This window comes from Rhodobacteraceae bacterium M382 (assembly GCA_025141015.1).
GTDB lineage: Bacteria > Pseudomonadota > Alphaproteobacteria > Rhodobacterales > Rhodobacteraceae > Aliisedimentitalea > Aliisedimentitalea scapharcae.
The window spans coordinates 1,326,210-1,383,139 of sequence record CP081098.1; the positions used below are offsets into that span (position 1 = coordinate 1,326,210).

The 56,930-nt window shown below is 57.9% G+C and carries 57 protein-coding genes (2 of these 57 cut by a window edge); 39 read left to right on the forward strand and 18 right to left on the reverse strand.

Annotated features, from left to right (window positions below; genetic code table 11):
* Positions 1–982: the 5' portion of a heparan-alpha-glucosaminide N-acetyltransferase domain-containing protein gene (locus tag K3727_06050; GenBank protein UWQ92358.1), read on the reverse strand. 20 nt of this gene lie to the left of the window's left edge; only the first 982 of its 1,002 coding nucleotides appear in the window; its start codon is at positions 980–982; the stop codon falls past the left edge of the window.
* A 388-nt stretch (positions 983–1,370) separates the two neighbouring features.
* On the opposite strand from K3727_06050, the gene K3727_06055 reads away from it, so the two are divergent.
* A complete protein-coding gene (locus tag K3727_06055; GenBank protein UWQ92359.1) occupies positions 1,371–2,048 on the forward strand; it encodes a hypothetical protein in 678 nt (225 codons plus the stop codon).
* 101 nt (positions 2,049–2,149) lie between these two features.
* On the opposite strand, the gene K3727_06060 is transcribed toward K3727_06055, so the two are convergent.
* A complete protein-coding gene (locus tag K3727_06060; protein UWQ93283.1) occupies positions 2,150–3,010 on the reverse strand; it encodes an S-methyl-5'-thioadenosine phosphorylase in 861 nt (286 codons plus the stop codon).
* Between the two features lie 219 nt (positions 3,011–3,229).
* Between K3727_06060 and K3727_06065 the strand changes: the two genes are divergently transcribed.
* Positions 3,230–4,840, forward strand: a complete 1,611-nt coding sequence (locus tag K3727_06065; protein ID UWQ92360.1) for a SulP family inorganic anion transporter — start codon at positions 3,230–3,232, stop codon at positions 4,838–4,840.
* Positions 4,841–4,971: 131 nt separating this feature from the next.
* On the opposite strand, the gene K3727_06070 is transcribed toward K3727_06065, so the two are convergent.
* Positions 4,972–5,613, reverse strand: coding sequence for a CatB-related O-acetyltransferase (locus K3727_06070; GenBank protein UWQ92361.1), 642 nt, complete (start codon positions 5,611–5,613; stop codon positions 4,972–4,974).
* A 1-nt stretch (position 5,614) separates the two neighbouring features.
* Entirely contained in the window at positions 5,615–6,220 is a 606-nt protein-coding gene (locus tag K3727_06075; protein ID UWQ92362.1) for a flavin reductase family protein, read from the reverse strand.
* 134 nt (positions 6,221–6,354) lie between these two features.
* Between K3727_06075 and K3727_06080 the strand changes: the two genes are divergently transcribed.
* From K3727_06080 to K3727_06100, 5 genes are all read left to right on the forward strand, one after another.
* Positions 6,355–6,855, forward strand: a complete 501-nt coding sequence (locus K3727_06080) for an N-acetyltransferase (protein UWQ92363.1) — start codon at positions 6,355–6,357, stop codon at positions 6,853–6,855.
* 58 nt (positions 6,856–6,913) lie between these two features.
* The gene (locus K3727_06085; GenBank protein ID UWQ92364.1) at positions 6,914–7,678 is read left to right on the forward strand and encodes an EcsC family protein; all 765 of its coding nucleotides are present in this window, start codon (positions 6,914–6,916) and stop codon (positions 7,676–7,678) included.
* Positions 7,679–7,758: 80 nt separating this feature from the next.
* Positions 7,759–8,208, forward strand: a complete 450-nt coding sequence (locus tag K3727_06090) for an NUDIX hydrolase (protein ID UWQ92365.1) — start codon at positions 7,759–7,761, stop codon at positions 8,206–8,208.
* 51 nt (positions 8,209–8,259) lie between these two features.
* Positions 8,260–8,754 (forward strand): DUF1178 family protein, encoded by a 495-nt coding sequence (locus tag K3727_06095; protein UWQ92366.1) that lies wholly within the window; start codon positions 8,260–8,262, stop codon positions 8,752–8,754.
* A 3-nt stretch (positions 8,755–8,757) separates the two neighbouring features.
* Positions 8,758–9,396: an SDR family NAD(P)-dependent oxidoreductase gene (locus tag K3727_06100; GenBank protein ID UWQ92367.1), complete on the forward strand. Its 639-nt coding sequence runs from the start codon at positions 8,758–8,760 to the stop codon at positions 9,394–9,396.
* Positions 9,397–9,402: 6 nt separating this feature from the next.
* Here K3727_06100 and K3727_06105 read toward each other — a convergent pair whose 3' ends face one another.
* On the reverse strand, positions 9,403–9,756 hold the full coding sequence (locus K3727_06105; GenBank protein ID UWQ92368.1) for a hypothetical protein: 354 nt from the start codon (positions 9,754–9,756) through the stop codon (positions 9,403–9,405).
* A 191-nt stretch (positions 9,757–9,947) separates the two neighbouring features.
* Between K3727_06105 and K3727_06110 the strand changes: the two genes are divergently transcribed.
* The 20 genes from K3727_06110 (at position 9,948) to K3727_06205 (ending at position 33,596) form a co-directional block, all read left to right on the forward strand.
* Positions 9,948–11,186: an aspartate kinase gene (locus K3727_06110; protein UWQ92369.1), complete on the forward strand. Its 1,239-nt coding sequence runs from the start codon at positions 9,948–9,950 to the stop codon at positions 11,184–11,186.
* Between the two features lie 44 nt (positions 11,187–11,230).
* On the forward strand, positions 11,231–13,474 hold the full coding sequence (gene ptsP, locus K3727_06115) for a phosphoenolpyruvate--protein phosphotransferase (GenBank protein UWQ92370.1): 2,244 nt from the start codon (positions 11,231–11,233) through the stop codon (positions 13,472–13,474).
* An 841-nt stretch (positions 13,475–14,315) separates the two neighbouring features.
* Entirely contained in the window at positions 14,316–15,332 is a 1,017-nt protein-coding gene (locus K3727_06120; protein ID UWQ92371.1) for a TRAP transporter substrate-binding protein, read from the forward strand.
* Between the two features lie 53 nt (positions 15,333–15,385).
* Positions 15,386–15,886, forward strand: a complete 501-nt coding sequence (locus K3727_06125; protein ID UWQ92372.1) for a TRAP transporter small permease — start codon at positions 15,386–15,388, stop codon at positions 15,884–15,886.
* A complete protein-coding gene (locus K3727_06130) occupies positions 15,879–17,192 on the forward strand; it encodes a TRAP transporter large permease (GenBank protein ID UWQ92373.1) in 1,314 nt (437 codons plus the stop codon). Before K3727_06125 ends, K3727_06130 begins: the two co-directional genes overlap by 8 nt.
* A 37-nt stretch (positions 17,193–17,229) precedes the next feature.
* Positions 17,230–17,703, forward strand: a complete 474-nt coding sequence (locus K3727_06135; GenBank protein UWQ92374.1) for a MarR family winged helix-turn-helix transcriptional regulator — start codon at positions 17,230–17,232, stop codon at positions 17,701–17,703.
* A 178-nt stretch (positions 17,704–17,881) separates the two neighbouring features.
* The gene (locus tag K3727_06140; GenBank protein ID UWQ93284.1) at positions 17,882–18,832 is read left to right on the forward strand and encodes a PDR/VanB family oxidoreductase; all 951 of its coding nucleotides are present in this window, start codon (positions 17,882–17,884) and stop codon (positions 18,830–18,832) included.
* Between the two features lie 40 nt (positions 18,833–18,872).
* Positions 18,873–20,213 carry an aromatic ring-hydroxylating dioxygenase subunit alpha gene (locus K3727_06145; GenBank protein ID UWQ92375.1) on the forward strand — a complete coding sequence of 447 codons (1,341 nt, stop codon included), beginning with the start codon at positions 18,873–18,875 and terminating at the stop codon, positions 20,211–20,213.
* Positions 20,210–20,689, forward strand: a complete 480-nt coding sequence (locus tag K3727_06150) for an aromatic-ring-hydroxylating dioxygenase subunit beta (GenBank protein UWQ92376.1) — start codon at positions 20,210–20,212, stop codon at positions 20,687–20,689. Before K3727_06145 ends, K3727_06150 begins: the two co-directional genes overlap by 4 nt.
* Positions 20,686–22,314, forward strand: a complete 1,629-nt coding sequence (locus tag K3727_06155) for an AMP-binding protein (protein UWQ92377.1) — start codon at positions 20,686–20,688, stop codon at positions 22,312–22,314. The genes K3727_06150 and K3727_06155 overlap by 4 nt, the downstream gene beginning before the upstream one ends.
* Positions 22,311–23,480 carry a thiolase family protein gene (locus K3727_06160; GenBank protein ID UWQ92378.1) on the forward strand — a complete coding sequence of 390 codons (1,170 nt, stop codon included), beginning with the start codon at positions 22,311–22,313 and terminating at the stop codon, positions 23,478–23,480. The genes K3727_06155 and K3727_06160 overlap by 4 nt, the downstream gene beginning before the upstream one ends.
* Positions 23,477–24,721, forward strand: a complete 1,245-nt coding sequence (locus tag K3727_06165) for an SDR family NAD(P)-dependent oxidoreductase (GenBank protein UWQ92379.1) — start codon at positions 23,477–23,479, stop codon at positions 24,719–24,721. Before K3727_06160 ends, K3727_06165 begins: the two co-directional genes overlap by 4 nt.
* On the forward strand, positions 24,718–25,494 hold the full coding sequence (locus K3727_06170) for a cyclase family protein (protein UWQ92380.1): 777 nt from the start codon (positions 24,718–24,720) through the stop codon (positions 25,492–25,494). The genes K3727_06165 and K3727_06170 overlap by 4 nt, the downstream gene beginning before the upstream one ends.
* Positions 25,491–26,216 (forward strand): SDR family oxidoreductase, encoded by a 726-nt coding sequence (locus tag K3727_06175; GenBank protein UWQ92381.1) that lies wholly within the window; start codon positions 25,491–25,493, stop codon positions 26,214–26,216. The genes K3727_06170 and K3727_06175 overlap by 4 nt, the downstream gene beginning before the upstream one ends.
* Before the next feature lie 163 nt (positions 26,217–26,379).
* On the forward strand, positions 26,380–28,677 hold the full coding sequence (locus K3727_06180) for a bifunctional salicylyl-CoA 5-hydroxylase/oxidoreductase (protein UWQ92382.1): 2,298 nt from the start codon (positions 26,380–26,382) through the stop codon (positions 28,675–28,677).
* The gene (locus K3727_06185; protein ID UWQ92383.1) at positions 28,674–29,429 is read left to right on the forward strand and encodes an SDR family oxidoreductase; all 756 of its coding nucleotides are present in this window, start codon (positions 28,674–28,676) and stop codon (positions 29,427–29,429) included. Before K3727_06180 ends, K3727_06185 begins: the two co-directional genes overlap by 4 nt.
* Before the next feature lie 68 nt (positions 29,430–29,497).
* Complete coding sequence (locus tag K3727_06190) at positions 29,498–29,902, forward strand: MarR family transcriptional regulator (GenBank protein ID UWQ93285.1); 405 nt, start codon at positions 29,498–29,500, stop codon at positions 29,900–29,902.
* Between the two features lie 6 nt (positions 29,903–29,908).
* Positions 29,909–30,712, forward strand: a complete 804-nt coding sequence (locus tag K3727_06195) for an enoyl-CoA hydratase family protein (protein UWQ92384.1) — start codon at positions 29,909–29,911, stop codon at positions 30,710–30,712.
* A 110-nt stretch (positions 30,713–30,822) separates the two neighbouring features.
* Complete coding sequence (locus tag K3727_06200; GenBank protein ID UWQ92385.1) at positions 30,823–31,980, forward strand: acyl-CoA dehydrogenase family protein; 1,158 nt, start codon at positions 30,823–30,825, stop codon at positions 31,978–31,980.
* 2 nt (positions 31,981–31,982) lie between these two features.
* Positions 31,983–33,596 carry an AMP-binding protein gene (locus tag K3727_06205; protein ID UWQ92386.1) on the forward strand — a complete coding sequence of 538 codons (1,614 nt, stop codon included), beginning with the start codon at positions 31,983–31,985 and terminating at the stop codon, positions 33,594–33,596.
* 128 nt (positions 33,597–33,724) lie between these two features.
* Here K3727_06205 and K3727_06210 read toward each other — a convergent pair whose 3' ends face one another.
* Positions 33,725–33,931, reverse strand: a complete 207-nt coding sequence (locus K3727_06210; protein ID UWQ92387.1) for a cold-shock protein — start codon at positions 33,929–33,931, stop codon at positions 33,725–33,727.
* Positions 33,932–34,165: 234 nt separating this feature from the next.
* Between K3727_06210 and K3727_06215 the strand changes: the two genes are divergently transcribed.
* On the forward strand, positions 34,166–34,483 hold the full coding sequence (locus tag K3727_06215; GenBank protein UWQ93286.1) for an arsenate reductase: 318 nt from the start codon (positions 34,166–34,168) through the stop codon (positions 34,481–34,483).
* A 39-nt stretch (positions 34,484–34,522) separates the two neighbouring features.
* Positions 34,523–34,891: a hypothetical protein gene (locus K3727_06220; protein UWQ92388.1), complete on the forward strand. Its 369-nt coding sequence runs from the start codon at positions 34,523–34,525 to the stop codon at positions 34,889–34,891.
* A 64-nt stretch (positions 34,892–34,955) separates the two neighbouring features.
* On the opposite strand, the gene K3727_06225 is transcribed toward K3727_06220, so the two are convergent.
* From K3727_06225 to thrS, 5 genes are all read right to left on the reverse strand, one after another.
* Positions 34,956–35,519, reverse strand: a complete 564-nt coding sequence (locus K3727_06225; GenBank protein UWQ92389.1) for a DoxX family protein — start codon at positions 35,517–35,519, stop codon at positions 34,956–34,958.
* A 4-nt stretch (positions 35,520–35,523) separates the two neighbouring features.
* The gene (locus tag K3727_06230; GenBank protein UWQ92390.1) at positions 35,524–36,279 is read right to left on the reverse strand and encodes a putative DNA-binding domain-containing protein; all 756 of its coding nucleotides are present in this window, start codon (positions 36,277–36,279) and stop codon (positions 35,524–35,526) included.
* Entirely contained in the window at positions 36,276–37,133 is an 858-nt protein-coding gene (locus tag K3727_06235; GenBank protein UWQ92391.1) for a DUF692 domain-containing protein, read from the reverse strand. The genes K3727_06230 and K3727_06235 overlap by 4 nt, the downstream gene beginning before the upstream one ends.
* 78 nt (positions 37,134–37,211) lie before the next feature.
* Positions 37,212–37,517 (reverse strand): DUF2282 domain-containing protein, encoded by a 306-nt coding sequence (locus K3727_06240; protein ID UWQ92392.1) that lies wholly within the window; start codon positions 37,515–37,517, stop codon positions 37,212–37,214.
* 226 nt (positions 37,518–37,743) lie between these two features.
* Positions 37,744–39,690: a threonine--tRNA ligase gene (thrS, locus tag K3727_06245; protein UWQ92393.1), complete on the reverse strand. Its 1,947-nt coding sequence runs from the start codon at positions 39,688–39,690 to the stop codon at positions 37,744–37,746.
* 324 nt (positions 39,691–40,014) lie between these two features.
* On the opposite strand from thrS, the gene K3727_06250 reads away from it, so the two are divergent.
* The 6 genes from K3727_06250 (at position 40,015) to K3727_06275 (ending at position 44,113) form a co-directional block, all read left to right on the forward strand.
* Entirely contained in the window at positions 40,015–40,257 is a 243-nt protein-coding gene (locus K3727_06250; protein ID UWQ92394.1) for a hypothetical protein, read from the forward strand.
* A gap of 74 nt (positions 40,258–40,331) precedes the next feature.
* Positions 40,332–41,081 carry an alpha/beta hydrolase gene (locus tag K3727_06255; GenBank protein UWQ92395.1) on the forward strand — a complete coding sequence of 250 codons (750 nt, stop codon included), beginning with the start codon at positions 40,332–40,334 and terminating at the stop codon, positions 41,079–41,081.
* Positions 41,082–41,086: 5 nt separating this feature from the next.
* Positions 41,087–41,515 (forward strand): VOC family protein, encoded by a 429-nt coding sequence (locus K3727_06260; GenBank protein UWQ92396.1) that lies wholly within the window; start codon positions 41,087–41,089, stop codon positions 41,513–41,515.
* A 17-nt stretch (positions 41,516–41,532) separates the two neighbouring features.
* Entirely contained in the window at positions 41,533–42,147 is a 615-nt protein-coding gene (locus tag K3727_06265) for a hypothetical protein (protein UWQ93287.1), read from the forward strand.
* Positions 42,148–42,221: 74 nt separating this feature from the next.
* Complete coding sequence (locus tag K3727_06270) at positions 42,222–42,932, forward strand: alpha/beta hydrolase (protein UWQ92397.1); 711 nt, start codon at positions 42,222–42,224, stop codon at positions 42,930–42,932.
* Positions 42,929–44,113, forward strand: a complete 1,185-nt coding sequence (locus tag K3727_06275) for a glycosyltransferase (GenBank protein UWQ92398.1) — start codon at positions 42,929–42,931, stop codon at positions 44,111–44,113. Before K3727_06270 ends, K3727_06275 begins: the two co-directional genes overlap by 4 nt.
* Before the next feature lie 78 nt (positions 44,114–44,191).
* Here the strand turns inward: K3727_06275 and K3727_06280 are convergent, their stop codons facing one another.
* Together K3727_06280 and phaZ are read right to left on the reverse strand one after the other, a co-directional pair.
* A complete protein-coding gene (locus K3727_06280; protein ID UWQ93288.1) occupies positions 44,192–44,767 on the reverse strand; it encodes a hypothetical protein in 576 nt (191 codons plus the stop codon).
* 8 nt (positions 44,768–44,775) lie between these two features.
* The gene (gene phaZ / locus K3727_06285; GenBank protein ID UWQ92399.1) at positions 44,776–46,053 is read right to left on the reverse strand and encodes a polyhydroxyalkanoate depolymerase; all 1,278 of its coding nucleotides are present in this window, start codon (positions 46,051–46,053) and stop codon (positions 44,776–44,778) included.
* 132 nt (positions 46,054–46,185) lie between these two features.
* Between phaZ and phaC the strand changes: the two genes are divergently transcribed.
* The 3 genes from phaC to phaR all read left to right on the forward strand — a co-directional run bounded on the left by phaC (position 46,186) and on the right by phaR (position 49,330).
* Positions 46,186–47,988 (forward strand): class I poly(R)-hydroxyalkanoic acid synthase, encoded by a 1,803-nt coding sequence (phaC, locus tag K3727_06290; GenBank protein UWQ92400.1) that lies wholly within the window; start codon positions 46,186–46,188, stop codon positions 47,986–47,988.
* Positions 47,989–48,119: 131 nt separating this feature from the next.
* Positions 48,120–48,563, forward strand: coding sequence for a phasin family protein (locus K3727_06295; protein ID UWQ92401.1), 444 nt, complete (start codon positions 48,120–48,122; stop codon positions 48,561–48,563).
* A 212-nt stretch (positions 48,564–48,775) separates the two neighbouring features.
* Entirely contained in the window at positions 48,776–49,330 is a 555-nt protein-coding gene (gene phaR, locus K3727_06300) for a polyhydroxyalkanoate synthesis repressor PhaR (protein ID UWQ92402.1), read from the forward strand.
* A 49-nt stretch (positions 49,331–49,379) separates the two neighbouring features.
* Here phaR and K3727_06305 read toward each other — a convergent pair whose 3' ends face one another.
* The 5 genes from K3727_06305 to K3727_06325 form a co-directional block, all read right to left on the reverse strand.
* Positions 49,380–50,594: an aminotransferase class I/II-fold pyridoxal phosphate-dependent enzyme gene (locus K3727_06305; protein ID UWQ92403.1), complete on the reverse strand. Its 1,215-nt coding sequence runs from the start codon at positions 50,592–50,594 to the stop codon at positions 49,380–49,382.
* 199 nt (positions 50,595–50,793) lie between these two features.
* The gene (locus K3727_06310) at positions 50,794–52,152 is read right to left on the reverse strand and encodes a glutamine synthetase family protein (GenBank protein ID UWQ92404.1); all 1,359 of its coding nucleotides are present in this window, start codon (positions 52,150–52,152) and stop codon (positions 50,794–50,796) included.
* Positions 52,152–52,835, reverse strand: coding sequence for a type 1 glutamine amidotransferase (locus K3727_06315; GenBank protein UWQ92405.1), 684 nt, complete (start codon positions 52,833–52,835; stop codon positions 52,152–52,154). Before K3727_06315 ends, K3727_06310 begins: the two co-directional genes overlap by 1 nt.
* Before the next feature lie 60 nt (positions 52,836–52,895).
* Positions 52,896–54,215, reverse strand: a complete 1,320-nt coding sequence (locus tag K3727_06320; GenBank protein UWQ92406.1) for a glutamine synthetase family protein — start codon at positions 54,213–54,215, stop codon at positions 52,896–52,898.
* A gap of 185 nt (positions 54,216–54,400) precedes the next feature.
* Entirely contained in the window at positions 54,401–55,303 is a 903-nt protein-coding gene (locus tag K3727_06325; GenBank protein UWQ92407.1) for a peptidoglycan-binding protein, read from the reverse strand.
* A 202-nt stretch (positions 55,304–55,505) separates the two neighbouring features.
* On the opposite strand from K3727_06325, the gene K3727_06330 reads away from it, so the two are divergent.
* On the forward strand, positions 55,506–56,930 hold the 5' portion of the coding sequence (locus K3727_06330) for an adenylate/guanylate cyclase domain-containing protein (GenBank protein UWQ92408.1). Its footprint extends 255 nt past the window's final position; only the first 1,425 of its 1,680 coding nucleotides appear in the window; it begins with the start codon at positions 55,506–55,508; its stop codon lies beyond the right edge, outside the window.

The window sequence follows — 56,930 nt, forward strand, 5'->3', positions numbered from 1 at the left end:
TCAGGGTTTCCAGCGGCCCGCGCGATGCCAAAAGGGTCCAGATCCGGGCATATACCGCACATAAGGCACAAAACAGCAGGCTATAGACAAATATGGTTTTGGTCCCCAAAGAGCCGTCCAACAGTCCCAGTGCCTCGAGAATGCCCATCCCGACAAGGATATGCAGCACATACAGCGTCAGCGCCTGGCGACCGGGGGGTGTCATCCAACCTGCAATGCCCAGCCGGTCCAATAGCGGTGCGGCCCATAGGGTCAGGCCAATCATAGCAGCGGCACTGCCAGAGGCAGACAGGATGTAGAACGGGCCTGGTGGGATGGCGGTCGCATTTAGCACGTCTATCAATTCGGGATCGGTGGTGATCCAGCCGGGGATCAGGCCCAGAACCGCAACCAGCGTCCCGCCTGCGATCAGCCGCATCTGCGTCGCTCTGGTGCCAAGCTGCAACCGTCCGATCCCAAGACCGACCAGCAGGAAACAGATCCAGGGAAAAACCGGATGCCAGCCATTGAAGAAGGTATGGCGCAGGAAACCGGTCACGGTCCAGAAGTCGGAATAGCTGTAGGTGTCCCAGTTCCACCCGGCCTCGTAATCCAGGATGACCAGCGCCAGAACGCTGACAAACAAAATGGCGGTGATGCTGATCCAAAGGTTGCGGTTGTTCATTGGGACAAAGGGTAGGGCAACGACAAAGTAAACCGCATAGAAATGCAAAATGTCGGCGTCAAAGATGGTGAGATTGGCCAGCCCAATGACAAACAGAAAAGCCGCGCGGCGTAAAACGGTTGCGGTGTCGGAGCGGGCCAGTGTCAGGCCAATCCCTGCGAGAATGACAAACAGCGCCGCGGCGCGCCCTTCGAGCATTGTGGTCAGGGTCGAGAACAGATCGTCCTGCGGGGTCACGTTGGCCGCGATGCGAAAATTGACCAGCACCATGCCGCAAAAAGCCAGAAACCGGGCAATGTCGAGGCCGGATAGACGCATGCAGGTGTCCCTCTGTTGTGTCGAATATGATCTGGTAGTTGGATGCTGGATCGTAAAGGCTGCGCCCGAACCAGGATGGAATCACACCAATTATTGCTGCACAAATGCACCACTTGCAGGGTCTCGACGCGGTAAATGAGTGGGGAAACCGGCTTGCAAAGTTAAAAAACCGTAAATGCCCGCTCTTGGGAGACGGGTGGTTCGGTGGCAGGTTTGATTTGTGGTATTTGGGGATCACCTATTTGAGGAGATCCTATTATGAAAATTGTAACTTTGGTCTTTTGTACCCTGTTCACTCTGGCTCCCGTGGTATCGGTGGCCGGCCCATGCCCCGTTGGTTACTATAATTGCGGCGGCAATCTTTGTTGTCCAAATTGAGGGTGGGGTTATGGAACGGAAATCTTTGATCCTAGCCGTCACCATCGTGTGTCTGACTGGCTTTCTCGTCGCCAAACAACTGGTGTTTTCCACAGATCGTCAGGATTTGTTTTTTCACAAAAAATTCGTGGATGCAGATGATCTTTGGGAACCGGCTCCTGGCAAACTTTATGCTATCCACCAACGAAACGGCCGGTTTGATTCCGCCGAAGTCTGTCAGGCAGAAAATGCGCGCAACGATGCGATCGCCGAAACCGGCTATGTCGGCAAAAACCTGATCGGCTTGAACTATAACTCAGCTGTCGCCAATCTACCCGAAACCGTGTTGAAAATGGCCCCGGGTTTGCTCATGGCCCAACACGCAGAGCGTTTCTGGCCCCTGTACGCTCAACACAATTCCCCGACTTCGTTGAAATTCAACCCGGACTGTCAAAAGACAGTGACCAAGAAATTCTGGGATCAGGCATATTACGTGTTTCAGGTTGAAACGGTCTATTTCACGACGCCAGAGAAAACAGACCCCTTTATGGTAAAGTTCAAGTCGTCGCCGATGCTGGTGTCAGAGTGTGACCAGGCCTGCCGGGACAAAATGCCCATCCTGGACGAACTGTTGACCCCTCGTTTCTTCACACGGCTGAAACGAAACGTCATTGACGTGGACAAAACCGTTCTCAAGGACGCGACATAGTCAGAGCCGGTCGGGCCCAAAGGCATGTGGGACAGGTGGGCCGAGACGGAGAGGATGAGCCGTGGGCATCGTGACCCTGGCTCATCCGGGTGTATTTGAATTTACAGAACCCGGCCCGCCACTGCGTCCAGTTTCGCCAGAACAGCCGGATCACGTTTCTCCGGTGCGGTCAGAATCGCATAGTCCAGCGCGCGGTCACAGCCATGTGGGCAGTCAGCGCGTTCGGCTCCCAAAAGGGCGGGCAAACGGCGAACCATTTCGGCACCGTTGCTGGAATTGCCCTGGAGCGTGGCAATGATGGCGGTGATATCGACCGAGCCGTGTTCAGGGTGCCAACTGTCGAAATCGGTGACCATTGCGATCGAAGCATAACACAGCTCGGCTTCGCGGGCGAGCTTGGCTTCGGGCATGTTGGTCATGCCGATCACATCGCACCCCCAGACTTCGCGGTACAGTTTGGATTCGGCCATGGACGAAAACTGGGGCCCCTCCATCGCCAGATAGGTGCCACCGCGGTGCACAGTGATGCCCGCATCCCGCGCTGCGGTTTCGCAGGCATCGCCGAGACGCGGGCAGGTCGGGTGGGCGACGCTGACATGGGCGACACAGCCGGTTCCGAAGAAGCTCTTTTCGCGGGCAAAGGTCCGGTCGATGAACTGGTCCACCACGACAAAATGTCCAGGAGCCATTTCTTCGCGAAACGACCCACAGGCCGAAACGGAAATCACGTCAGTTGCCCCGATCCGTTTCAGCGCGTCGATATTGGCGCGATAAGGGACTTCGGTTGGAGAATGAACGTGGCCGCGCCCGTGGCGGGGCAGAAAGGCCATTTTGATACCGTCCAGCGTGCCGGTGAGGATCTGGTCGGATGGGGCCCCCCAGGGCGTTTCGACCGTGGTCCATTCGGCATCCTGCAGGCCGTCGATCTCGTACAGTCCGGAACCGCCGATCACGGCAATCATGGTTTCAGTCACGCGCAACTCTCCTTGCACTGAGGGATGTGATGTTCAGGGTTTTGCCGGGCAGGGGCGCGTTTGGCAAGGGTTTCACAGGTGTGGCTTTGTGCATCTGTTCTTTCGGGGACTTCGCGGGCACGCGGCCCCTGTGCCCTCTTGTACCCTTGGTCGTTTTTCGATAGGGGCGGGCATGCGAACAGCCCCCCAGACACAGGTATCGACATTATGAGACGCGCCGCACTGGCCCTTCTGGCCAAACGTATTTCCCCGCCCAATCTGTCCATCATGCAGGACGAGGGCTGGTCCGTGTCGCGGGTCCGGACCGAATTGTTGTCCGGGTTGACCGTTGCGCTGGCATTGGTCCCGGAAGCGGTTGCGTTTGCCTTTGTAGCCGGGGTTCACCCTCTGGTTGGGCTTTATGCAGCGTTCATGGTCGGTCTGATCACAGCCTTGTTCGGGGGACGACCGGGGATGATTTCCGGGGCGACCGGGGCGCTGGCGGTGGTCATGGTGGCGCTGGTTGCGGAACATGGGGTGGAATACCTGTTTGCGACTGTGGTGTTGATGGGGATCCTGCAGGTTATCGCGGGGGCGATGCATTGGGGAAAATTCATTCGCCTGGTGCCGCATCCGGTGATGTTGGGGTTTGTCAATGGGTTGGCCATCGTGATTTTCCTGGCTCAGCTGACCCAGTTCAAGGACCCGGCGTCGGGTGGCACCGAATGGTTAACCGGGGCATCGCTGTACATGATGCTGGCGCTTGTGGCGCTGACCATGGTGATTATTTGGGGCGTACCCAAAGTCACCAATGTGATCCCCGCACCGTTGGCCGGGATTGGGGTTGTTGCCATTCTGGTCATCGCACTGGGGCTGGATGTACCGCGGGTTGGCGATATGGCTTCGATCGAAGGCGGGTTGCCCACATGGCATGTGCCGATGGTTCCCTTTGATCTTGAAACGCTCAAGATCATTCTGCCCTATTCCGTCATCCTCGCAGCGATCGGGTTGATCGAAAGCCTGCTGACGCTGAACCTGGTTGGCGAAATCACCGGCAAGCGCGGCGGTGCCAGCCAAGAATGCATCGCCCAGGGCGCAGCCAATATTGCAACCGGCTTTTTCGGTGGCATGGGGGGCTGTGCTATGATCGGACAGTCGATGATCAACGTAAAATCGGGTGGTCGGACGCGAATTGCCGGAATAGCGGCCGCGGGTTTCCTGCTGTTGTTCATTGTGGCGGCTAGCCCGCTGATCGAACAGATCCCGTTGGCGGCGCTGGTCGGGGTGATGTTCATGGTGGTGATTGGCACTTTTGCCTGGAACTCGCTCAAGATCCTGACCCGCGTTCCTGCCATTGATGCCTTTGTCATCCTGCTGGTGACAGCTGTGACAGTGGCCGAAGACCTGGCAATCGCGGTTGTCGTCGGCGTGATTGTTTCAGCATTGGCCTATGCGTGGAGCAATGCGCGTCGCATTCACGCGATCACGCGGGAATCAAACAGCGAAGAAGGAGCCAAGGTTTATGAAATTCAGGGCCCGCTGTTCTTTGGATCTGCCGAAGGCTTTGCCGAACTGTTCGAAATCGACAGCGACCCCGACAGGGTGATCGTCGACTTTGCCGAAAGCCGTGTGGCGGATCAATCGGCCCTACAGGCGATTGAGGCGGTCGCTGGCAAATATGAGGCGGCAGGCAAGACGATCAAGCTGCGCCACCTGAGCCGGGATTGCCACGAATTGCTGACCAAGGCTGGCCACTTGATGATCGACAGCGACGATGACCCGGAATACCAGGTGGCCGTGGACTATTCCGTGCGCACTGGAATCCTGGGCGGCCACTAAGTTTCAATCCACGTTGTTTTCAAAAGAGGCACGCCCTGGAGCGTGTCTCTTTTTTTGTTTGGGGTGGCTGCGCGTGGTTTGCCGAGTGGCGGGGAGAACTCTGGCCAGAACACACATCAGAGCGCCAGCCGTCAGTCTGGTGCCAGAGATTCCAAGGTATCAATGTCATCGCCCAGCAGGGCGGTTTGGGCCTGCTTCAGACGCTCATCCGGCCAGTTCCACCAAGCCAGAGTTTGAAGGCGGGCGATCTTGTCCGGGGTAAATCGGAACCGCGCGACCTGCGCGGGGTTGCCCGTCACGATGCCATAGGGCGGTATCGTCCCACGTACAACCGAGCCTGCGCCAATGATCGCGCCGTTGCCAATGTTGGCACCGGGCAGGATCAAGGCACCATAGCCGATCCAGACGTCATGACCGATCACCGTGTCACGGGTGTCGGGTTGATAGCTGGTCATTTGCGTTGGGTCGAACACCGGGAACGGATAGCAGGTCAACCCATCCTGTGCGTGATTGGCCGAAGCGGTAATGAACCGGACTCCATGGGCGATCTGGCAGAACCTGCCGATCCGCAGGGTTTCGCGCGAGGTTGGAAACAGATAAGGGGCGAGATGGCAGGCCCAATCTGCAGGTGGGTCGAAGTCCGAGGCATATGTATAATCCCCAACACAGAATCGCGGGTGATCCACGACCCGCGCCAACATCACCGTTCCGGCATGGGCGTTGCCGTCGGGCAAGGTGATGGGATGTGGCAGATGCGGGTCGGGTAAGGGCATGTCAATCGTCTGGGCGGCTGAGGGAAAAGAGATCTGTCACAACGCTGTAGTCGCGATAGCCCAGGCGGGCCAGGGGCTGAAACGTCGTAACGTCGAACCGGCCATCAACGATGCAATTGTCGCGCAGGTGAATGCCCACCACTTCCCCAAACACCACACGATTGGCAGCACCCGGCAGGGTGACGATCTGGGTCAGCTTGCATTCCAACGCGGCAGGGGCACCCCCGACCCGGGCGCAATTGATCGTCTGGCAGTCTACGGCCTCTAATCCGGCATGGCTGAATTCATCGACATCGCGCGGCAAGGTGCCCGAACTGGCGTTCATTGCGTCACGCATCGCGTATTCGACGACATTGACGCAGAACACGCCGGTGGCCTCGATATTTGCGGCGCTGTCCTTGGTTCCGTCCTGGTCTTCCTTGGTGCCCGTGGTCGCGAACATCACCTGAGGCGGGGTATAGGCCACGCCGTTGAAGAAGGAGTAGGGTGCCAGGTTGTTCACGCCCTCGGCCGAACGTGTCGAGATCCAGCCAATTGGTCGCGGGGTGATGATGGCATTGAACGGATTATGGGGCAGGCCGTGGCCGTCCTCGGGGCGGTAGAACATGTATTTCTCCTGTCGGGTGTCCCCAAGGGGTAGAGGAAATGTCGGGGAAGTCAAACTTCGCGGTTTGCCCATGGCGCACGCACATGTTAGGGCGGATTTCACCAGTTTGAATTACAAAGGCGCGGGACACCAAGGTGATCGAGCTCTTACCGGAACAGGCCGACGATTGGTGGGAGGTCGAAGCACTGTATGACCTGTGCTTTGCTCCTGGCCGCGAGGCATTGTCGTCTTATCGTCTGCGCGATGATGTGCCTCAGGTCGAAGGCCTCAGCCAGGTCGCCCGCGACGAGCAGGGCATTCTGGCCGGGGCGATCCGGTTCTGGCCGGTGATGGTCGGGCCGCATCCGGCGCTGTTATTGGGACCTGTGGCAATCCATCCCACGCACCAAGGCGAGGGGTTGGGCGGATCGCTCATCCGGGATTCTCTGGCCAAGGCGCAGGAAACCGGCTGGAAACGCTGTATGCTGGTTGGTGACGAACCCTATTATTCAAGGTTCGGATTTACCAAATTGGAGGGGGTGGAAATGCCGCCGCCAACCAACCCCAATCGGGTGTTGGGTTTTGATTTGTGTGATGGGGCCTGGGACGGCGTTCGTGGGCAGGTGACCCGGTGGCAGGCGATGGAACGGCCTTGAACCGGCGGGCCCGAGACCCGATGTTACTATCTGTGGATCCAAGGCCCGGGGAAATCATATGAACGAGATTCTGGACGCTGTCCCGGTATTGAACCGGACCGAAGCCGAGCAGGCGTTGGATCAGCTGGCCCAACGCTATCGCGCGGCTGGCGGGGCCGGTGTCAAGATTGTCAACCTGGTGGGGACCCAAGCCGAGAACCTGTTGGACCGTTTGCCTGATTCCGTGCGTACGGGATTGGGAACCGCGACCGAGCAGGCGCTGACGCTGGCTGTCGAGGCCGCAGGCAAGTCCCGCAATGTGATAGCCGATCAACCCGCCTGGCTGAACACGGCGATGAGTTCGGTTCTGGGAGCAGCTGGTGGGTTTTCCGGGCTGCCGGGCACGATGGTGGAGCTGCCCGCGACTGTCACGCTGTTGATGCGTTCGGTTCAGGGGGTTGCAGCCGAACACGGTTTTGATCCCGACGCCGAAAGCGTCAAGTTCGATTGCGTTCGGGTGTTCGCGGACGGCGGGCCGCTCAGTCACGATGACGGGAGTGATCTGGGTTTCATCTCTGTACGGGTCAGCCTGAGCGGCGTCGCGATGAAAAAGCTGATCGCAACGGTGGCTCCGAAATTGGCTGTGGTTCTGGGGCAAAAGCTGGCGGCCCAGACCGTGCCGGTTCTGGGCGCGATGTCGGGAGCGGCCGTGAACTATGTCTATACCGACTATTACCAGCAGATCGCTCAGGTGCATTTCGGGTTGCGCCGTCTGGCAATTGATGCGGATATCAGCCACGACGAATTGGTCAACGGGTTGCGTCTGAGATTGGGCAAATCCTGACACCAAATCGGGGCAGGGTTCATGTCCCTGTCACACTGAGGCGACACAAAGAATAAAAGCTGTGTAGACAGAGGCATATCATGGCAGAAGAGCCACGGAAGTTACCCGAGCAATATGGGGCCCTGTGCTATCGCTGCGGCATCGACGGGGTCGAGATCCTGCTGGTCAGTTCGCGCAAGTCAGGCCATTGGATTGCGCCCAAGGGAAACCCGTCACGCGGGTTGGAGCCGATGACAACTGCTGTGCATGAAGCCTGGGAAGAAGCCGGGGTGCGGGGGGCGCTCACCGGCGAAGACGTCGGATCCTATTTGGGGGTTCGATCGCGGGCGGGTCGCGAAGAACAGGTTCGTGTTCATCTGTTCCCTTTGCGAGTCGATGTCATGGCTGCGGATTTTCCCGAGGAACCGTACCGCCGACGCCGCTGGTTTCGACAGCATGACGCGGCGGATGCAGTGCACAATCCGGGTCTGGCCCGGATAATGCGAGACTTCGTTGCACCCGAGGTAACCTCTCTGTCGCAAGCCTCTTGAATTCGGCGGCTCCGGGCTATCTAATCGGCACTCCGGTAAGTGAGCCTGACAATGATTCAATATGCTTTGAAATGTGCCGACGGCCACAGCTTTGACAGCTGGTTCCAATCTGCTGCGGCCTACGACAAATTGGCCAAGGCCGGGATGGTGTCCTGTGCTGTCTGCGGGTCCAGCACTGTGGAAAAGGCGATCATGACACCCCGGGTTCGTCCGGCGCGGTCCGCGACATCCGGGATCGGTGACGCCGGACAGGGGCCAGCGCCAACCGCCCCCCCCGTTCCAGATACCCCGGCGAAACCCGCCGGCCCGCTAAGCGCACCGACCAGTGCTGCGGAGCAGGCCGTGGCCGATATGCGTCGTAAGGTCGAAGAGAATTCGGATTATGTGGGCAAGAATTTTGTCAACGAAGCCCGGGCCATGCATTTGGGCGATTCTCCTGAACGTTCGATTTATGGCGAAGCCAAACTGGACGATGCCAAGGCGCTGATCGAAGAGGGTGTCCCGGTGATGCCCTTGCCGTTTATGCCCAACCGAAAGACGAACTGACCCATGCATATTGTGATCACAGGTGCCAATCGTGGCATCGGACAGGCCCTGGCCGCGCGGTATCGCGACGCTGGACATGAGGTCACAGGCACCGCGCGTGACAGCAGTGAAGCGGTGACGCTGGATGTGACCGATCCGGACGCGCAGGCAACGATGGCCGAGATGCTGAAGGGTCGTCCAGTGGATTTGCTGGTCTGCAATGCCGGTGTTTATCTGGATAAAGGACAGAGCATCGACGGCTATCCAGCCGACATGTGGGCCCAGAGCTTTGCTGCAAATGTCACCGGAGTGTTTCTGACGGTTCAGGCGTTGTTGCCAAACCTGAAGGCAGCTCGCGGCAAAGTGGCAATCATTTCATCGCAGATGGCGTCGCATACACGGGCACCCGGCGGGAGCTATATCTATCGCGCCTCCAAGGCGGCGGCGCTGAATCTGGGGCGCAATCTGGCAACGGACCTGAAACCCGATGGGATTAGCGTCGGGATCTACCACCCCGGTTGGGTGCAGACCGATATGGGCGGCGGTGCAGCCGACATAGCGGTCGATCAGGCCACGGGTGGTCTGGTCGACAGATTTGCAGAGCTCGCTCTGGACACCACCGGGTGTTTCCAGACCTGGGATGGACAGGACCACCCGTACTGAGTCGACCTATTGCGCAGCAATGGCCGCGGCAGGGACTTCGATGACCTCGCCGGGGTCGATATGGATGATCAAGGTGTCACCTTGCATCTGTGTCGACATGCGCGATGTGGAGTCTGTAGAGCTGGCTTTGCCGTCCTTGAAATAAACCCGGCGGGTGTCGCCTGTGGGCAGCAGAACGGCCAGTGTCATGGTGCCATCGCTACGGCGGCGCAGTTCTGCGTGACACTTCGATATGGATGAGCCCTGTGATGCGCAGGGGACGGTGCCCAATGCGTTCTTGCCGTCGGTTCCGGCAAGAGTTGCCTCTTCTGCCATGGCAGAAGTGGCGGCAAGGGCGAGGGCGGCAACAAGAAAGCGCATAACATATCCTAGCAATTGAACTGAATTCCACCCCAAAGTGTCAGCCGCGGGCGCAGGTGTAAAGCAACGTTGCATGGCTGACGCAGGGTAAGGGTTCTGGCTCTGTGGCGGCTTTGTCCACTTGCTCTTGCTGCCCCCCTGACTTATGAGGCACGCAACCTATATTCTCAGGCGCGGAGACCTTTGACCCCATGCCAACACTTGTGATGAAATTTGGTGGCACGTCGGTTGCCAACCTGGACCGAATTCGCCGCGCGGCCAAACGCGTTGGCGTCGAAGTTGCCAAAGGCTATGACGTGATCGTCATTGTGTCCGCCATGTCCGGTAAAACGAACGAATTGGTGGGCTGGGTGAATGAAACCTCGCCGCTGTATGACGCCCGCGAATATGATGCGGTTGTGTCGTCAGGCGAAAATGTCACCGCTGGCCTGATGGCATTGACGTTGCAGGAAATGGATGTGCCCGCCCGCAGCTGGCAGGGATGGCAAGTGCCCCTGATCACCACATCCGCCCACAGCCAGGCCCGGATCGAAGAAATCCCCCCGGAAAACATCAATGCCAAATTTGCCGAAGGCATGCGCGTGGCAGTGATTGCCGGGTTTCAGGGTATCAGCCCCGAAGGCCGGATCACCACCCTGGGACGTGGCGGGTCCGACACAACGGCGGTTGCCTTTGCTGCGGCATTCGGTGCCGAACGCTGTGATATCTACACCGACGTGGACGGGGTTTACACAACCGATCCTCGGATTTGCGACAAGGCCCGCAAGCTGGACAAGATCGCATTTGAAGAAATGCTGGAGCTGGCTAGCTTGGGTGCCAAGGTGCTGCAGACCCGCTCGGTTGAACTGGCGATGCGCTACAAGGTAAAGCTGCGCGTTTTGTCGAGCTTTGAGGAACAATCGGACGAGGCCGGAACTCTGGTCTGCGACGAGGAGGAAATCATGGAATCCAATGTTGTGGCCGGTGTGGCCTATTCCCGCGACGAAGCCCAAATGACCCTGATCTCGGTCGCGGACCGACCGGGCATCGCGGCCATCATCTTTACCGCGCTGTCCGAGGGCGGCGTGAACGTGGACATGATCGTTCAGAACATTTCGGAAGAGGGTCGCACCGATATGACCTTCTCGTGCCCCACCGACCAGGTGACCCGCGCAGAAAAAGCGTTGCTGGAAATCAAAGACGCTGGCGAGCTGAATTATGCGGAACTGGACGCCGATACCAATGTCGCAAAGGTTTCTGTCGTTGGAATCGGCATGCGAAGCCAATCCGGCGTGGCCGCAAAGATGTTCAAGGTGCTCTCGGATGAGGGGATCAATATCAAGGTCATTACAACCTCTGAGATCAAGATTTCCGTGTTGATTGATCGGAAATACATGGAACTTGCGGTTCAGGCACTGCATGATGCGTTTGAATTGGACAAGGCGGCCTGATTTCCTTTGGGACGCCTGACACCGGAACCGCGTGGACAGGGCCCATGGTTGACAGTACCGAGACCGAGAGCCGCAAACTGTTGCGGCGGCTGCGCGAAGCCATGGCCAGCGACGAAGCTGGTCAGGCGCGGCTGGACAGTATTACCCATCTGATCGCTGACAGCATGGGGGCCGAAGTGTGTTCGGTCTATTTGTTCCGCGATCACGAAACGCTGGAACTTTGCGCCACCGAAGGTCTTGCTGCCGAGTCGGTGCACCAGACCCGTTTGCGTTTGGGCGAAGGGCTGGTTGGCCGGGTCGCGAAATACCAGAAGGTCATCAACACGCCGGATGCGCCATCTGCAAAAGGATTCCGGTTCATGCCGGAAACTGGGGAAGAAAAATATTCTTCGTTCTTGGGGATTCCGATCCAGAGACTGGGCGAAACGCTGGGTGTTCTGGTGGTCCAAAGCCGCGATGCCCGTGTGTACTCTGCTGACGAAGTCTATGGTCTCGAAGTGGTGGCCATGGTTATTGCCGAAATGACCGAGCTTGGTGCCTTTGTCGGCGAAGGCGCGGCCCTGTCGCCGCTGCACCAGCAATCTGTCCTGCTGCGTGGGGGCACAGCCCAGGAAGGCGCTGCCGAAGGTCACGTCTGGTTGCATGAACCTCGCGTCGTTGTCACCAATCCGATCGCGGACGACCCCGACAAGGAACGTGAACGGCTCGACACGGCGATCGAACAGCTGCGTGTCGGGGTCGACAAGATGTTGGAGATGTCCCAGAACGGGGACAAGGAGCAGCTTCAAGTTCTTGAAGCCTATCGCATGTTTGCCAATTCCAAAGGTTGGCTGAGACGCATGGAAGAGGATATTTCCCGCGGACTCAGCGCCGAAGCCGCTGTGGAAAAGGAACAATCCCAAGCCCGTGCCCGGATGAGCCAGGTCACGGATTCCTACCTTCGGGAACGTCTGGCAGACCTGGATGATTTGTCCAATCGTTTGCTGCGGATCCTGACCGGTCAGGGGGCGACTGCCGGTGCTGAGCTGCCGCCGGATCCCATTCTGATTGCTCGCAACATTGGTCCAGGGGATCTTTTGGAATACGGGCGGTCGCTCAAGGGGATCGTGCTCGAAGAAGGCTCGGTCGGGTCACATGCCGCAATCGTGGCGCGGGCTCTGGCTATTCCCTTGGTCGTTCATGCCGAACGGATCACAACCGAGGCCTTGAACGGCGACCACATCATGGTGGATGGCGATCAGGGCGTAGTGCATCTTCGCCCCGATGAAACCGTCGTCAAAGCCTTTCGGGACAAAATCGCGATGCAGGCCCAAGCCCAGGAGCGCTATGGGTCGATCCGCGAGAAACCTGCTGTAACCCTGGACGGGAAAAGGGTGAATCTGGTCATGAACGCAGGTCTGATGGCGGACCTGCCGTCGCTGGACAGTTCTGGTGCCGAAGGGGTGGGGTTGTTTCGAACCGAACTGCAATTTCTGGTCCGTAACAAGATGCCCAAACGTTCGGAACTGGTCGCGCTTTATGCCCGGGTTCTGGATGCGGCACATGGCAAGCGGGTGGTGTTTCGTACGCTGGATATCGGGTCGGACAAGGTGTTGCCCTATATGAAGGCGACAGATGAACCGAACCCAGCATTGGGCTGGCGGGCCATTCGTGTCGGTCTGGATAAACCTGGCGTGATGCGGATGCAGTTGCAGGCACTGATGCGGGCAGCCAATGGGCGGCCATTGACCATTATGTTTCCCTTTGTCGCTCAGTTCGAAGAGTACCGCGCAGCCAAAGCCGAGGTCGATAAAAGCCTGGAGCGGGAACGCATCCTGGGACACCCGCTGCCGGAAAGTCTGGAAATTGGGGCAATGCTAGAGACCCCATCCTTGGCTTTTGCTCCGCAGAAGTTTTTTGAAGAGGTTGGGTTCCTGTCGATCGGGGGCAATGATTTAAAACAATTCTTCTTTGCCGCTGACCGTGAAAATGAACGTGTGCGCCGACGCTATGACACGTTGAACGTAAGTTTCCTGACCTTTATCGAACGGATCGTAGAGCGCTGCAATGCAACTGGGACGCCGTTGAGTTTTTGTGGCGAGGATGCAGGCCGACCGATCGAAGCCCTCTGTCTGGCTGCCATTGGCATTCGCAGTCTTTCCATGCGCCCGGCGTCAATTGGACCTGTTAAGTCTTTGCTTTTGCGCTCTAACCTGGACGAAGTCCGACGTGTCATCGGCGAGGCCAGGAACAGGGGCGAACAATCGGTTCGGGCGTCGGTTGTCGACTATCTTCGGAATGCAGGCTAGGCGGCTTGCGGGCCGCGTGCGCCCAGTTCAGCCTTTCTGGTCGATCTTGTCCAAAAATTTACGATCTTGGGATCATCTGGGCGTCTAGGTGCGCTACCGCTTGCAGATGTCGGGGATCCGCAGGTTATCCCCAACAAATGTTCAGGCTCGCCTTCTGAAAAGTAGAGTAATGAGCGGATACCAATCTGTGTGCCGATAGCCAAAACTCTGCTTTTGTTGAGAGATGACCGTCTGATAGTGTGTAAAAGTTTTCTTTTTTCAATATTTTGACATTTTGCGGGTGCGAACGTGATCCTTTGGGGTTTCCTGTGTTTTTCCAAAGGTGCATTGAATTTATCCACAGAGAGCGGCTGATCCTTTCTACGGCGTTTGCGCGTCGGTCAACGATATTCAATCACCTGGGGCGTAGGGTCAGACCGCGAGCGCAATGGGTGATCTTTGAGCTTTTGATCACAAGTAATCCACAGGTTAATCACAGGAGGAATGCGCTTTTACATACAGGAACAACAACGAAAATCCAAATTATCCACTGACTGAAGTTTACGACTTCCCTGCGACGTCGCTCCCATACCCAGCCCTGTTTCTCTGATGGTGAACTGGCCAGAAGTTTAAGAACGGTTTTTGGTGATTTGCTTCGCAACGGAGCCGACCTGTGCTGTTTGCGGGAGCGTCACAAGAGCTTTTGCTGTCAGCGCTTTGTTAATCTGTTCTTTTCTAATTCGCCCCCCTTGGGGCAAAGAAAAATGTTCCCAAGCACGGGAGAAAAATATATATGAAAAATTATACAATTTTGAATGTTCCCGGAAAACCGGGACGACTTGGACCTTTTGGGAGGTATGACATGAACAAAATTGCCAAGCTTCTGGCCAGCACGGTGATTGCCGTGGGCGCAACCGTGGGCAGCCTTGCGGCCGAAACCAAGGTGACGGTTTCGACCTGGTTGCCACCAACCCATCCCATCAATACGCAAATGTTGCAGGGGCTCATCGACATGATGGGCGAAGCAACAGGTGGAGAGATCACTGGCGAGTTGAAACACGGTCTGGCCCCTCCACCGGCGCAGATGGATCTGGTGATGGACGGCGCGGCCGATATGACCATCATTTTTCACGGCTATCAGCCGGGCCGCTTTGTCGGCACCAAGCTGATCGAAATTCCGGGGTATGAAGGCAACGCCGAAGCAGCATCAGTCGCCTATTGGCGTGTGCACGAGGCGCATTTGGCGCAGTTGAACGAACACCGTGGGGTCAAGTTGGTTGCGTTGAACACCCATGGACCCGGTCAGATACATTCGAACAAAACCGTCGAATCCCTGGCCGACCTGCAAGGGTTGAAAACCCGTTTGGGCGGCGGTGTTTCAGCAGATGTCGGAGCCGAGTTGGGCCTGATCGGCATTCAGGTGCCTGCCCCAAAGGTGTACGAGACCCTGTCTTCGGGTGCCGCGGATGCTGTTGCCATGAACATCGGGGAGCGTACCGGTTTCAAGCTCAACGAAGTAGCCAAGAACGTCTATGAAATGCCCGGTGGCTTTTATCGTGGATCATTCGCCGTGCTGATGAGCCAGGAAAAATTTGATTCGCTTCCCGCCGACGTTCAAAAGGCGCTGGACGACAACGTATTTGGCGAGCCGGCCAGCCGCATGATGGGCGCAGTCTGGGACAGCCATGACGCCAAGGCGCGCGCTGCGACCGAAGCCACGCCAGACAACAGGATCGTAACAGCCTCGGCCGAGGATCAGGCGGCATTTGCGGAAATGGCGGCCCGGATTCAGGCTAAAATTCTCGCCGAGCTCGCCGAGGCCGGTGTTGACGCCGAAGCCGCCCGCGCAATGGTCATCCAGGACATGGCTGCCAATTGAAACGAACGGAACGGCCCGGATCTGATCCGGGCCATCTTTGGACCGGATTTCGCATGCCCCGAATTTTGAACCTGGTGTTTCGTTTGCCCGTGGCGCTGGCGTCGCTGGCATTATTCCTGCTTATGGCGATGACGTTTGCGGACGTGATCCTGCGGTCTGCGTTCAATGCACCGATCGAGGCCGCGACCGAGCTGACCCGCCTGTTAATGGCGTTGATCGTTTTCTCGGCACTGCCGATGATTTCATTTCAGGGCCATCATATTGCTGTTGACCTGCTGGATGGGCTGTTTGCCCGGTTCCGGTTGGAGCGGGCCCGCGATGTTGCGATCAGCCTGATGTGTGGGGGGATGCTTTTATGGCCGGCGAACCGGATGATTGATCTGGCCGAACGGGCGCGCAGCTATGGCGATCAAACTGAATACCTCAATATTCCAACCTATTACATCGGCTGGTTCATAGCGATTTCCGCCTTTGTGACCGCGGCGGCGCTGATTTTGCGTGGCGGTGCGCTGGCCTTGGGACGGGATCCAGAACAAATGGTGCGACATGACTGAATCTCTGATCGGGTTTGCTGCCGTTCTGGTGCTGGTCCTGCTGCGCATGCCGATTGCATTCGCCATGGGGCTGGTCGGCATGGTGGGCTATATGATCGAAACCTCCTATCGCGGGGCGATTTCGATGGTGGGACGGCTGATCATCGACACCAGTCAGGACTATGGCCTGTCGGTGGTGCCGTTGTTCGTGCTGATGGGGCTACTGGTGAACAAAAGCGGTATCAGCCGCGAGCTTTATCAGGTGTCGAACGCCTTTCTGGGACACCTGCGCGGCGGGCTGGCGATGGCCACGGTGGTGGCCTGTGGAGGGTTTGCAGCGATCTGCGGGTCTTCGTTGGCGACGGCGGCGACCATGTCCAAGGTCGCGATGCCCGAGATGCGCAAATACGGCTATGCGGACAGCCTGTCGACCGCGTCGATTGCAGCGGGGGGCACGCTGGGCATTCTGATCCCGCCGTCGGTCATTCTGGTGATCTATGGCCTGCTGACAGAAACTTCGATCGGCAAGCTGTTCATCGCGGGTATTGTTCCGGGGATCATGGGGATCCTGTTCTATCTGCTGGCGGTGCGGTTCACCGTGGCGCGCAATCCTGACGCCGGGCCGGCAGGACCGCGCACCGATTGGGCCGGTCGCATCGCAGCGCTAAAGGGTGTCTGGGCGGTGCTGCTGCTGTTCGGCCTGGTGATCGGTGGGCTGTACGGGGCGCTGGATTTCTGGCCGCTGCACCTGGCATTTTCCCCGACCGAGGCCGCCGGGATGGGCGCGGCGGGTGCCTTTCTGATTGCGCTGGCGCGAGGAAGCCTGAGTTTTGCGGCCCTGCGCGAGGTGCTGTCGGAAACCGCAACGACCACCGCCTCGCTGTTTTCGGTGCTGATCGGGGCCTGGGTGTTTTCGAATTTCGTCAATATCGCGGGCCTGCCCGAGGCATTGCAAGGCGGGGTGACGTCGATGGGGCTCAGCCCTTGGATGGTCATGGCGATGATTGTCCTGATCTATGTGGTGCTTGGCTGTGTGTTTGAAAGCCTTTCGATGCTGTTGCTCACCGTGCCAATTTTCTTTCCGCTGGTGACTGGATTGGGATTTGACCCCGTCTGGTTCGGGATCATTGTTGTGGTCGTGACCGAGATCAGCCTGATCACGCCGCCTGTGGGGTTGAACGTGTTCATTCTCAAAGGTGTCGTCGGAGATGTCTCGACCGGAACCATCTTTCGGGGTGTGACGCCGTTCTGGGTTGTGGATATTCTTCGCCTGCTGCTGCTGTTGGCGATCCCGGGGCTGGTGTTGTTTCTGCCGTCCTTTCTGTAATAGGGCGGTTCTACAGATCTGAACTGAGGGGAATGACATGTCCGAAACACGCGATGTTCCAGGCGCGCCCGACCGGCCCGAACGTCTCGGGCAATTGGCCTCCTATCTGCTGAACCGCATCATCCATCGCTATAATCAAACGCTTCAGGGCGAGTTGAAACAAAAAGGTGTCACCACGATCACCATGCGCACCGTGGTGTCGCTTAAAATCTATGGTGAACTCACGGTGAACGAACTCTGTGTGCACGCCATTGCGGAACAACCCACCATGAGCCGCACCCTGGACAAAATGGAGGGCGAAGGCCTGATCGCGCGCGAGATCAGTGACAAGGACCAGCGTGTCCGCGTGATTCGCCTGACAGATGTCGGCCACGAATTCTATGACCGCATCTGGCCGGTGATGACCGATGCCAACGAGGCCTTGCTCAAGGAGGTCAGCCCCGAAGACCGTGCCCATCTCATGCGGATCTTGATGCAAATCCTTGGGAATATTCGTCAAAACCCGTTCTGACTGGCACCGCTGGGGTTTCTTTCTGGTAAAAAGTACCTCGGGGTGAATGGGGCCTTCAGGCCCCAGAGGGGCAGCGCCCCAAGATACAGCGGGTCTATTTCAACGGATTGCGCAGAGGTGCCATATTGATGCTTGACGCAGTTAATATGAAAATTCATATTAACTGGAAAGGGAGCGCATCGTGACACTGAAACTGACTTTGCTCGACAGGACACCTCTGACGGACTCTATTTCCCTGTTTCGCTTTGCGCCGGCGGATGGCGTAGAGCTGCCAGGCTACGCCGCAGGCGCACATGTGGATTTCGATATGGGCGCACCCGGATTGCGATCCTATTCATTGATCGATTTCGTTGCGCCATCCGGGGCCCCAGACACCTACACTGTGGCCGTTCAGCGCGAAGACAAGGGGCAGGGCGGATCTGTGGCGATGCATGCGCTTACCCTTGGGGCGCAGGTGTCTGTCAGTTTGCCCAAGAACGATTTCGCACTTCACGACGGGGATGCTCCGGCGGTGCTATTGGCGGGGGGGATCGGGGTCACGCCCATCATTTCCTTTGCGGCCGAACTGACCCGGCGTGGGACCGAATTCTCGCTGCACTATGCGACCCGAAGTGCAGCGGTCTCGGCCTTTGGGGACGTCCTGCGGGATCGGTTTGGCGCGCAATTGCAACAGTGGCATGATGATTGCACGCCGATTGACCTGGGGCAGGTGATTGGGTCGGCTCCACAGGGGGCGCATGTCTATTGTTGCGGCCCCAAGGGCATGATCGACGCGGTGCGTGCACAATGTGAAACCTTGGGAATTCCCGGCGACCATGTGCATTTTGAATTGTTCGCCACACCGCAGGCACAATCCGGGGATCAGCCGTTCGAGGTTGAGATTTCCAGCACGGGCCAGGTCTTTGACATCCCAGCTGACAAAACCATTGTTGATGTGCTCGAAGAGGCGGGCGTTGACGTGATGTTCGACTGTCAGCGTGGCGATTGCGGGATTTGTCAGACCGACGTCCTGGAAGGGGAGCCGGATCATCGCGACGTGGTTCTGTCCGATGCGGAACGGGCCGCTGGAAATGTCATGCAGATCTGCGTCAGCCGGGCCAAATCGGCGCGCTTGGTTCTGGATCTCTAGAAAGCACGCGATCCACACGATTATTATGGGAGAGGCACATATGGGAAAATACAGCGATAACCCTGCCGCTGTGGCCGCGTTGGTACAGCCACATCAGGTGCACAAGGATACCTATATCGACGCAGAAATTTATCAGTTGGAGATGCGTCACCTGTTTTCAAATACGTGGGTTTTTGTCGGTCACGACAGCCAGACCCCGACCAAGGGGGACTACTTTACCACTCAGGTCGGTGATCAGCCTGTGATCATGGTGCGTCATTCGGACAATGAAATCCATGTTCTCTATAATCGCTGCCCCCACAAGGGCACCAAGATTGCCATTGATCGCAGCGGCAATACGGGCAAGTTCTTTCGCTGCCCCTATCATGCGTGGAGCTTCAAGACCAACGGCTGCCTGTTGGCGATCCCGCTAAAGAAGGGCTATGCCCAGACAGAATTCAACGACAGCGAAAGCGCCAAAGGCATGCAGCCAGTGGGTGCGGTGCACAACCATCGCGGCTTTGTCTTTGCCCGGCTGGCGGTTGAGGGTATTTCGTTCGAGGCGTTCTTTGGCGACAGCCTCAGCTCGCTCGACAATATGGTGGATCGCAGCCCCGAAGGGCGGCTGGAGGTTGCTGGGCCACCGCTGCGCTATATGCATCAATGCAACTGGAAGATGCTGGTCGATAACCAGACCGACACCTGCCACCCGATGGTTGCGCATGAAAGCAGCGCGGGCACTGCGGTGAAGTTGTTCGACGCGGCGAATTGGCCCGAGGACAAACCCAAACCCGTCGCGATGGAGATCATCGCACCCTTCATGAGCCCTTATGAGTTCTTTGAGGATATGGGCATCCGCACCTGGCCCAATGGTCATGGTCACACCGGGGTACATCACTCAATCCATTCCGATTACAGCGCCATCCCTGGTTATCACGACGCGATGAATGAAACCTATGGTGCTGAAAAGGCGGCGGAAATCCTGGGCGAAAACCGGCATAACACAGTCTATTTCCCCAACATCATGATCAAGGGGCCGATCCAGCAACTGCGCAACTTTATCCCGATGGGACCGGACAAGACATTGGTGGAAAGCTATATCTATCGCCTGGTCGGCGCGCCCGATCAGCTGCTCGCGCGCACCGCGATGTACAACCGCATGATCAACGCGCCGACGTCGATTGTGGGGCATGACGATCTGGAAATGTATGAACGTGCCCAGGAGGGGCTGCATTCGCAAGGCTCGGACTGGATCAACATCCAACGGCTTTACGAGGGTGAAGAGGATATGAGCGTCGAGGCAGTAGAAAACGGCACCACCGAACGCCAGATGCGCAATCAATTCGATGCCTGGAGCCGCTTCATGACCATGTCCATGCCCAATTCGGAGGCCGCGGAATGAGCATCACGCGCGACGATATCATCGACTTCATCTACGCCGAGGCGCGAATGCTGGACGAGGGGCGGTATTCCGAATGGTTGGACCTGTGGCTGGAGGACGGGCATTACTGGATGCCATTGGATTACAAACAGGCCGACCCGCATCTGGTGACTTCGCTGCTGTATGAGGACAATTTCATGCTGCGGTTGCGGGTTGAACGGCTGAACGGGGAACGCACATTCAGCCAGAAACCCAAAAGCCGCTGTCATCATGTGATCCAGCGTCCATTTGTCGATGAGTTCGACGTCGAGGCCGGGCATTTCGTGACCAACACGTCAATGCATTATGTAGAAACCCGGCTGGACGAACAATTCCTATTGGCGCTGACCGCCACGCACGAACTGAAGTTGGTCGACGGTCGGCTTAGGATCGCAAACAAGCGGGTGGATCTTTTGAATTCCGATGCTGCCTTTGGCAACATTCAGCTTCTGCCATGATGCCATCTGAAGCACCCAATGTTTACAGGGCGTTGCAGAACGCAGCAGGCCAGTGGCCGGGTCGTCCTTTGCTGAATGTTCTGCCATCCGTGGCGCAGGTCTATGATATTGATCCTGAGCAGATTAGTTTCTCTAATGCCTTGGCACGTGTGGACCATTGGGCGGAGCGCCTGCAATCTGCGGGATACACGTCGGGTATGCGGGTCGCGGTGTTGCTGGAAAACAGGCCGGAATTCTTCTTGCTCTGGCTGGCATTGAACCGGTTAGGTGCGTCGATCGTGCCGATAAACCCGGACTTACGTGCGGCCGAGCTGGAGTACCTGATCGCCCACGCGGAACCGGCGTTGATTGTGACCATTGCGCCGCGTGTGGCCGAGCTTCAGTTGGCGGCGGACGCGGCAGAGGTGTCCGTTCAGGCGGTGACGCCAGATGACCGGTTGCCTCGGCCGCGCCGGAAGGCGACGGTTGCAGCACTGACAGAGGACGACATGTCTCGCGAAGCGGCGGTGCTTTATACCTCGGGCACGACCGGAAACCCAAAAGGCTGTGTGCTGTCCAATTCTTATTTTCTCGAGGTCGCCCGCTGGTACACATCGCTGGGCGGGATCGTATCTCTGTCAACTGACGGGGAACGTATGATTACCCCTCTGCCTATTTTTCACATGAACGCAATGGCTTATTCTTTTATGGCCATGCTGAGTGTGGGGGGATGCCTGACCGCATTGGACCGGTTTCACCCTTCGACCTGGTGGCAGGATGTGGCTGACAGTGGTGCCACCTGTCTGCACTACCTGGGCGTGATGCCGTCGATGTTGATGGGGGCGGCGCCCGCTCTGCAGGATCGGGCGCATAGGGTGCGGTTTGGCTTTGGCGCAGGCGTTGATCCCAAGTTACAGGCCGCGTTCGAGGACCGGTTTGGTTTTCCTTTGATGGAGGCCTGGGCGATGACCGAAACCGGGGCTGGCGCGGTGATTTCTGCGCATGAATTGGATCGGTTGATCGGGCAGTCCGCTTTGGGTCGCGTGCCTGACTGGCTGGACGTCCGATTGATCGACGAAGATGGACGGGATGTGCCTGAGGGCGCGCCGGGAGAGTTGTTGGTGCGGCGCAAAGGCGATCAGCCGCGCCTTGGGTTTTTCAGCGAATACTACAAGAACCCGTCGGCCACTGCCGAGGCCTGGGAGGGAGGATGGTTTCACACCGGGGATATCGTGCGCAGGGGCGAGGGGGGCAACATGTTCTTTGTCGACCGGCGCAAGAATGTGATCCGCAGGTCGGGTGAAAACATCGCTGCGGTCGAAGTGGAATCGATTCTGATGCGCCATCCGCAGGTTCGCGCGGCGGGCGTCGCGGCTGTGCCGGATCCAATCCGGGGGGATGAGGTCTTTGCCTGTCTCTCCGTCGATGACCCCGCGCCTGAAACCGCGCAGGCCATCACCAAATGGGCGCTGGGCCAAATGGCCTATTACAAGGTGCCGGGGTTCATCGCCTTTGTCGATCAGCTGCCACTGACCGCCACCCACAAGATTCAACGCAAGGCGCTGAAGGAGCTGGCTTTGCAATTGCGCGACGATACAGCCACAGTGACACTCACCCATCTCAAGAAAAGGCAGGTCGTCGCATGAGACCCCGCCAATCCTATGACGGCGTGGCCCTGGTCGCGCCTTTTTCGACGCCGTACCAGCGGTATTCTATTGAAACTGCCCATTGGTGGATCGCGCGTGCGCTGCGCGGATCATTGCAGGCGGCGGGTTTGAAACCTGCCGATCTGGACGGGTTTTGCGCGGCGTCTTTTACGCTGTTTCCCGACACGGCGGTGGGGTTGACCCAGCATCTGGGCCTGTGTCCACGTTGGCTGGATCATATCCCGATGGGCGGGGCCTCGGGCGTGGTGGCTTTGCGCCGGGCGGCGCGCGCGGTGCAGGCAGGGGATGCGGATATCGTGGCCTGCGTGGCGGGGGACACCAACCATATCGACAGTTTCCGCTCGCTGTTATCGTCGTTCAGCCGGTTCGCGATGGATGCCTCCTATCCTTATGGTTATGGTGGGCCGAATGCGAATTTCGCCTTGTTGACCGACCGCTACATGCAGGAATACGGCGCAACGCGGGCCGATTTTGGCCGTATCGCTGTGGCTCAGCGGGCCAATGCGCTGAACAATCCAGGCGCAGTGATGAAAAAACTGCTGACGCTGGATCAATACCTGGACGCGCGCCCCATCGCCGATCCCATTGCGCTGTTTGACTGTGTCATGCCCTGTGCGGGCGGCGAGGCATTTCTGGTCATGACCGTGGAAGAGGCCGAGCGGAGAAACCTGCCATATGCCCGCATTGCCGGTGCCATCGAACGTCACAACGCCCATGCAGACGACCCGATCCAATTGCGCGGCGGTTGGACGCTGGACATTGATGAACTCTATGCCATGGCCAACAGCGGGCCGGATCAGATGGATCTGGTGCAGACTTATGATGATTATCCGGTGATCTCGATGTTGCAGATCGAGGACCTTGGATTTTGCGCCAAGGGCGAAGGGCCGGATTTTCTGAAGGACAAGGATATGACCATCACCGGGGATTTCCCGCATAACACCTCTGGCGGGCAGCTGTCTGCCGGTCAGGCCGGGGCGGCGGGCGGTTTCATCGGGCTGGTCGAAGCGATCCGTCAGGTGACAGGACAGGCCGGGCCGACACAGGTCAAGGGCGCGAAACGGGCATTGGTGTCTGGTTTTGGCATGATCAACTATGATCGGGGTGTCTGTTCCAGCGCCGCCATTCTGGAGGGCGCGGCATGACAACGCCTCTGACACCTCCGCCAAAGAAGAACCCGCAGAAACGCACGCTCAGCCCGACCCGCCCGCCAGAGATGCGGTCGCGCGCCGCCATGGGGCTGAGCGCAGCAGCGGCCGAGGGGAGGTTCATGTTGCAGCACTGCGCCGAATGTGGCGCGGTGCAATACCCGCCGCGTGATGCCTGTTGCCAGTGTCTCGGCACGGACCTGCCCTGGCGCGACACCGCGCCCGAAGGGGAGCTGCTTGCAGAGACCACCATTCGCACCTCGACCAACCTCTATTTCCGCGAACGCGCGCCATGGCGCACGGGATCGGTGCGGTTGGATGCGGGGCCGGTGATCATTTGCCACGTGCATGGTGATGTGGTGCCCCGGTCGCGGGTGCGGTTGTGGAACCGCCTGGACCGGTCGGGGCAGGGGGTAATTCTGGCGGTGCCAGAAGAAAGGACACCCAATATGGAAGACGACCCGCAACTGCGCGCGCTGGGCAGCGACCCCAAACACCGCCGGGTGTTGATCACCGACGGGCGCAACCCGAATACACCGGCGCTGGTCAAGGCGCTGCAACGGGCCGGGGCCAGCATGATTTTTGTCGGGGAAAGCGAAAGCTGGCGACCCAATCCGAACCGCGCGGCGCTGGAGGGTGTTGAAATCCTGCCGTTGGACGTGACTGATACGGCGTCGGTCGTGGAGCTGGCCGGTGAGATCGGGGGCAAGACCGATATCCTGATCAACAACGCCCGTTTCATTCGCCCAGGAGGCGTGATGGGCCGTGGAGACACCGCCTTTGCCCGTGACGAGATGGAAGTGAATTACCTTGGCCTCATGCGGCTGGCGCAGGCCTTTGGTCCCGGCATGTGTGCCCGAACGGCTGATGGCGTAAATTCGGCGGTGGCATGGGTTAACATTCTGTCGGCTCACGCAATCATGCCGACGCCAGATTTCGGCTGTTTCTCTGCGTCCAATGCGGCAGCGCTGAACCTGTCGCAGACATTGCGGGGCGAATTCCGTCGTTCTGGATTGCGGTTGATGACCGTGTTTGTCGGCCCGACCGAAGATGATTGGCACCAACCACTGCCGCCACCAAAGGTGCTGCCCGATGGCATTGCGCGATCCGTGGTGCAGGGGTTGCGCGACGGGTTGGAGGATGTTTGGTGCGGTGATGTTGCCAAGGAATTGATCGAACGATTCAGAGCGGGTGCAAAGGTTCTGGAACGGGAAATGACCATGGGAGGTCCGGAATGAGCACCCTAAGCGATCTGGCTGTGAAACTGGCCTCGGGTGATGTGCGCGTGGTCGACCTGACCCACATGTTGGACCCGGACTTCCCGGTGATCATCCTGCCGCCCGAATTTGGCCAATGCGCCCGATTTCGGATGGAGGAGGTCAGTGCCTATGATCATCGCGGGCCTGCATGGAAGTGGCATAATATTTCGATGTCAGAGCATACCGGCACCCATTTTGACGCGCCGGTTCACTGGATATCCGGTCGCGATGTCCCAAATGGCGCGGTGGATGAAATTGACCCGGCTGCCTTTGTCGGCTCGGTGGTGGTGATTAATTGCTCTGAGGGTGCCGCAGAGGATGAAGATTTTGAGCTGACACCTGCGGTGATCGAAGCCTGGGAGGCGGAGCACGGGCAAATCCCGGCAGGGGCCTGGGTGTTGATGCGCACCGACTGGTCGAAACGGCGCGGGGCCGCGTATCTGAACATGCGCGATGACGGGGCGCATTCTCCGGGGCCAACGCCCGACGCGATGCGGATGCTGGTGGAACAGCGTGATATTCGCGGGTTTGGCACCGAAACTGTTGGTACGGATGCGGGGCAGGGCGCACATTATACGCCGCCATATCCGGCGCACTACATCCTGCATGGGGCAGGGAAATACGGTCTGCAATGTCTGGCCAATCTGGATCAATTGCCCGCGACGGGTGCCGTGCTGATGGCTGCACCATTGAAAATCAAAAACGGCACCGGCAGCCCTCTGCGTGTGCTGGCCATGGTGGAGAACACATGAGTTACACAGCGGTTATTACCGGTGCCTCCAAGGGGATTGGTCTGGATCTGGCGCAACGCCTGCTGGAGAAGGGCTATACCGTGATCTCCATCGCGCGCAATGCGCCCCAGGGGTTCACGCATTCGCAGTTCAATACGGTCACAGCGGATCTGTTGGATGCTGACGCGGTTGCCGGTGCGGCACAACAGATCGCAGCCGATCACGACGTTTCCCATTTCGTGCATAACGCCGGGCTGATTTGGCCCAATCCGATTGAAGAGGCGAAACCGGATGACCTATTGGGGTTGACCCAGTTGCACATGGGATCGGCTCTGACCCTGACGCAGGCGTTTTTGCCTGCGATGAAAGCGCGTCGGTTTGGGCGCATCCTGTTCAACGGGTCGCGGGCGGCGCTGGGCGTGCCGACACGCACCGCCTATTCCGCGACCAAGGCAGGGATGGTGGGGATGGCGCGGACCTGGGCGCTTGAGCTGGCCCCACATGGAATAACCGTTAATGTTGTGGCACCCGGCCCGGTGCAAACCGATAATTTCTGGGGTATCATTCCCAAAGGGTCGAAACGCGAGACGGCATTGGCCGATCGGATTCCCGTGGGCCGGTTGGGCACAACACGTGATATTTCAAATGCATTCCTTTACTTTTGTGACCCGGAAAACGGATTTGTCACCGGGCAGACATTGTATGTCTGCGGAGGGGCCAGCGTGTCATCTACCTCATTGTAAACATGCCTGAATCCCGGTTTTCACAGTGTCTGAGCTGGCTCCGGTTTCAGGTGGGTATATCAAGGGAGAGCGAAAATGTTTCAGGCTTGAAATTTTAAGCTTGAAATGTATTTGACTTGGCCTATCCTGTTCCCAACACGGAAAATATTGCGGGAGGATGGTCATGCGAATTGCTTGTCTGGGTGGAGGGCCCGCGGGTCTTTACTTTGCGATCTCGATGAAGCTGCGTCAGCCTGACGCCAAAGTCACAGTGATCGAACGCAACAAGCCTGATGATACTTTTGGCTGGGGTGTGGTGCTCAGTGATGATGCGCTGGAAAATCTGACTGCCAACGATCCCCAAAGCGCCGAGGCCATTCGTGCCAGTTTCGCATATTGGGATGATATCGCCGTGGTCCATGGCGGTGCGCGTACCGTTTCGGGTGGTCATGGGTTTGCCGGGATCGGTCGCAAGAAAATGTTATTGGTGCTTCAGGACCGCGCACGCGAATTGGGCGTGGACCTGCAATTTGAAACCATTGCGAAACCGGCATCGGAATATCAGAAAGAATATGATCTGGTGGTGGGCTGTGATGGCCTGAATTCACAGGTGCGCAGCGAATTTGCAGACCACTTCAAACCCAACATCGACGTGCGCCCGTGCAAATTCATCTGGTTGGGCACCCATCAAAAATTCGATGATGCCTTTACCTTTGTATTCGAGGAAACCAAACACGGTTGGGTCTGGATCCATGCCTATCAATTCGATGATGACACTGCGACGGTGATTGTCGAATGCTCTGCTGAAACCTGGGACAACTGGGGGTTCGAGGGCATGTCCAAGGACGAGATCATTCGCACCTGCGAGGAGATCTTTGCCGATCATCTGGACGGGCATGATCTGATTTCCAATGCAGATCATTTGCGCGGCTCGGCGGTCTGGATCAACTTTCCGCGGGTGTTGTGCGAAAAGTGGTACCACGAAAACGTCGTTCTACTGGGCGATGCGTCGGCTACGGCGCATTTTTCGATCGGCTCAGGATCTCGCTTGGCCTTTGACAGCGCCATTGCGCTGGCGGAGTTTGTCACCACTGAACCAACGCTGGAACAGGCCTTTGCCCGTTATCAGGAGGAGCGCCGCCTGGATGTGTTGCGCCTGCAATCGGCGGCGCGCAATTCGCTGGAATGGTTCGAGGAAGTCGAGCGCTATCTGGGAATGGATCCAGTGCAGTTCAATTACTCCTTGCTGACGCGATCCCAGCGGATTTCCCATGAAAACCTGCGCCTGCGCGATGGGGAATGGTTGCAAAGCGCTGAAAAATGGTTCCAAACCCGTGCCGGGGCTCCGGCTGATGCGCCAACGCGCCCACCGATGTTTGCCCCCTATCAGCTGCGCAACATGTCGTTGAAAAACCGCGTCGTCGTGTCCCCGATGGCACAATACAAGGCGGTGGGTGGCTGCCCGACAGACTGGCATCTGATCCACTACGGTGAACGCGCCAAAGGCGGGGCCGGGTTGGTGTATACCGAGATGACCTGTGTGTCTGCCGAAGGGCGGATCACGCCAGGGTGTCCGGGGCTGTACGCGCCAGAGCACGAGGCCGCATGGCAGCGTTTGACCGGATTTATACACGCTGAAACCGATGCCAAAATCTGCTGTCAAATCGGTCATTCCGGGCGCAAGGGGTCGACCCAGGTGGGCTGGGAAGTGATGGATGCACCATTGAGCGATGGCAATTGGGACACTATGTCGGCCTCGGCTATTGCGTGGTCTGATCAAAACGCCGCGCCGCGCGAAATCACCCGGGCCGAAATGGACATGGTGCGCGATCAGTTCGTCGCCAGCGCTGAAATGGCAGACCGCGCCGAGTTTGACATGATCGAATTGCACGCCGCCCACGGCTATCTGATCTCGTCCTTCATCTCGCCCATGTCGAATATGCGTGGCGATGAATACGGCGGGTCGCTGGAAAACCGGATGCGTTATCCGCTGGAAGTGTTCAACGCCATGCGCGCTGTCTGGCCCGCAACCAAACCGATGTCGGTGCGGATTTCTGCAAACGATTGGGTTGGCGAGGCTGGTGTTACTCCGGACGAAGCAGTTGAAATCGCCCGCATGTTCGAGGCAACGGGCGCAGATATCATAGACGTGTCCGCCGGTCAGACCTCGACCGAGGCCGAACCGGTTTATGGTCGCATGTTCCAGACACCGTTTTCCGACCGGATCCGCAATGAGGCGGGGATTTCAACCATGGCCGTCGGCAATATCTACGAAGCCGACCACGCCAACTCGATCCTGATGGCTGGGCGGGCTGATCTGGTCTGTGTCGGGCGTCCGCATTTGGCGGATCCCTATTGGACCCTGCATGAGGCCACCAAAATCGGCGATCGCATGGCCCCGGATTGGCCGCTGCCCTATGAGGCCGGTCGCGATCAGGCCTGGCGTTTGGCAGACAGAGAGGCCGAGGTGATCCGGGCATGAGCGTGACGAACAAACACGTGGTGATTTCCGGGGGCGGTAGCGGCGTTGGGGCCGCGATGGCTTCCTGCTTTGCTGCGGCGGGGGCCAAGGTCACCATTCTGGGGCGCCGCATGGAACCGCTACAACAGGTCGCCAAGGAAAACGGCTGTTTTGCAGCAACCTGTGATGTGACCGATAGAATGTCGCTGGACGTGGCGCTGGCCCAGGCCGAGGCGCGCAATGGCGCTGTGAATATCGCCATCGCCAATGCCGGTGCTGCGCCCAGCACTCCGTTTGCCAAGATGACGCCCGAGGATTTGGCTGGTACGTTAGCTGTCAATCTGGGTGGGGTGTTCAATTTGTGGCAGGCCTGTCTGACGGGTATGAAAGCCGACGGGTGGGGGCGAATGATCGCTGTGGCCTCGACTGCTGGGCTCAAGGGGTTTCCCTATGTGTCCGGTTATTGCGCCGCCAAACACGGCGTGGTCGGTTTGACCCGCGCATTGGCGTTGGAACTGGCCCGCACCGGGATCACCGTGAACGCAATCTGTCCCGGGTTCATCGAGACCCCCTTGTTGGAACGCTCGATCGAGACGATCATGGTCAAAACCGGCCGGAGCCGTGACGAGGCGATTGCTTCGCTGGCCAAGGGCAACCCCCAGGGGCGCCTGATTCAGCCGGAGGAAGTGGCCGAAACCGCGCTCTGGCTGGCCGGAGACGGCTCGGCCTCGATCAACGGCAGTGCGCTGCCGATATCTGGAGGCGAGATTTGAGCGACACCACCCCATCCCCCGCAACATCCCCGGCGACATCAAAGGACCGGCTGCGCCTGTGGCTGCGCGTGCTCAAGGCCACCCGTGCCGTGGAAAGCGAAATTCGCGAAAATCTGAGACGCGACTTTGCAACCACCTTGCCCCGGTTCGATGTGATGGCTGCTCTGACCCAGCATGGCGACGGGCTGAAAATGAGCGAACTGTCAGGCGTGTTGAAAGTGTCCAATGGCAATGTCACGGGCATCGTGGACCGGCTGGTCGAAGATGGACATGCCGCGCGGGAAAAAGTGCCGGGAGATCGCCGTGCCAGCAGGGTGATCCTGACCGCCAAGGGGCGGGCGGAATTCGCCCATCAGGCGGCGGCGCATGAGGCGTGGATTGACCAGATATTTGCCCACGTGGGGCCGTTGGATGCCGTTAATATCGCCGAAACTCTGGATGGCGTGGCAAAGCAATTGGAAGACAGGGACTAGGATCAGATGAGCAAGAGTGCACCAGAACATTTTCTACTGGGCGTCGAAAACGGCATCGCCACGGTGGCGCTGGACCGGCCCGAGCGCAAGAACCCGTTGACCTTTGACAGCTACGCCGAACTGCGTGATTGGTTCCGCGACCTGCACTATGATGACACCATCAAGGCGGTGGTCTTTGCCCCCAATGGTGGCAACTTCAGCTCGGGCGGGGATGTGCACGACATTATCGGGCCGCTGACCAAAATGAACATGAAGGAGCTGCTGGCCTTTACCCGCATGACCGGGGATCTGGTCAAGGCGATGGTAAACTGTGGCAAGCCGATTATCGCCGCCGTTGACGGGATCTGTGCCGGGGCGGGGGCGATCATTGCCATGGCGTCGGACCTGCGCATCGCCACGCCCGAGACCAAAGTGGCGTTTTTGTTCAACCGCGTTGGCCTTGCGGGGTGTGACATGGGGGCCTGTGCCATCCTGCCCCGGATCATTGGGCAGGGTCGCGCGGCCGAACTGCTCTATCTGGGACGCGCCATGACCGCCGACGAAGGTCAGGCCTGGGGGTTTTTCAACCGGGTGGTGGATCGCGGCGATCTGATGACCAATGCCCAGGATATGGCTGGTCGGATCGCAGCCGGGCCCGGTTTTGCCAATATGATGACCAAAACCATGCTGGCCCAGGAATGGGCAATGTCGATCGAACAAGCCATCGAAGCCGAAGCCCAGGCCCAGGCGATCTGCATGCAGGGACAGGATTTTCACCGGGCCTATCACGCGTTTGTGGCCAAGGAACGTCCGGTGTTTGAAGGGGATTGAACGCAGGCGAAGGTGGTCTTTGAGGGGTGGCCCCAAACCCTGGAGCGATTGGGGGCCAGCCCCCAAACCCCCGGAGTTTTCTGGCAAGATGAATGAAGGAGCATGGTGAGATGGCGGATCGAAGTTTCTTGTCTTGGCCGTTTTTTGACGAGCGTCACAGGGCGCTGGCCGATGATTTGGACGCCTGGGCACAAACACATGTAGCAACCATAGATCATTCAGACACCGATGCCGCCTGTCGGACATTGGTAGCGGCGTTGGGCCAGGGCGGTTGGACCCGTCATTCCGGGGCTGAGGCCGGAGAGAGGTTGGATGTGCGCACGCTGTGCCTGATCCGGGAGACGTTGGCGCGTCACGATGGGCTGGCGGATTTTGCCTTTGCCATGCAGGGGTTGGGGACCGGGGCGATTTCGCTGTTTGGCACGCCGGCGCAGCAAGGGGAGTGGTTGCCTTTGACCCGCAGCGGTCAGGCACTTTCAGCCTTTGCTCTGACGGAACCGCAATCCGGGTCCGATGTGGCCAGTTCCACGATGACTGCGGTCGAAGACGGCGACCACTATGTGTTGAACGGGGAAAAAACCTGGATTTCCAATGGCGGTATTGCCGACGTCTATACATTGTTTGCCCGCACAGGTGAGGCTCCGGGGGCAAGAGGGTTGAGCGCGTTCATCGTGCCAGCGGGGCTGACAGGGTTCAAGGTGGTCGAGCGATTGCAGACCATCGCGCCACATCCGCTCGCGACCCTGCGCTTCAGCGATTGCCGGATCCCGAAAACAGCGCTGATCGGCGAACCGGGGCAGGGGTTCCGCATCGCGATGTCGGTGCTGGATGTATTCCGGTCCACGGTGGCGGCTGCTGCGTTGGGGTTTGCCCGTAGGGCGCTGGACGAGTCGCTGGCGCGGGTCACCACGCGACAGGTTCAGGGGGCCCCCCTGTTCGATCTGCAGATGGTGCAGGGCCATATCGCCGATATGGCGTTGGATGTGGATGCCAGTGCCCTGTTGGTCTATCGCGCCGCTTGGGCCAAGGATACGGGGGCTGCCCGGGTCACACGCGAAGCGGCAATGGCCAAGCTGTTCTCCACGGATCAGGCCCAGAAGGTCATCGACAAAGCCGTGCAGCTGCACGGCGGCGACGGGGTGCGGTCGGGGCAAAAGGTCGAGGAGTTGTACCGCGATATCAGGGCATTGCGAATTTATGAGGGCGCGTCCGACGTACAGCGCGTGGTGATTGCGCGCCAGGCGCTGGGTGCCTATCTGGGAGGATAAAGATGCTGGGACCAACGGCACATATTGATACGTTTACGCGGGATAATCTGCCGCCTTTTGATCAATGGCCCGACTTTCTGCTTGATGGGTTCGACTACCCCGAGCATGTGAATGTCGGAGTCGAACTGACCGACGCGATGGTCGACAAGGGGTTTGGCGATCACACCGCTTTGATCGGCAATGGGCGTCGGCGGACCTACAAGGAATTGACTGATTGGACCAACCGTCTGGCCCATGTGTTGGTCGAGGATCTGAAGGTAAAACCGGGCAATCGGGTGCTGATCCGGTCTGCCAACAATCCGGCGATGGTGGCCTGTTGGCTGGCAGCGACCAAAGTGGGCGCGGTGGTGGTCAATACAATGCCCATGTTGCGCGCCGGAGAACTGAGCAAGATTGTTGACAAGGCTGAGATCAGCCATGCGCTGTGCGACACCCGGCTGATGGAAGAACTGGTAAGTTGCGCCAAAACGTCGAATTACCTGACATCGGTGGTGGGGTTTGACGGGACCTCGAACCACGATGCCGAATTGGACCGATTGGCGTTGGAAAAATCGGTCATGTTTGATGCGGTGCAGACGGGGCGGGATGATGTTGCGTTGTTGGGGTTCACCAGTGGTACCACCGGATCGCCCAAGGCGACGATGCATTTTCACCGCGACCTGCTGATCATTGCCGATGGGTATGCACACGAAGTGCTGGCGGTGAAGCCGGAAGATATCTTTATCGGCTCACCACCACTGGCCTTTACCTTTGGGTTGGGTGGGTTGGCGATTTTCCCGCTGCGGTTTGGTGCGGCGGCGACGTTGCTCGAGGCGGCGACTCCGCCGAATCTGATCGAGATCATCGAAAAATACAAGGCAACTGTGTGCTTTACGGCCCCCACCGCTTATCGGGTGATGCTGCGTGCAATGGATGAAGGGGCAGATCTGTCGTCGTTGCGGGCGGCGGTGTCCGCAGGCGAAACATTGCCTGCGCCAGTTTACGACGAATGGATCAACAAAACCGGAAAGCCAATGCTGGATGGTATTGGCGCGACCGAATTGCTGCATATCTTTTTGACCAACCGGTTTACCGACCACCGTCCGGCCTGCACGGGCAAGCCCGTGGGAGGATACGAGGTCCGGGTGTTGCGCGCTGATGGAACCGAGGCACCGCGTGGGGAGATTGGTCGGTTGGCCGTGCGTGGACCCACGGGGTGCCGTTACCTGGCTGATGATCGGCAGGCCGAATATGTGCAGGACGGATGGAACATCACCGGTGACAGTTTCATGATGGATGAAGGTGGGTATTTGCATTTTGCCGCGCGGAACGACGACATGATAATTTCGTCAGGTTACAATATTGCGGGCCCAGAGGTCGAGGCGGCCCTGCTGGCACATGAAGCCGTGGCTGAATGTGCCGTGATTGGCGCTCTGGACGAGGCGCGCGGCGAAATCGTCGAAGCCCATGTGGTGTTGGGCGACGGGCATGCGCCATCTGATCTGTTGATCAAAACGCTACAGGACCACGTCAAAGCGACGATTGCGCCGTACAAATACCCACGATCAGTGGTCTTCACAGACACATTGCCCAAAACCGAAACGGGTAAAATCCAACGGTTCCGGCTACGGGATTGATCCGCCCAAAGGATTGTCGAAAAGCGCAAAATGCACGTCCCCGTCGGCACCAGAATGGTGCAGGACGGGAGCCGGTTCCGGAATGAAGGGGTCTGCCAGCCTAACGGATCAGGCGGGCAGGGGCGTGGCTATTGCGTTTTTAGATCGCTGGCCATCATGCGGCCGTCTCGCCCTTCTTGGAGCTCGTAAGAAACTTTTTGATTGTCAGCCAAGCCGGTCAATCCTGACCGTTCGACTGCCGAAATATGAACGAAAACATCGCTGCCGCCTTCATCAGGGGCAATGAAGCCGTAACCCTTGGTAGTGTTAAACCATTTCACGGTGCCGCTTGGCATGTCCCGTGTCTCCTTCTATCTTGTAGTTCTCACCGAATGTCTTCGGTGGTCATAAGATACGGCCGGTCATTCAGGCGTCGGACAGGCCAAAGGATTGACAGAGGTCTGAACAGCGGCTGTAACGGTCGCAGGATCGCATGGTCTTGGCGAAAATCAAGAAAAACAGCGTAACGGGATTGTAAAACCTGTTTTGGTGGGATTTTGCACAAAAAATAGAAGGGTTACCGAATGTCCATCACAATTTTTGGACTCAAAAATTGCGACACTTGCCGTAAGGCATTGAAATCATGCCCGTCTGCAACGCTGATCGATGTGAGGGCGGATGGAATCGCTGACAGAATGCTGGAGGCGGCGTTGGCAGAATTTGGCGAAATACTTGTTAACAAGCGTTCTACGACGTGGCGTAACTTGGACGAGACAGCGCGCCAATCCGACCCGCTGGCTCTGCTCAGGGCGCACCCGAGCCTGATGAAAAGGCCGCTGATCGAAGCGGAGGGCAAGCTGTACCTGGGATGGACCAAGGAAACACAGGCAGGGCTTGGCGTGGGGTGAACAAGCCCTTATGTGCCCCATGAGTGGCAGGAGAAAATTATGCGCAATGCGGCCCTGGTTTTGGGAATTATTGCCGGCGTGTTCGGAATGATCGTCGGCTTCTTTGGCTATGGCTATACATCGGCCATCGAACATTTTGGCGAAATCGAGGGAATAGCCGAGCAGGTGGCCAATGTGGATGCGGTGCGATTGGCTTCGGTGATTTCACCGATGCTCGCGCTGGCGGGGGGCGGCATGGCACGTGCGCGGGCGCTGTGGGGCGGCATTCTTTTGCTGCTGTCTGCCGGTGGGATGTACTATGGCTATGGTTTCAACGTCTTTACCATGTTTCCGATCTGCTTTGCCGGGGTGGCCGGGTTGCTGGCTGTTGCGGCGGGCAAGCCGGACGAGGAAAAGGCGCATTTCTGAGAGGCGTCAAATCACAAAGGGCGCCCCTGTGGGGACGCCCTTGCCGTGAGTGATGATATGGTCATCAGGCCAAAACGGTTTCCTCGCGATTGCGCAGGAATGCATCGACCGACAAGAAACCGGCCCCCTTGATCACCAGATAAGACAGGGTGAACACCCAGAACAGACGCTGGTCCATGATCACGCTGTCGGGAAAACGATCAAACAGGGCACCCAGCGTTTTGGCATCGGTGGCACCATGGCCATAGACATCTGTCAGCGACTGCACGATGACAAACCCGATCATGCCAAGCGCGGCCAGGCGCGTCGCCAGACCAATGACAATGAGCAGCGGCAGGATGAATTCGGCCCAGGTCCCTGCCATGACAACAACCCATTCGAAGAGCCCGAACTGGGACACATCATAGCTGACCGCCTCGAGCTTTTTCGGGAAGATCTGGCTGTAGGCGCCGATGGACGGGCTGAAGATGCCGAAGAGCCCGTCGCCCAATTTGGTCAGACCCGAGTTCCAGTAGTAGAACAACAAGGTTGCAGCAAAAACAAAGCGGGCGGCCAAAGGCATGACCCAATCGCCAAGACGTTCGATCAGGCCGAAGATGGCGTTGTGAAGCGAGACCAGTGCGTGCATGGCCTTATCCTTTCGTCGTCAGAGATATGATGGCGTTGCCCTGCAACAGCAGGGTCAAAGTAGCGCCCAGATCGAAATCTGGCTGATTTTCCGTTGCCTGTTCGTGAGCTTCGCCAATGCTGTGGCCGCCCAGTATGGCTTTGATCCACGATGCACCCCCAGAGGGCAGAACCGTGACAAGAGGGTCGAATTCCGGGCGGGTGATCAGGATATCCTGAGCCGTGGCGCGGGGTTTTGGGGCGTCCGGTTCGGTGCCCAACCGCCAGATATCGTGGATCGGCCAACGCGACGGCAAAACATGAACCGCAGGAGCCAGGGTCAACCGGGTCGCCATCAGCTCTTCTGGCCCCAGTGTCGCCAAGTTTTGCGCCGCGATCGGGTCTGCGTCAGCGGCGTGATAGGCGCGACGCAGAGCCAACTCCATCCGTGCCAGATCCGGCAGATACCCCATCTTTTCAAGTTGCGGAATCGAGGCCAGAAAATCGGGAAATCGGTCGCCATAGAACATCAACAGGGGCGATGACGGCGGGGTCTGGCGCAGGTACTGCCCTGACAATCCATCCATGTTGGCCTTGCCCAGCAGGCCGGCGGTCGCCGGAAAGGCAGTATGCAGTGCTTGGGTCAGGGAAACGACGACATTGTTGCGATAGACGTTGAACCGTCGTCCTGCGGGGCGGGCATCCGCGTCGCTCAGGCCATCGGGAATGGCTGCTGATGCATCCAGCAAAGCAGAGGCAAAGAGATTTTGGGACACTTTCATGCCGCAACCCGCAGCAGGGTGTCGCGGGCGCGTGCGGCTTCGGCCTCGAGCACGGTCCAGGCGGGGACATCGGTGTCCCATTCCACCAACACCGGCTTGGGGCCAGAGCGCTCCAGGGTGTACTCCAGCAAGGTCCAGACCGGATCAACGACGGCGCGCCCATGGCTGTCAATCAACAGTGGATGCCCGTGATCGTCGGTGTCTTCGTCGTGCCCGCCCAAATGAAGCTCGCCGACCTGATCCAAATCAAAGGCGTCGATGTAGCCCTGGGGCGAAAAGTCCAGATTGGTGGCAGAGACAAAGACATTATTGATGTCCAACAGCAGACCACAGCCGGTCCGGCGCACAATTTCGCGCAGGAAATCGGGCTCGGACCAGGTGCTTTCGTCAAAGGCGAGATAGCTGGAGGGGTTTTCCAGCAGCATCTGGCACCCAATTACGTCTTGCAGATGATTGATATGATCGGCCACACGGGACAGGGTTGTGTTGGTATAGGGCAGGGGCAACAGGTCGTTCAGGAATTGGCTGTCATGGGTCGACCAGGCCAGATGTTCGGAAAAGCTGGCGGGGTTCAGCCAATCGACCAGATGTTTCAGGCGGGCCAGATGGTCAGGGTCCAGATCCTCATCGCCGCCGATGGACAGCCCGACGCCGTGAACCGAAATCGGAAATCGTTCGGCGAGATGACGCAGTTGCGCCAGAGGGCGACCACCATCCCCCATATAGTTTTCAGCGTGGATTTCCAGCCATCCAACCGCCCCCGGCGTGTCACAGATCTGGCCAAAATGCTGCGGCTTGTATCCCACGCCCGCTTTGGCTGGCAGTCTGTTGTGGCGGGGGGCAGCATCAAGCATGAGCACGCTCGTTATTTGGAAAGAACGGCGGGGGCCCAGAGAAAGGGCCCACCCCCAAAGGTTTTGCACACTACGGAATTATGCTGGCAGATCACGTTCCTGAGGTTCCAGAGACCCGGTGCGCGCGGTCCCGTCAGCCAAAGCAGGCAATTCGATATTGGCGCAGGTGTTTACGTCGACCAATGTCCAGGCGTTGCCCTGATAATCAACGGTCGAAGTGCCCGCGCAGGTGGTGCCGGGGCCAGCCGCACAGTCATTCTGACCAGCCAGCGAAACGCCATAGCACTTTTCCTTTGCCTGCGCAGCGGCAGGGGTCGACAGGGCAGCGGTCAAAGCAGCAGCAACGGCACCGGCAACGGCCAAAGATTTGGTGGTGTTCGACATTTCAGTGATCCTCTTCTGACATGTTGTGTTTGGTATTCGGTTGATATGAGTAAAAGCTAAACGGTCCCGACCCGAGTTTGAATTCACGAGCCCGTGGGTAACACCTGTGTCAGCAAGTGTGACAAAGTATTGCGCCGTAAGGCGCTGAAAAAATAGCAAAAACAGCGGAGAAATGCAAAACGGCCCGCCAGGGCGAGCCGTTTTTTTCGTCAAATCGGGAGAAATGTTACAGCAGATCGGGGGGCGTGGCTTCCCGTCCCAGCGCCTCTGTAACATTTACGAGGCTGTCCACACGGGTTTGTTTTTCACCCAGTCTCCGGATGCTGACGGTGCGTTCTTCGACTTCGCGGTGACCCACGGCCAGGATAACGGGCACCTTGCCAACGGAATGTTCACGGACCTTATAGTTGATCTTTTCATTGCGAATATCGGCTTCGGCGCGCACGCCTGCAGCTTTCAGCTCGGCAACGACCTCGTGTACGTAGTCATCCGCTTCGGACGTGATCGAAGCCACGACAACCTGACGTGGTGCCAGCCAGAATGGCAGCTTGCCGGCGTGTTCCTCGATCAGGATGCCGATGAAACGCTCAAACGAACCCAGCGTCGCGCGGTGCAGCATGACGGGGCGATGTTTGCTGCCGTCAGATCCGATATAGGTCGCATCCAGCCGCTCGGGCAGCACGAAATCAACCTGGAACGTGCCACACTGCCAATCGCGACCAATGGCGTCGGTCAGCACAAACTCCAGCTTGGGACCATAAAATGCCCCTTCGCCGGGGTTCAGTTCAGGTTCAATCCCAGCGGCGCGCGTGGCTGACAACAACGCTTGTTCAGCCTTGTCCCAAACCTCGTCCGAACCGGCACGGGTGTCCGGACGATCCGAGAATTTGACCGAGAAATTTTCGAACCCGAGGTCTTTGTAAATCTTGGACAGAAACCGGATGAATTCGGCGGTTTCACCTTCGATCTGCTCTTCGGTAGAGAAAATATGCGCGTCGTCCTGGGTGAATCCACGCACCCGCATGATGCCGTGCAGCGCACCCGAAGGTTCATAGCGGTTGCACGAGCCAAATTCGGCCATGCGCAACGGCAGGTCGCGATAGGATTTCAGACCCTGTTTGAAGATTTCGACATGGCAGGGGCAGTTCATTGGTTTCAGCGCATTAACGGCCTTTTCCCGGGCGTGTTCCTCATCGACTTCGACGATGAACATGTTCTCCTGATATTTGTCCCAATGGCCCGAGGCCTCCCACAGCTTGCGGTCCACGACCTGCGGGGTGTTCACCTCGACGTAGCCGCCCTTGCGCTGCTGGCGGCGCATGTAATCCTGCAACTGCACATAGATCGACCAGCCATTGGGGTGCCAGAAGATCTGCCCGGGGGCTTCTTCCTGCATGTGGAACAGATCCATTTCGCGGCCCAGCTTGCGGTGGTCGCGTTTGGCGGCCTCTTCCAGCATGTGCAGGTGCGCTTTCAGCTTGTCTTTGGAGGTGAAGGCCACGCCATAGATCCGCTGCAACATGGCGCGGTTGGAATCGCCGCGCCAATAGGCACCGGCAATGGACATCAGCTTGAAGCAGTCGCCTTGAACCTGACCGGTGTGCTGCAGATGCGGACCGCGGCACAGATCCTGCCAATGCCCATGCCAATACATGCGCAGCGGCTCGTCGCCGGGGATCGCGTCGATCAGTTCGACTTTGTAGGGTTCGTTGTTGGCGGTGTAGAATTCAACGGCACGCTGACGATCCCAGACCTCGGTGGTCACTGGATCGCGCTTGTTGATGATCTCCTTCATCTTCTTTTCGATGGTGCCGAGATCTTCGGGGGTGAAGGGTTCGGCGCGGTCAAAGTCATAATACCAGCCGTTGTCGATCACGGGGCCGATGGTGACTTTGGTTGCGGGCCAGATTTCCTGTACGGCACGGGCCATGATATGGGCCAGATCGTGGCGGATCAGTTCATTGGCCTGTTCTTCGTCCTTCATGGTGTGAAGCGCGATGGCGGCATCGGCGTGGATCGGCCATTGCAGGTCCCAATGTTTGCCGTCAACGGTGGCAGAAATTGCCTTTTTTGCCAGCGACGTCGAAATATCGGCCGCGACCTGCGCAGGGGTTACGCCTGCGTCATAGGATCGTGCATTGCCATCGGGAAAAGTAAGGGAGACTTGGGCCATCTGTCGGCTCTCCTCGTCGGTTTGGCGCCCACTGAACGCCCGGTTGCGGGTTATATGTGTCGCTGATTTGGCAGCACCTTGGGGTGGTGTCAAGACCAGTGTCTGGGAGAGTATTGGCCCCTGTGGCACGTTCGGCGCAGGCTGGGGGCGCTGCCCCCAGACCCCCGGGATATTTTTGGCCAGATGAAGGAGGGATCCCTGCGACATTCCTGATCAATCCAAGAAAACGTGACTGCAATTACAGATGACGCGGTTATCATTGCTGGAACGGCATCGATGGGTTGTCGTGCCATGCCAATGAGACTGAACAGGGAGAACAAGCCAGTGGTTGAATTCAATAAGAGTTTTGAGTTGACTGTCGAGGATGTAGAGCTGATCGAAATGGCGCTGCGCAAGACCATGTCCATTCTTTCGCGCCCCGATTTGGACGCAACCTTGTCGGCAGCCGACGGCTCGGGCCTTGCTGATCCCCAGGAAACTCTGCGCGAGATCTCGGATCTATTGGGGCGCATGCACAATCAAAAGAACTTTTTCCGCCCCCGCAACGACGTCTATGTCGGTGGCTGACAGGGCTTGCGGTTCGCCTGCGCTTTGGGTTCAGTGTTGGTCAAATCAAATCGACAAAGCCGGAAGGAACGGGCATGGGGCAAACTGCATTTCTGGACACCGCGCAGGGGCGGCGGCTGGCCTATCACAAGAGTGAGGGACGGGGCCCAACCATCGTGTTTCTGGGTGGGCTGAAGTCGGACATGGAAGGCACCAAGGCCGTGCACCTGGAAGCCTGGGCCCAAGCGCAGGGCCGCGCTTTCCTGCGGTTTGATTACTCGGGGCACGGGGAGAGTTCGCATACGTTCGAAGAAACCTGTATCGGGGATTGGCACGAGGATACCCTGGAGGTCATCGACCGTTTGTGCGATGGGCCGATCGTAGCAGTCGGATCATCCATGGGTGGTTGGCAGGCGTTGTTGCTGGCGCGGGCGCGGGCTGGTCGGATACATGGCATGGTGACAATTGCCGCGGCACCGGATTTCACCGAGGACGGGTATGTCGCCAGCTTCACGGACCTGCAGAAACAGACGTTGAACACTGTCGGCCAGATCGAATTGCCGTCTGATTACATGGAGCCGTATATCATTACGAAACGCTTGATCGAAGACGGACGCGCCCGTTTGGTTCTGCGTGATCCATTGGAATTGCCGTTTCCGGTGCGCTGCCTGCAGGGGACGGCAGATACGGCCGTTACGACTGACACTGCCCTGCGCCTGTTGGAACACGCCACCTGTGATGACATGCGTCTGTTGCTGGTCAAGGATGCGGATCACCGGTTTTCGGACGGCCCGTGTCTGGGTCTGATCGAGCAGGCGGTTTCTGAAGTGTTGGGGGCGGTTTGAGCGTGATGCAACAGCGTGTCAGCCTGATCACCATCGGTGTCCCGGACATGGCGCAGGCGGCGGCGTTTTATGAGGCGCTGGGCTGGCGGCGGACCGACAGCCCTGACGGGGTAATTGCCTTTGATCTGATCGGTCAGACACTGGGACTGTATCCGTTGGATGCCCTGGCCGAAGACATCGGTGTGCCGGTCGGTACATTGGGACAGGGCGCGTTGACGTTGGCCCATAATGTGCGCGCCAAGGCCGAGGTTGATCAATTGATGCAAGCCGCCGAGCGGGCCGGGGCCGAGATCCTGAAACCAGCGGCGGATGTGTTTTGGGGTGGTTATCACGGCTATTTCCGGGCGGTTGGTGGTGCCATCTGGGAGGTGGCGTTCAATCCGTTTTCCCCATTGTCGCCGGATGGTGCATTCCGCTGGAACGGGTACGGCTGATGCGGCGGCCGGGCAGCATGTGGAGCGTCGAGACGCTGGGCAGGGTTCGGCTTTCCAAATATTTCTACATGCGTGATTTTCTCTATTCCGAAATCGCCAATTTTCATGCCCGCCAGAACATTCCCGACAATCCCGATCTGGCCATTGAAACCGGCCGGGAGTTTTGCGAGACGCTTCTGGATCCGCTGGAGGAGACATTTGGCCGGGTGGCAGTCCGGTCCGGATACAGATCACCTGCGTTGAACAGGTTTGGCAATGAAAACAAACTGAACTGTGCCCGCAATGACCATCCGCTGGAATGTCATATCTGGGACCGGGGCACCGGGGCGGATCGCATTGCCGGGGCGTCGGTTGTGATCCCGTGGTTTGCCGATCAATACGATCGCGGACGGGATTGGCGTGACCTGGCATGGTGGATGCACGACCACCTGCCATACTCTGAAATCTGGTTCTTTCCCAAACTCTGTGCGTTCAATCTGGTTTGGCGTCCTGAACCGCTGCGTCGCATCGACAGTTACATTGCACCACGTGGCAGCCTGCTCCGCGCCGGAGATATCCCGAATGAGCCCCTGACCCAGCGTCAGTCACGATATGAGGATTTCCCGGCGTTCTGTGGCATAGCTTATCCCTGAGACCCCTTGCTGAGATGTGGTGAAAGCCGCACAATGGGACCATTCGGGCAGCTACTCATTTTAGAGGCAAGTCAATGATCGAACCTTTGGTTCTCGTTCCGGGCATGATGTGCGACGCCCGGATATTTGCGCATCAAATTCTGCACCTTTCGCGCGATCGGGCGGTCATGGTTGCACCGATTACGCAGGGTGAAACGATTGATGACATTGCCATGTCGTTGCTGGGCCAATTGCCAGAGCGCTTTGCGTTGTGCGGGCTGAGCATGGGCGGCATTGTCGCGATGGAACTGCTGCGGCGGCTCCCGGAGCGAATAACCCGCCTTTGCCTTATGGGGACCAGTCCGCTGGCGGAAACGCCGGGCGAGGCCGCCGCGCGCGAACCGATGCTGGTGCGGGTACAGGCCGGACAATTGGCCGATGTAATGCGCGAGACGATGCGGCCCGAGTTTCTGGCACCTGGCCCGCAACGGATGGAGGTGCTGAATCGGTTCTGGCAAATGGGCGAAGAATTGGGCAGCGACCTGTATCTGCGCCAATCCAGGGCCTTGCAGCGACGCAAGGACCAGCAGGCCACGTTGCGCAAATCGCGGGTGCCAACGTTGATCCTGTGCGGAGATCACGACGCAATGGTGCCGGTGCGTCGGCATGAATTCATGTCCGAACTGATGCCCAACGCCCGGTTGCATGTGCTGGAAAATGCAGGTCACCTGCCTGTGGTGGAAACGCCCGAAACGGTGACGCAGGTTTTGGGGCAATGGTTGTCCATGCCAACAGGCACGGTATGACGGACCGCTCCTTGAGGTTGTTGATGGTTGCCCCGGCCCCGGTCATCCCGGTTCACGACGGGATGACATTGGATGCAAAATTCGTCGAGGGCATGCGGCTGCAGTCGGACCTCTGGCCAGGCCAATTCGATTGTATTCTGCGCCGCGGCGCGCGCAGCATTCCATTTGGAGCCCGGGTGATCAACCCTGCACAGGAGACATTTGGCCTGCATGTCTTGGAAGAAGACGAGCGCCTGACACAAGCCCATTTCGAAGGCTATGATCTGGTGATGTGCAGCGCTGATGACGACCGGAACCTGGGGTTGGCCCCACTGGTGCAGGCTGCGGGGGCGCGGCTGGTTGTAACGCTTGAATATACGTTGGAAACGCGATTGAAGATCCTGTTTCTGACACCGGGGCGCAGCCTGCCCAGACGCTGTATATCCGCCCTGCGTCTGATGGCGCGGGAACTGCGTCGACGCCGGTTCATGGCCTCTGCGCAGGGGTTGCAGGCAAATGGATATCCGGCGCATTCCCTGTGCAGGAAAAGTGATCCGGATGCTTTGTTGTATCTGGACAATCGGATGTCTCCGGGCCTGTTTGCAACCAAGACCGAAATGGACGCACGATGCGACAGGCTCCTGTCCGCTGCGCCCGTGCGGCTGGTCTATACTGGCCGGCTGGAGCCAATGAAGGGCGCGCAGGATCTGATACCCGTCGCGCGGGCGCTGTCCCAAAGGGGCGTGACGTATTCGCTGGATATTTTTGGCGCGGGCCAGCTGAGGGATGAAATAGCCAACCAGATTGAGGCGGGTAGTCTTGCGCCGCAGGTGCGGCTACACGAACCGCTGGATTTCGAAACGGAACTGGTGCCGCATCTGCGCCAGAACGCGGATATTTTTCTGTGTTGTCACAAGCAATCTGATCCGTCCTGCACCTATATCGAAAACATGGGGTGCGGGCTTGCCGTTGTCGGCTATGAAAATCGGATGTGGTCTGCTTTGGCCGGCGCATCAATCGCAGGGTGGACCAGTCCGGCGGGACGGCCGCAGGAATTGGCCGACGCTGTGGCCCAGGCCGCTGGAAACCGCGTGCAGCTGGCCGAGCGTTGCCGCAATGCGCTTGCGTTTGCACAGGCGCATGATTTCCGTGCCGAAAGCCGCAAGCGTATGGAACATCTTGCAAAGGTGGCTGAAGGGTAGGCCAGACCTGCGCCCCGTTTTGGGAGGGGGGACGTTGCACGACGGAAGCCAGCTGTTGGTGGAGTTATGGCTGATCGCTCACCGATAGAGCGCGGCACGTTCTTCACGGGTCGGGATCTTCGCTTTGGCAACGGGTTTGCCGGTCTCCACGTCAAAAAATGGTGTGTTGCGCCAACGTCCGGACATCCAGGCAGAGAGGAACCGCGAAAACATACGCCAGACCATCCGCCCTGCGCCCTTGTGCCGTTTTTTGCCGTCCGATGTCACAATGAACCCCTGTGCCTGCACTGGGCCCAGGCGTTCAGGCGCAGCGAACCTGGCCACGGGGATACCAACAAAGGGAAGTTTGTGAGTTTTCAACGTGTTGCCGATGGGCGTATTGCAGCAGGTGGCATACCATCGAAACAACCCATTGGGGCCCAACCGCATCAGGCCCAGCTTGTCCTGGCCCCGCAGGAAGGTCAGGCGGTCCGGTGCAGTTTGAAACAGGGCGACAGGTCCGGGTGCCGGATCGGGTTGATCAAAAAACAGCTCACCCGCGCGGCAATCAGGACAAAAACAGGCAATATGCGCGCCGTCTCTCAGGGCAGTGATATCGACAACGCCCCGAACTTCCCCGCAGGTGCAGGAAAAGTTCAGAGGGACGTTATCCAGGGCCACGATCAGGCGGCCGAGTTTTTGTTCGCCGGCTTGCTGGCTCGTTTGGGTTTGCGCACATTGCTGTTCATGAAATCAATCACCAACGGGCGGATGTTGTCGCGCCAGCTACGCCCGGCAAAGATACCATAGTGTCCTGCGCCGGGTTCAACATGGCTGGCCTTTTTGCTGTCGGGCAGGCCCGTACACAAGTCCAGCGCTGCGATACATTGCCCCGGAGCCGAGATATCGTCATTCGCGCCTTCAACGGTTTTGACGGCAACATTGGTGATCTTGCTCAGATCAATCTTGTGGCCATTTACCACAAATTCGTTGCGCGCGATTTCGCGATTTTTGAAGATCCGCTCGACCGTGGACAGGTAGAATTCCGCCGTCATGTCCATCACGGCCAGATATTCATCGTAGAACCGGTTGTGGGCATCATGATCCGATGCTTCGCCGCGCGATACGCGCATGATCTGGTCGTTAAAGGCTTTGGAATGGCGTTCGCTGTTCATCGACATGAAGGACGACAGCTGCAGCAGGCCCGGATAGACCATCCGCCCGACGCCTTTGTATTTGAACCCGACGCGTTGAATCATGGTTTCTTCGAGCTGGCCCATGGTGACCCGGCGGCCAAAATCGGTGACTTCGGTGGGGGTCGCATCAGGGTCGATGGGGCCGCCGATCAGGGTCAGGGTGGTCGGCTGTGCCGCTGGGTCCAATTCGGCCAGATAGGCCGTGGCCGCCAGCGTTAGCGGGGCAGGTTGACAGATCGCAACGACATGGGTTTCCGGACCCATTTCCCGCATGAAATCAACCAGATACTGGGTATAGTCCTCGACGTCAAACTTGCCAGCGGATACCGGAATGTCACGCGCATTGTGCCAGTCGGTAATATAGACTTCGCAGTTCACGAGCAGGCTTTTGACGGTGGAGCGCAGCAGGGTCGCATAGTGACCGGACATCGGCGCAACCACCAAAACCTTGCGGGGTTGTTCCTTGCGTCCGTTGACGCGGAAATGCAGGAGATCGCCAAAGTCACGTTCAATCACAGGGGTGATTTCGACCAGGTGGTCCTTGCCATCCTCGCAGGTAAAGGTGCGAATGCCCCAGTCAGGTTTGACGACCATGCGCTGATACGTGCGTTCCGTGACCTCGCCCCAGGCGGCCATCCAATTGAGTGCAGGGTTGGGAAACGCACTGAACATGGGATACGATGCCATGGCTGATGCCGTAGCCCCGAGCCATTGGTTCGTGTTCCGGGCCGTTTCCATCAAGTCGTAAGTCATCATATAGCGCATGTACGTCTCCTTTTCCTGCATCCGGAACATACGTTACAAAAGATTCACGTAAATCGGACCTTTCGTCGCTTTGCCCGATATCCGAAGGCCGGATATTCTGCACAGCAGAAAGATTAGGGGGGATTCCTTAAAATGACAACAAGTGATGAAGGTACTTCGGCGTTGAGCCCAGAACATATTGAACACCTTCAGGAAAATATGGAAAAAGTCGAAGAGCTGACAAAACGGCTTGTTGACGCAATGGCGAATAAGACGCCGCATAATTCTGCCCTTGATGGGCCGAATCAAGAGCTGTTCGCACGCGCAGCAACGGCCTATTGGAGCAAATCGCTGCAGGATCCCACACATCTGTTGCAACAACAGATTGAATATTGGGGCAAATCCGTGCTGAATTTCGCCGAAGCACAACAGGCTCTGACTGCGGTCACGACGGATGAACCGCAGCAGAAACCCAAAGATCGCCGCTTTTCCAACCCGCTGTGGGAAAACAACCCTTATTTCCACTTTATCAAGCAGCAGTATTTGACCAACGCCGACGCAATTTCCAAAGCGGTAGACGAGGTCGAGGATCTGGACGCCAAAGACAAGCGACGCCTGCAGTATTTTTCGCAGCAGATCGTGGACCTGATGGCTCCAACGAACTTTCTGGCCACAAACCCGGATGCGCTGGAAAAAGCGGTGGAGACCGAAGGCAAATCGCTGGTTCAGGGTTTGGAAAACCTGGTTGCCGATCTCGAAGCCAACGATGGCGCGCTGGTTGTGCGTTTGGCTGACGAAAAGGCGTTTGAATTGGGACGCAACATCGCCACGACCCCCGGTGATGTGGTCTATCGCAACAAGATGATGGAGCTGATCCAGTACAAACCGGTGACTGACACAGTGCACGATACCCCCATCGTACTGTTCCCGCCCTGGATCAACAAATTCTATATTTTGGATCTCAAGGCCCAGAACAGCATGATCAAATGGATCACCGAACAGGGGTATACCTTGTTTGTGGTCAGCTGGATCAACCCGGACGTATCCTATGCCGACGTGGGCATGGAGGATTACATTCAGGATGGCTTCCTGACCGCCATCGAAAAGGCCAAGGAGATCTGTAGCGTCAAGCAGGTCAACGCGGTTGGCTATTGTATCGCGGGCACCACGTTGAGCCTGACCTTGTCCCTGTTAAAACAGCGTGGCGACAAGTCGATCAAATCGGCGACCTTCTTTACCGCGCTGACGGATTTCTCGGAGCAAGGCGAATTCACCCCCTTCCTGCAGGATGACTTCATCGACGGGATCGAAGAGGAGGTGAAGGAGATCGGTATTCTGCGATCGTGGATCATGGCACGGACATTCTCCTATCTGCGGTCCAATGACCTGATCTATGGCCCTGCTATCCGCAGTTACATGATGGGAGAAACACCGCCGGCGTTCGACCTGTTGTATTGGAATGGGGATGGGGCCAACCTGCCAGCCAAGATGGCGACTCAATACCTGCGTGGCCTGTGTCAGAGCAATCGGTTTGCCGAAGACGGGTTCGAGCTGATGGGTCACACACTCAAGCTGAGCGATGTGGATGTTCCGCTGATGGCGATCACTTGCGAGACGGATCACATCGCAGCCTGGAAAGATTGTTATCGAGGTGTGCAAAAGATGGGGTCGCGCAGCAAGACCTTTATCGTTTCAGAATCCGGGCATATCGCCGGTATCGTCAATCCGCCATCCAAGAACAAATATGGTCACTATACCAACGACGACCTGAAGCTGGACAACGCTGACTGGATGGAGGGCGCGACCTACAATCAGGGCTCATGGTGGCCGCGCTGGGAAGCCTGGCTGAAGAAACGGTCGGGCAAGCAGGTCCCGGCCCGTGAAATTGGCGATTCGGCGTATGACCCGATCTGCCCTGCTCCGGGTACCTATGTTGAGCTGAAAGCAAGTCGTTGATTTAAAAAGGTATTGATAAAAAATGCTGCGGTGCAGCAAAAAATACTTGAAATGCCGCACCGCAGAAAGCATATTGTTTGCAGAAGATGGAACGGGACAGGCCCGTTGAGCAATCAATTAGGATCAGTACAATGGCAAAAACCCAAGACTTCACCGCCGCAATGAAAGACATGATGGGCGCATTTCCGGTAGACACTTCTGCCGTGGAAGACGCGTTCAAAAACACCGCTGCTCTGAACGAGCGTCTGTCGGGTGTTGCTCTGGAAGCCGCCGAAAAATCGGCCGAGATTTCCAGCAAATGGACCAAAGAAACCCTGACCAAACTGGGTGACGTGTCCAAAGCCAAAACCGACCCGGCCGATTACGCCAAAGCCGCCACCGATTTCGCCAGCGCAACTGCCGAAGTTGCTGCTGAAAACATGGCCGCCTTTGCTGAAATCGCCAAGAAAGTTCAGATGGACACCGTCGAACTGCTGATGTCGGCTGGTAAAGACATGACCGAAGAAGCAACTGCCGCTGTCAAGAAGGCCACCGACGAGGTGACCACTGCTGCCAAGAAGGCAACAGCGAAGTAAGCACGAGCGCGACAGACATCATTCTCCTCCCAGATGGTGTTTTCGCGGGGGCGGGCCAAGGCCCGCCCTTTTTGCGTCGGGGGGACCGGTAGGCTGGATGGCCTGACGGGGGCAGTTGGAACATTGTTCCAACTGGATGGCAAAGTCTTTTCTTTTGTTCTGCACTCGCATAGTGTTTGCTGCAACGCATCATGACCGGGGAGGCAAACAAGGTGTCGGACAACGAAAAACCTCTGCTGATCAAACGTTATGCCAGTCGACGGCTGTATAATACCGAGACGAGCGATTACGTGACACTGGAGGATATCGCAGGGTTCATCCGGGACGGACGCGAAGTTCAAATTGTGGACCTCAAGTCCGGTGACGACCTGACGCGCCAATACCTGTTGCAGATCATTGCTGAACACGAAAGCCGCGGCGAAAACGTCCTGCCGGTGAATGTTCTGAATGATTTGGTTCGCTCTTACATGTTGCCTGGCGGTGGAATGATGCCGCAGTTCCTGCAAAGTTCGTTCGAGATGCTGCGGGAAAGTCAGTCCAAGATGATGGAAAACATGACCGCCATCAATCCGATGTCGCAAATCCCTGGCTTTGACGCACTTCAGGCTCAGCAGGAGGCATTCCTAAAGGCGATGACAGGCGGATTGGGCAATTGGCCAACCGGTACCGCGCCCGACGACACGACCGAAGCGGGCAAGGGCGAAGATCTTGATGACATCAAGAAACAGCTTGCAGAACTCCAGACAAAACTGTCCAAGCTGAAATGACATAAGGCCGGGACACCCGGCCTTTTTCTTTTCTGGGGTGTGGGACTGTTCAGGTGCCGTAAGCTTGGGGCGGGTTTTTCACGTCTTCCACGGCGCTCAGCAGGATATCGGCAATCACATCCAGCTCTGCCCTGGTCAGGCGCACGGGCAATCGCACATCGCAGGCTTTCATCAGCATGTCGCGGGTGCGTGGTAATTCCGGAATTTCCCCAAGAAACTGCCAGTTCCAATAGGCCCGGGCGTTGTCGCGGCTGTGGCCAAATATCTGAACTTTGACACCGCGGCTTGCGGCGGCTTTGGCAAAGGCGAGAATTTCCTCTGTTTCCATACCGACCAGATTGAATTGGATCGAATCCGGGGCCCGCTGTTCCGGCGGAAGGGGGGGCGGCACCTGAATAAACGGTGTTTCGCTGTTCAGGCGGCCCGCGACATAGTCGTGGTTTGCCAAACCGTCGCGCACCCGTCGGGCCAGTTCAGGGATCTGGGGACGGATCACCACAGCACTCAGATTATTGAGACGCAGGTTATAAAGCGGAAGTTGGTTCTGCCACTTGGCAAAAGCGGCCTCCAGATCCGATGAATTGTCGCCATGGGGACCTTTGTGTTTGGCCCAGTTGTGTTCATAGGCGCCGGACATGATGACGGCTCGTGCGACAAGGTCGGGATCGTCGGTGATCAGAATGCCACCTTCACCGGCGTTGATCATCTTGTATGACTGGAAGGAGAAACACCCAATCCGCCCAATCGTACCAATATTCTTGCCGTGCCAGGTGGTGCCCAGCGAATGGGCAGCATCTTCGATCACCGGAATGTCGCGCGCATCGCACAGGGCCATGATGGCGTCCATGTCCGACGTGTGCCCGCGCATGTGGCTGATGATGACGGCCTGCACATCGTCCAGTTTGCGTGCAAAGTCGTCCATGTCGATGCGATAGTTGTCCCCCACCTCGCACAGGACGGGAATGCAATCTGCATGAACCACGGACGACGGAACAGCGGCAAACGTAAACCCCGGGATCAGAACCCGCGCGTCACGGGGCAGGTTCAACGCCTTGAGCGACAGGAATAATGCGGCGGAACATGACGAGACTGCCAGCGCGTATTTCGCCCCCAAAAGCGCGGCAAATTCCTGTTCCAACAGGGTTACCGGGGCATTGTCGGAGTTATAGCGAAACAGGTCCCCTGACTTCATCAACTCCGTCACGGCCGCCAGTGCGGCAGATGGGATTGGTTCGGCGTCGTGGACATTTGGTGGTTGCTGCATATTTCAAAAACCTGAAGTTAACCTTTCAAAAATATAAAACAAAGCCGAGTTGAAGCCAAGCAGAAGCGCTTGGCTGGACGCCCAAGACGGCAAGAATTTTCTAATCTGTTGCGGGGTGACCTCTAATATCACTCTGGTCGTGAAAAAAGCCGCCCAGACCAGGGTCGGGCGGCTAGAAGATCGTCGTCTCCTGAATCGTTTAGACGTTCATCAACAGGTGTTCGCGTTCCCAGGGTGAAATTACCTGAAGAAATTCATCATATTCTGCCCGCTTCACGATCGAATAGACGCGCGCAAAATCGGCTCCCAACACTTCGTGCAATGCGGTGGCCTCTTCAAAAAGATCCAGCGCCTGTCCCATGACCTGGGGGATATCGCCTTCGCCCGCATAGGCGTCGCCTTTGAATTGACGCCGAGGCCGCTCTTCGTTGATCAGGCCCAGATACCCACAGGCCAGAGACAACGCGATACCCAGATAAGGGTTGCAGTCCATGCCGGCGATCCGGTTTTCGACGCGCCGCGCCGAAGGGCCGGACAAAGGGATCCGAATGCCAGTGGTGCGGTTGTCGCGCGCCCATTCCAGATTGATCGGCGCGGCGTGGTCCTTCACATAGCGGCGATAGGAATTCACATAGGGTGCCATGACCGCCAACCCCGAGGGCAGGTGGTTCTGCAATCCTGCGATAAAGTTGTAGAAGGCATCGGTTTCGCCACCCTGAGGACCGGAAAAGATGTTGTCCCCGGTCTCCATGTCGAGGATCGAATGGTGGATATGCATGGCGCTGCCCGGTTCATCCTCGATCGGTTTCGCCATGAAGGTGGCAAAGCAATCGTGACGCAGGGCGGCCTCGCGGATCAGGCGTTTGAAGTAGAACACCTCATCCGCCAGCTTGACCGGATCGCCGTGGCGCAGGTTGATTTCCAACTGACCAGCGCCGCCTTCCTGGGTGATGCCGTCGATCTCGAACCCCTGCGCTTCGGCAAAGTCATAAATGTCGTCGATCACGGGACCGAATTCATCCACGGCCGTCATCGAATATGCCTGTCGCGCCGCTGCCGGGCGACCTGAGCGACCCATCATCGGTTTGATTTCCTGGGCCGGGTCGATGTTGCGGGCGACCAGAAAGAATTCCATTTCCGGTGCGACAACCGGTTTCCAACCCTTGTCATGATAGAGTTGTACAACCCGTTTCAACACGTTGCGAGGCGAATAGGGGATCGGGTTGTCATCGCGGTCATAGGCGTCGTGGATCACCTGCAATGTCCAGTCCCCGGTCCAGGGCGCAGCCGTAGCGGTGGTGAAATCGGGGCGCAGAGTCATGTCTTTTTCGATGAACCCGTCATCGTCTGCGGCTTCTCCCCAACCTCCGGTGATGGTCTGAAAGAAGATACTGTCAGGCAGGTGAAAATAATCCTGACGCGCGAATTTGGTCGCGGGTACTGCCTTGCCTCGGGCAATACCCGGAAGGTCCGATATAACGCATTCAACTTCGTCGAGACGACGGCCCTCCAGATAGGTTTTCGCGGCGTCAGGCAGGTTGTCTGTCCAGTCGGCCATCAGGTCCTCTCTTTCGTCAAGAATGCTTTCATGAAGGTTGCAATTTCAAGGTTGCTGACGGGGCCGTGCAGGTCGGCCGCAGCAGCGTCAAGAACGTCATCCGGCACCACACCGCGTCCTCTATGGTCGATCAGCCCCTGAATGAAATCAGCGCCATATTCGGGGTGCGGCTGAACGGTCCAGATATGGTCGTCATAGGCGAGGATGCCATTTTCACAGAATGCGTTGCCTGCCAGAACGCGGGCGCGGTCCGGGCGGTCCACCACCTGATCCTGATGCCAGGCATTCATGGTGACAGTATCGCCGTTCTGATCATAGCTGACTCTGCCAATGGCCCACCCACCGTCGAATTTTTCGACCTTTCCACCCAGGGCCTGGGCGATGATCTGATGTCCAAAACACACACCGATCAGTGGTTTTTTCTGGGCGTCGATGTCGCGGATCAGGTCTTCCAGTGGGCGAATCCAGTTGTGATCTTCGTAGGCACCATGCCGCGATCCGGTGATCAGCCAACCATCCGCGTCCTCAGCACCATTTGCGGGAAACTCGCCATCAACCACCGCGTATCCTTGAAATGTCACCCCGTCCTGCGCCAGCAGATTGGCGAACATCACGTCATAGTCTCCCGTCGTCTCGATGAGAGCGTCCGGGGCATGGCCGGTTTGCAGAATGCCGATTTTCATAAGTCACCAGATTTGATCAAATTGAACGTAGACCATGATGATCCACCAGGCAAGGGGGACTCAGACAGTCTCCAGTAGGGTCAGCCAGTGTTGGTCCGGATCCAGGTCGTCAAAGCGCTGCATTTCCTGACGCTTGGTCATGACGAGATTTTGGATCAACAGGGGGGGCAGGATCCGCGCGATCAGAGGATCAGTTTCGAACCGGTCGATGGCGGTCGCCCAATCGGGTGCCAGATGTGGCAGGTCCGGCACGTCATACGCGTTGCCGGAAATCGGCTCCGGGGGCGTCATCTCATCTTCTATGCCGATCAGTGCAGCCCCCAGCAGAGTGGCCAGAATCAAATAGGGGTTGGTGTCGCCACCGGCGACCCGGTGTTCAATGCGCCGCGCTTTGGGTGATCCCCCCGGAATGCGAATTGCGGCAGTCCGGTTTTCATAGGCCCAGGCTGCACCAGTTGGGGCGTGGGCACCGGGCACCAGCCGTTGGTAGGAATTGCCATGCGGAGCAAAGATCAAGGTACTGGCCGGCATTGCAGCGATACATCCGGCAACGGCTTGCAGCAGCAGGTCAGACCCACGCTCGGTTCCGTCGTCAAATACATTGTTCCCGTCGCTGTCCAAAACCGAGAAATGCACATGCATCCCATTGCCTGCGTCATCTGGATAGGGTTTGGCCATAAAGGTAGCAGCGCAACCATGTTTGCGGGCCAGGCCGCGCACCAACGCCTTGAAAAGCCACGCATCGTCTGCGCATCTCATGGCTTCCTGATGGTTCAGGTTGATTTCATACTGACCCAAACCCGCTTCGGAAATCGCAGCCTGGGCGGGAATGCCCATCTGCGCTGCGCCGTCGTAGAGGTCGGTGAAAAATGCATCAAAAGCGTCCAGTTGCCCGACCGACAGAACGGCTTCGTTCTTGACACGGCGTCCGGATACCGGGTTCAGCGGCGGCTGTGGAGACGTGCCGCTGGCGTCCAGCAGAGTGAATTCCATTTCGGTCGCGGCGACAACGGTCCAGCCTCGTTTTGCATAGCGCCCCAGCACATCGGCCAGCGCATGACGCGGGTCACCCATGAACGGTGCCTGATCATCAGCGTGCATAACCATCGGTACCAAGGCGGTTTCAGTGGGCAACCAGGGCATCGGAACTGCCCCGCGTTCGGTCGGCAGAAGAATGCCATCTGCGTCCCCGGTTTCAAACACCAGTGGGCTGTCTTCGATGTCACATCCAAACAGATCCACGTTCATTGTCGAAACCGGCATTCGGGCCGAACCCTGATCCAGTTTGTCGGCCATGTCCGCAGGCATGCGTTTGCCGCGCATCTGACCGTTCAGGTCACAGGCGGCAATTCGGATGGTGGCGAGATCTGTGAGATCCATGAGAGGCTCCATTCATCTTGGGACAGATGTAACCGAGGTCCGGGAGCTTGTCACTACATTTGATCAAATTAATGGCGGGTTCTGTAAGTCGATTGATTTGTGACGTTGGGGCAGGGGAATTGTGCGGACGGTGATGTCCTTTAACCTGCCGGACCTGATTGCATCATTTGTCCGGCACCGCTGGTTCAGGGAGCCCAATGGTCGGGAATGCCAAGGCCCGAAATCCGATTGTGCATCGCGTCAATATAAGCTGCCATGTTGTGGTTCAGACCCTTGCGCGGCGATTTGTGAATCAAAGTCCTGGAGGCCCCCAATCTTTCGAAACCGCGTGGAAACCGGCATACCAGATCGTCTGTTCTGCAGATGGACAGGGACAGGTTCCGATAGGTTGACGGTGCCTTTGATTTGAGGATCCGTGGCGCGGCAAAACCGATCGAAGGCGCAGTCCAGATTGTGGACAGGATCTGGGCCGATGCTGCGCCCAGGGAATGGCCGACCACCAATCGGGGCCAATGTTCAGGATTATTGCCGATCCATTTGCTGATGTGGTTGGCATGGGTCAGGAACCCTTGGTGCCAGATGATTCCATTTTTGTCCGGCGGCGCGGTGCCTCTCCCGAAACCCTTGGTTTTGTTGCGTGACCCGAAGCCCAGACGGGGCATTCCAAGGTTCAACAGTCGAAAGTTGAACTTGGCATAATCCCAGAAGGAGTTGCTGCCAGGTACCAGCAGGCAGCGATTGTTCAGCAGATAGGCTTCCACCCCTTTGACGGGACATTGGCTGGTGATCCAGACGCCATGGTCCTGTTTCAGTGTTTTGTTGACTGCTTCGACACCCTGTTTCTTGACGGTGTACGAAATCTTGACCAACTCGGCTGCTGTCGCCACCGAACTGTCCAGATCCGGTCGCTGGATGTTCAGGGCCGCCAGTGTTTTGGGGCCGACGATCCCGTCGGGATCCAGCCCGGCATTTTTCTGAAAGGTGCAGACCGCTTTTTCCGTATTGCGTCCCCAGATGCCGTCAATGCGTCCGGCGTAGCATTTCAGTTCCTTTAATCGGCGTTGCAGCAATCTTATGTCCAGGGCCATACAGGAACACCTTTCATAATGTGTTGAATTTCAGGATCTTATTGGATTTTTGCGAATTTTTCAACATCTGCTCCGGCCCCCGTGGTCGCTCGGCGCACGGCGGCGGTTTGCAGAGACATCAGAGGAAAACCTTGTTTGTTGGCCATTATTTGGCCAGACTTGTTGCGGGCGGGTAGATTTTTTCGTGTGGGGGGAGCGTTGAATGAAACGTAGTCTCGCCGCAGTTTTGGCGGCAGATGTCGCGGGCTATTCAGAGCTGCTTGGCAAAGATACCGAAGGAACGCTGGTGGCGCTTCGGCGGCTCAGATCCGAGATTTTCCGACCGACAGTGGCCTCGCGGCGGGGACGGGTGGTCAAAAGCATGGGCGACGGTTGGATCGTTCTGTTTCCGGCCGCTTCGGACGCAGCGACCTGTGCACTTCAAATCCAGGACTTATTGGCGCGTGACGGGTCCCGGTCTGAACTGTCGATGCAATTGCGACTGGGATTGCATCTGGGGGATGTGATCGAAGAAGAAGAAGATGTGTTTGGCGACGGAGTGAACGTCGCGGCGCGGTTGGAAAAGATCGCCGCCCCTGGCAGCATCGCCATTTCCGACGCCGTATTCGGCAGCTTGGATGGAACGCTCAGGCCGTCGTTTGACGATGCCGGTGAACATGATCTCAAAAACATCTCCAAACCGGTACGTGTCTGGACGCGGGGGTCGTTGCCCGGGCGCAAGGTGAGCGGGGTCGATGCGTCTCAACGCCCTCAGATTGTGGTGCGTCCCCTTGAGACGTCGGACCAGCGGGACGAAGTGCGCGAGCTGTGTGATGCTTTGACCGGGGATTTGATGACCTATTTGGGCGCAACCCATTGGCTATCGGTGAGCGCGCGTGACACAGGACGGCGGGCTTATGCCCTGTCTGGGCGCATTCGGGCCAGCGGCGGGCGGTTGCGGTTGGAGGTGCGGTACACTGACCCCGAGCAGACAGAGCTGTGGTCGACCAAGATTGACGGCGATCTGGCCAATGCGTTTGATTGGCAGGATGAAACTGCCGAAACGCTGGTCAACCAGGTGATGACCGCAACCTTTGACAGCGAACGCAGACAGTTAGACAAGTTGTCGATCGCAGACATGAGCGCGAACCAATGCGAATTGCGGGGTCAGATCGCGATTGACCGGTTGGACCCGGATGCCTTTGCCTCGGCGCTCAAATATTCCAGCGCCGCGATCACCAAGGATCCATCTCTGCCGCATCCTTTTGCGCTGGCCTTGGTCTCCTATTTGTCGGCGACGGCGATGGGGTATGACGAGGTCACCGAGCAATATGCGTCTTCGGTGCCGATGTGGTGCGCGGCGGCTGCGCCGTTGGTTGAAAATCACTCTCTGTTGCGGTTGGCGCTGGGGGTGACGACATATTCCCAACTCAGAGAACCCTCCCGTTTGCGGTCGGTTGTCGAATATGCGCTGCGTCAATCGTCGTCCGATTTCGTGACCCTGGCGCTCAGCGGGTGGTCCTATATCTGGATTGGCGATCATGGCGAGGCGCTGGATTGTCTAAGAAAGGCCTATGTGCTGGGTGGGAAAAGCCCCTGGGCGTTGTCGATCCAGGGCGGCCTGGCCATGGCGTCGCTGCAGGCCGGG

What these genes read in the sequence shown, in the direction of transcription:
- K3727_06055 (UWQ92359.1), top strand. Translation starts at nt 1,371, where the DNA reads ATGGAACGGAAATCTTTGATCCTAGCCGTCACCATCGTGTGTCTGACT.
- K3727_06060 (UWQ93283.1), bottom strand. Translation starts at nt 3,010, where the DNA reads ATGATTGCCGTGATCGGCGGTTCCGGACTGTACGAGATCGACGGCCTG.
- K3727_06065 (UWQ92360.1), top strand. Translation starts at nt 3,230, where the DNA reads ATGAGACGCGCCGCACTGGCCCTTCTGGCCAAACGTATTTCCCCGCCC.
- K3727_06070 (UWQ92361.1), bottom strand. Translation starts at nt 5,613, where the DNA reads ATGCCCTTACCCGACCCGCATCTGCCACATCCCATCACCTTGCCCGAC.
- K3727_06075 (UWQ92362.1), bottom strand. Translation starts at nt 6,220, where the DNA reads ATGTTCTACCGCCCCGAGGACGGCCACGGCCTGCCCCATAATCCGTTC.
- K3727_06085 (UWQ92364.1), top strand. Translation starts at nt 6,914, where the DNA reads ATGAACGAGATTCTGGACGCTGTCCCGGTATTGAACCGGACCGAAGCC.
- K3727_06090 (UWQ92365.1), top strand. Translation starts at nt 7,759, where the DNA reads ATGGCAGAAGAGCCACGGAAGTTACCCGAGCAATATGGGGCCCTGTGC.
- K3727_06095 (UWQ92366.1), top strand. Translation starts at nt 8,260, where the DNA reads ATGATTCAATATGCTTTGAAATGTGCCGACGGCCACAGCTTTGACAGC.
- K3727_06100 (UWQ92367.1), top strand. Translation starts at nt 8,758, where the DNA reads ATGCATATTGTGATCACAGGTGCCAATCGTGGCATCGGACAGGCCCTG.
- K3727_06105 (UWQ92368.1), bottom strand. Translation starts at nt 9,756, where the DNA reads ATGCGCTTTCTTGTTGCCGCCCTCGCCCTTGCCGCCACTTCTGCCATG.
- K3727_06110 (UWQ92369.1), top strand. Translation starts at nt 9,948, where the DNA reads ATGCCAACACTTGTGATGAAATTTGGTGGCACGTCGGTTGCCAACCTG.
- ptsP (UWQ92370.1), top strand. Translation starts at nt 11,231, where the DNA reads ATGGTTGACAGTACCGAGACCGAGAGCCGCAAACTGTTGCGGCGGCTG.
- K3727_06120 (UWQ92371.1), top strand. Translation starts at nt 14,316, where the DNA reads ATGAACAAAATTGCCAAGCTTCTGGCCAGCACGGTGATTGCCGTGGGC.
- K3727_06125 (UWQ92372.1), top strand. Translation starts at nt 15,386, where the DNA reads ATGCCCCGAATTTTGAACCTGGTGTTTCGTTTGCCCGTGGCGCTGGCG.
- K3727_06130 (UWQ92373.1), top strand. Translation starts at nt 15,879, where the DNA reads ATGACTGAATCTCTGATCGGGTTTGCTGCCGTTCTGGTGCTGGTCCTG.
- K3727_06135 (UWQ92374.1), top strand. Translation starts at nt 17,230, where the DNA reads ATGTCCGAAACACGCGATGTTCCAGGCGCGCCCGACCGGCCCGAACGT.
- K3727_06145 (UWQ92375.1), top strand. Translation starts at nt 18,873, where the DNA reads ATGGGAAAATACAGCGATAACCCTGCCGCTGTGGCCGCGTTGGTACAG.
- K3727_06150 (UWQ92376.1), top strand. Translation starts at nt 20,210, where the DNA reads ATGAGCATCACGCGCGACGATATCATCGACTTCATCTACGCCGAGGCG.
- K3727_06155 (UWQ92377.1), top strand. Translation starts at nt 20,686, where the DNA reads ATGATGCCATCTGAAGCACCCAATGTTTACAGGGCGTTGCAGAACGCA.
- K3727_06160 (UWQ92378.1), top strand. Translation starts at nt 22,311, where the DNA reads ATGAGACCCCGCCAATCCTATGACGGCGTGGCCCTGGTCGCGCCTTTT.
- K3727_06165 (UWQ92379.1), top strand. Translation starts at nt 23,477, where the DNA reads ATGACAACGCCTCTGACACCTCCGCCAAAGAAGAACCCGCAGAAACGC.
- K3727_06170 (UWQ92380.1), top strand. Translation starts at nt 24,718, where the DNA reads ATGAGCACCCTAAGCGATCTGGCTGTGAAACTGGCCTCGGGTGATGTG.
- K3727_06175 (UWQ92381.1), top strand. Translation starts at nt 25,491, where the DNA reads ATGAGTTACACAGCGGTTATTACCGGTGCCTCCAAGGGGATTGGTCTG.
- K3727_06180 (UWQ92382.1), top strand. Translation starts at nt 26,380, where the DNA reads ATGCGAATTGCTTGTCTGGGTGGAGGGCCCGCGGGTCTTTACTTTGCG.
- K3727_06185 (UWQ92383.1), top strand. Translation starts at nt 28,674, where the DNA reads ATGAGCGTGACGAACAAACACGTGGTGATTTCCGGGGGCGGTAGCGGC.
- K3727_06195 (UWQ92384.1), top strand. Translation starts at nt 29,909, where the DNA reads ATGAGCAAGAGTGCACCAGAACATTTTCTACTGGGCGTCGAAAACGGC.
- K3727_06200 (UWQ92385.1), top strand. Translation starts at nt 30,823, where the DNA reads ATGGCGGATCGAAGTTTCTTGTCTTGGCCGTTTTTTGACGAGCGTCAC.
- K3727_06205 (UWQ92386.1), top strand. Translation starts at nt 31,983, where the DNA reads ATGCTGGGACCAACGGCACATATTGATACGTTTACGCGGGATAATCTG.
- K3727_06210 (UWQ92387.1), bottom strand. Translation starts at nt 33,931, where the DNA reads ATGCCAAGCGGCACCGTGAAATGGTTTAACACTACCAAGGGTTACGGC.
- K3727_06220 (UWQ92388.1), top strand. Translation starts at nt 34,523, where the DNA reads ATGCGCAATGCGGCCCTGGTTTTGGGAATTATTGCCGGCGTGTTCGGA.
- K3727_06225 (UWQ92389.1), bottom strand. Translation starts at nt 35,519, where the DNA reads ATGCACGCACTGGTCTCGCTTCACAACGCCATCTTCGGCCTGATCGAA.
- K3727_06230 (UWQ92390.1), bottom strand. Translation starts at nt 36,279, where the DNA reads ATGAAAGTGTCCCAAAATCTCTTTGCCTCTGCTTTGCTGGATGCATCA.
- K3727_06235 (UWQ92391.1), bottom strand. Translation starts at nt 37,133, where the DNA reads ATGCTTGATGCTGCCCCCCGCCACAACAGACTGCCAGCCAAAGCGGGC.
- K3727_06240 (UWQ92392.1), bottom strand. Translation starts at nt 37,517, where the DNA reads ATGTCGAACACCACCAAATCTTTGGCCGTTGCCGGTGCCGTTGCTGCT.
- thrS (UWQ92393.1), bottom strand. Translation starts at nt 39,690, where the DNA reads ATGGCCCAAGTCTCCCTTACTTTTCCCGATGGCAATGCACGATCCTAT.
- K3727_06255 (UWQ92395.1), top strand. Translation starts at nt 40,332, where the DNA reads ATGGGGCAAACTGCATTTCTGGACACCGCGCAGGGGCGGCGGCTGGCC.
- K3727_06260 (UWQ92396.1), top strand. Translation starts at nt 41,087, where the DNA reads ATGCAACAGCGTGTCAGCCTGATCACCATCGGTGTCCCGGACATGGCG.
- K3727_06265 (UWQ93287.1), top strand. Translation starts at nt 41,533, where the DNA reads ATGTGGAGCGTCGAGACGCTGGGCAGGGTTCGGCTTTCCAAATATTTC.
- K3727_06270 (UWQ92397.1), top strand. Translation starts at nt 42,222, where the DNA reads ATGATCGAACCTTTGGTTCTCGTTCCGGGCATGATGTGCGACGCCCGG.
- K3727_06275 (UWQ92398.1), top strand. Translation starts at nt 42,929, where the DNA reads ATGACGGACCGCTCCTTGAGGTTGTTGATGGTTGCCCCGGCCCCGGTC.
- phaZ (UWQ92399.1), bottom strand. Translation starts at nt 46,053, where the DNA reads ATGCGCTATATGATGACTTACGACTTGATGGAAACGGCCCGGAACACG.
- phaC (UWQ92400.1), top strand. Translation starts at nt 46,186, where the DNA reads ATGACAACAAGTGATGAAGGTACTTCGGCGTTGAGCCCAGAACATATT.
- K3727_06295 (UWQ92401.1), top strand. Translation starts at nt 48,120, where the DNA reads ATGGCAAAAACCCAAGACTTCACCGCCGCAATGAAAGACATGATGGGC.
- K3727_06305 (UWQ92403.1), bottom strand. Translation starts at nt 50,594, where the DNA reads ATGCAGCAACCACCAAATGTCCACGACGCCGAACCAATCCCATCTGCC.
- K3727_06310 (UWQ92404.1), bottom strand. Translation starts at nt 52,152, where the DNA reads ATGGCCGACTGGACAGACAACCTGCCTGACGCCGCGAAAACCTATCTG.
- K3727_06315 (UWQ92405.1), bottom strand. Translation starts at nt 52,835, where the DNA reads ATGAAAATCGGCATTCTGCAAACCGGCCATGCCCCGGACGCTCTCATC.
- K3727_06320 (UWQ92406.1), bottom strand. Translation starts at nt 54,215, where the DNA reads ATGGATCTCACAGATCTCGCCACCATCCGAATTGCCGCCTGTGACCTG.
- K3727_06325 (UWQ92407.1), bottom strand. Translation starts at nt 55,303, where the DNA reads ATGGCCCTGGACATAAGATTGCTGCAACGCCGATTAAAGGAACTGAAA.